This is a genomic window from Variovorax sp. YR566 (assembly GCF_051992195.1).
Lineage (GTDB): Bacteria > Pseudomonadota > Gammaproteobacteria > Burkholderiales > Burkholderiaceae_C > Variovorax.
Genome location: NZ_CP197092.1, coordinates 4,680,607 through 4,738,277, shown reverse-complemented (window position 1 = coordinate 4,738,277; position 57,671 = coordinate 4,680,607). Strand labels below are relative to the sequence as shown.

At 68.2% G+C, this 57,671-nt stretch carries 35 protein-coding genes (2 of these 35 only partly in view); 23 read left to right on the top strand and 12 right to left on the bottom strand.

Going from position 1 to position 57,671, the window contains the following annotated elements:
- Positions 1 to 205, bottom strand: partial view of an AraC family transcriptional regulator gene (locus tag ACTG4X_RS22195; RefSeq protein ID WP_440531944.1) — the beginning only. 821 nt of this gene lie to the left of the window's left edge; the window shows 205 of its 1,026 coding nt (coding positions 1–205); it begins with the start codon at positions 203 to 205; the stop codon falls past the left edge of the window.
- Between the two features lie 111 nt (positions 206 to 316).
- Here ACTG4X_RS22195 and ACTG4X_RS22190 point away from each other — a divergent pair, with 111 nt between their 5' ends.
- The 7 genes from ACTG4X_RS22190 to ACTG4X_RS22160 all read left to right on the top strand — a co-directional run bounded on the left by ACTG4X_RS22190 (position 317) and on the right by ACTG4X_RS22160 (position 6,682).
- Positions 317 to 1,876: a long-chain-fatty-acid--CoA ligase gene (locus tag ACTG4X_RS22190; protein ID WP_440531943.1), complete on the top strand. Its 1,560-nt coding sequence runs from the start codon at positions 317 to 319 to the stop codon at positions 1,874 to 1,876.
- Between the two features lie 40 nt (positions 1,877 to 1,916).
- The gene (locus ACTG4X_RS22185) at positions 1,917 to 3,101 is read left to right on the top strand and encodes a lipid-transfer protein (RefSeq protein ID WP_097198820.1); all 1,185 of its coding nucleotides are present in this window, start codon (positions 1,917 to 1,919) and stop codon (positions 3,099 to 3,101) included.
- A 13-nt stretch (positions 3,102 to 3,114) separates the two neighbouring features.
- Positions 3,115 to 3,555: a MaoC family dehydratase N-terminal domain-containing protein gene (locus ACTG4X_RS22180; RefSeq protein WP_093050690.1), complete on the top strand. Its 441-nt coding sequence runs from the start codon at positions 3,115 to 3,117 to the stop codon at positions 3,553 to 3,555.
- Positions 3,556 to 3,573: 18 nt separating this feature from the next.
- Entirely contained in the window at positions 3,574 to 3,993 is a 420-nt protein-coding gene (locus ACTG4X_RS22175; protein WP_440531942.1) for a MaoC family dehydratase, read from the top strand.
- A gap of 25 nt (positions 3,994 to 4,018) precedes the next feature.
- Positions 4,019 to 4,849, top strand: a complete 831-nt coding sequence (locus tag ACTG4X_RS22170) for an SDR family NAD(P)-dependent oxidoreductase (protein WP_440531941.1) — start codon at positions 4,019 to 4,021, stop codon at positions 4,847 to 4,849.
- A gap of 2 nt (positions 4,850 to 4,851) precedes the next feature.
- The gene (locus ACTG4X_RS22165) at positions 4,852 to 5,640 is read left to right on the top strand and encodes an enoyl-CoA hydratase-related protein (protein ID WP_440531940.1); all 789 of its coding nucleotides are present in this window, start codon (positions 4,852 to 4,854) and stop codon (positions 5,638 to 5,640) included.
- Positions 5,641 to 5,740: 100 nt separating this feature from the next.
- The gene (locus ACTG4X_RS22160) at positions 5,741 to 6,682 is read left to right on the top strand and encodes a LysR family transcriptional regulator (protein WP_176928711.1); all 942 of its coding nucleotides are present in this window, start codon (positions 5,741 to 5,743) and stop codon (positions 6,680 to 6,682) included.
- A gap of 12 nt (positions 6,683 to 6,694) precedes the next feature.
- Here ACTG4X_RS22160 and ACTG4X_RS22155 read toward each other — a convergent pair whose 3' ends face one another.
- The 6 genes from ACTG4X_RS22155 to ACTG4X_RS22130 all read right to left on the bottom strand — a co-directional run bounded on the left by ACTG4X_RS22155 (position 6,695) and on the right by ACTG4X_RS22130 (position 12,663).
- Positions 6,695 to 7,699, bottom strand: a complete 1,005-nt coding sequence (locus ACTG4X_RS22155) for an isopenicillin N synthase family dioxygenase (RefSeq protein ID WP_440531939.1) — start codon at positions 7,697 to 7,699, stop codon at positions 6,695 to 6,697.
- A 34-nt stretch (positions 7,700 to 7,733) separates the two neighbouring features.
- Positions 7,734 to 8,564, bottom strand: coding sequence for an ABC transporter permease (locus tag ACTG4X_RS22150; RefSeq protein ID WP_093080219.1), 831 nt, complete (start codon positions 8,562 to 8,564; stop codon positions 7,734 to 7,736).
- Complete coding sequence (locus ACTG4X_RS22145; protein ID WP_093051796.1) at positions 8,561 to 9,394, bottom strand: ABC transporter ATP-binding protein; 834 nt, start codon at positions 9,392 to 9,394, stop codon at positions 8,561 to 8,563. Before ACTG4X_RS22145 ends, ACTG4X_RS22150 begins: the two co-directional genes overlap by 4 nt.
- On the bottom strand, positions 9,391 to 10,419 hold the full coding sequence (locus tag ACTG4X_RS22140; RefSeq protein WP_440531938.1) for an adenosine deaminase: 1,029 nt from the start codon (positions 10,417 to 10,419) through the stop codon (positions 9,391 to 9,393). The genes ACTG4X_RS22145 and ACTG4X_RS22140 overlap by 4 nt, the downstream gene beginning before the upstream one ends.
- Before the next feature lies 1 nt (position 10,420).
- Complete coding sequence (locus ACTG4X_RS22135; RefSeq protein WP_440531937.1) at positions 10,421 to 11,551, bottom strand: ABC transporter substrate-binding protein; 1,131 nt, start codon at positions 11,549 to 11,551, stop codon at positions 10,421 to 10,423.
- Positions 11,552 to 11,730: 179 nt separating this feature from the next.
- The gene (locus tag ACTG4X_RS22130) at positions 11,731 to 12,663 is read right to left on the bottom strand and encodes a DUF2167 domain-containing protein (protein WP_093050667.1); all 933 of its coding nucleotides are present in this window, start codon (positions 12,661 to 12,663) and stop codon (positions 11,731 to 11,733) included.
- A 216-nt stretch (positions 12,664 to 12,879) separates the two neighbouring features.
- Between ACTG4X_RS22130 and ACTG4X_RS22125 the strand changes: the two genes are divergently transcribed.
- Together ACTG4X_RS22125 and map are read left to right on the top strand one after the other, a co-directional pair.
- A complete protein-coding gene (locus ACTG4X_RS22125; RefSeq protein WP_093080223.1) occupies positions 12,880 to 13,134 on the top strand; it encodes a ParD-like family protein in 255 nt (84 codons plus the stop codon).
- Complete coding sequence (map, locus tag ACTG4X_RS22120) at positions 13,134 to 13,925, top strand: type I methionyl aminopeptidase (RefSeq protein ID WP_097198825.1); 792 nt, start codon at positions 13,134 to 13,136, stop codon at positions 13,923 to 13,925. Before ACTG4X_RS22125 ends, map begins: the two co-directional genes overlap by 1 nt.
- Positions 13,926 to 14,074: 149 nt before the next feature.
- On the opposite strand, the gene ACTG4X_RS22115 is transcribed toward map, so the two are convergent.
- Positions 14,075 to 14,464 (bottom strand): hypothetical protein, encoded by a 390-nt coding sequence (locus tag ACTG4X_RS22115; RefSeq protein ID WP_440531936.1) that lies wholly within the window; start codon positions 14,462 to 14,464, stop codon positions 14,075 to 14,077.
- A 96-nt stretch (positions 14,465 to 14,560) separates the two neighbouring features.
- Between ACTG4X_RS22115 and ACTG4X_RS22110 the strand changes: the two genes are divergently transcribed.
- The 8 genes from ACTG4X_RS22110 to ACTG4X_RS22075 are packed head-to-tail and all read left to right on the top strand — an operon-like array spanning position 14,561 to position 48,386.
- Positions 14,561 to 15,964, top strand: a complete 1,404-nt coding sequence (locus ACTG4X_RS22110; RefSeq protein ID WP_440531935.1) for an MFS transporter — start codon at positions 14,561 to 14,563, stop codon at positions 15,962 to 15,964.
- Positions 15,961 to 32,028, top strand: a complete 16,068-nt coding sequence (locus ACTG4X_RS22105) for an amino acid adenylation domain-containing protein (protein ID WP_440531934.1) — start codon at positions 15,961 to 15,963, stop codon at positions 32,026 to 32,028. The genes ACTG4X_RS22110 and ACTG4X_RS22105 overlap by 4 nt, the downstream gene beginning before the upstream one ends.
- Positions 32,025 to 35,537, top strand: coding sequence for an amino acid adenylation domain-containing protein (locus ACTG4X_RS22100; RefSeq protein ID WP_440531933.1), 3,513 nt, complete (start codon positions 32,025 to 32,027; stop codon positions 35,535 to 35,537). The genes ACTG4X_RS22105 and ACTG4X_RS22100 overlap by 4 nt, the downstream gene beginning before the upstream one ends.
- Positions 35,538 to 35,554: 17 nt before the next feature.
- Positions 35,555 to 43,831: an amino acid adenylation domain-containing protein gene (locus ACTG4X_RS22095; RefSeq protein WP_440531932.1), complete on the top strand. Its 8,277-nt coding sequence runs from the start codon at positions 35,555 to 35,557 to the stop codon at positions 43,829 to 43,831.
- Positions 43,832 to 43,833: 2 nt separating this feature from the next.
- Positions 43,834 to 44,784, top strand: coding sequence for a TauD/TfdA family dioxygenase (locus ACTG4X_RS22090; RefSeq protein ID WP_440531931.1), 951 nt, complete (start codon positions 43,834 to 43,836; stop codon positions 44,782 to 44,784).
- Between the two features lie 41 nt (positions 44,785 to 44,825).
- Positions 44,826 to 45,770, top strand: coding sequence for a TauD/TfdA family dioxygenase (locus tag ACTG4X_RS22085; protein ID WP_440531930.1), 945 nt, complete (start codon positions 44,826 to 44,828; stop codon positions 45,768 to 45,770).
- Positions 45,767 to 46,939 (top strand): hypothetical protein, encoded by a 1,173-nt coding sequence (locus ACTG4X_RS22080; RefSeq protein WP_440531929.1) that lies wholly within the window; start codon positions 45,767 to 45,769, stop codon positions 46,937 to 46,939. The genes ACTG4X_RS22085 and ACTG4X_RS22080 overlap by 4 nt, the downstream gene beginning before the upstream one ends.
- Positions 46,940 to 46,946: 7 nt before the next feature.
- Positions 46,947 to 48,386 carry an alpha/beta hydrolase family protein gene (locus tag ACTG4X_RS22075; RefSeq protein ID WP_440531928.1) on the top strand — a complete coding sequence of 480 codons (1,440 nt, stop codon included), beginning with the start codon at positions 46,947 to 46,949 and terminating at the stop codon, positions 48,384 to 48,386.
- On the opposite strand, the gene ACTG4X_RS22070 is transcribed toward ACTG4X_RS22075, so the two are convergent.
- From ACTG4X_RS22070 to pip, 4 genes are all read right to left on the bottom strand, one after another.
- Positions 48,353 to 49,039, bottom strand: a complete 687-nt coding sequence (locus ACTG4X_RS22070; protein WP_093050628.1) for a Fe2+-dependent dioxygenase — start codon at positions 49,037 to 49,039, stop codon at positions 48,353 to 48,355. The two genes, ACTG4X_RS22075 and ACTG4X_RS22070, sit on opposite strands and share 34 nt — an antisense overlap.
- Before the next feature lie 26 nt (positions 49,040 to 49,065).
- On the bottom strand, positions 49,066 to 51,366 hold the full coding sequence (locus ACTG4X_RS22065) for a TonB-dependent receptor (protein ID WP_440531927.1): 2,301 nt from the start codon (positions 51,364 to 51,366) through the stop codon (positions 49,066 to 49,068).
- Between the two features lie 178 nt (positions 51,367 to 51,544).
- Positions 51,545 to 51,967 carry a cupin domain-containing protein gene (locus ACTG4X_RS22060; protein ID WP_093081559.1) on the bottom strand — a complete coding sequence of 141 codons (423 nt, stop codon included), beginning with the start codon at positions 51,965 to 51,967 and terminating at the stop codon, positions 51,545 to 51,547.
- A gap of 80 nt (positions 51,968 to 52,047) precedes the next feature.
- The gene (gene pip, locus ACTG4X_RS22055) at positions 52,048 to 53,001 is read right to left on the bottom strand and encodes a prolyl aminopeptidase (protein WP_093179516.1); all 954 of its coding nucleotides are present in this window, start codon (positions 52,999 to 53,001) and stop codon (positions 52,048 to 52,050) included.
- A 105-nt stretch (positions 53,002 to 53,106) separates the two neighbouring features.
- On the opposite strand from pip, the gene ACTG4X_RS22050 reads away from it, so the two are divergent.
- The 6 genes in view from ACTG4X_RS22050 to ACTG4X_RS22025 are tightly spaced (at most 47 nt apart) and all read left to right on the top strand, a layout consistent with a single transcriptional unit that may run on beyond the window.
- Positions 53,107 to 53,565 (top strand): ArsR/SmtB family transcription factor, encoded by a 459-nt coding sequence (locus tag ACTG4X_RS22050; protein ID WP_093179562.1) that lies wholly within the window; start codon positions 53,107 to 53,109, stop codon positions 53,563 to 53,565.
- Positions 53,454 to 53,915, top strand: a complete 462-nt coding sequence (locus ACTG4X_RS22045) for an SRPBCC family protein (protein WP_440531926.1) — start codon at positions 53,454 to 53,456, stop codon at positions 53,913 to 53,915. The genes ACTG4X_RS22050 and ACTG4X_RS22045 overlap by 112 nt, the downstream gene beginning before the upstream one ends.
- Positions 53,908 to 55,485, top strand: a complete 1,578-nt coding sequence (locus ACTG4X_RS22040) for an MFS transporter (RefSeq protein ID WP_440534415.1) — start codon at positions 53,908 to 53,910, stop codon at positions 55,483 to 55,485. Before ACTG4X_RS22045 ends, ACTG4X_RS22040 begins: the two co-directional genes overlap by 8 nt.
- A gap of 47 nt (positions 55,486 to 55,532) precedes the next feature.
- The gene (locus ACTG4X_RS22035; protein ID WP_093050601.1) at positions 55,533 to 55,718 is read left to right on the top strand and encodes a hypothetical protein; all 186 of its coding nucleotides are present in this window, start codon (positions 55,533 to 55,535) and stop codon (positions 55,716 to 55,718) included.
- 32 nt (positions 55,719 to 55,750) lie between these two features.
- Positions 55,751 to 56,863 carry a chorismate synthase gene (aroC, locus tag ACTG4X_RS22030; RefSeq protein ID WP_307616726.1) on the top strand — a complete coding sequence of 371 codons (1,113 nt, stop codon included), beginning with the start codon at positions 55,751 to 55,753 and terminating at the stop codon, positions 56,861 to 56,863.
- Positions 56,863 to 57,671, top strand: partial view of an MFS transporter gene (locus ACTG4X_RS22025; RefSeq protein ID WP_440531925.1) — the 5' portion only. The gene runs 388 nt beyond the window's last position; only the first 809 of its 1,197 coding nucleotides appear in the window; it begins with the start codon at positions 56,863 to 56,865; its stop codon lies off the right edge, out of view. Before aroC ends, ACTG4X_RS22025 begins: the two co-directional genes overlap by 1 nt.

Below are 57,671 nucleotides of genomic sequence, written 5' to 3'. Positions count from 1 at the left end.
CCATCCGGTCCATCAGCAGTGCGAACAACGCCACGTACTGCTCGGCCGTGATGCGCGCGCCGGTCTCGTCGAGCAGGGCGGGGGCGATGCCCGCGTCTTCCAGTGCCATGTCGATATCGATCGGCGCTTCGCCGCCGCGCGCACGAATGCCCGACAGCATGCCGTGGACGAAGGCGATCGGAATGGTGACGGGCGGTTGCAGCATGAGTCCTGTCGATTGACGTTTTCTGCCATGCGATCGAAGCGAAGTGCAATCGCCGGGCAGCCGCCGGATTTCTACCATGCGGCTACACAAGAACGAGACGGAGACAAACCCATGTACCTCACCCAGGGCCTTCACCGGGCCGTGCAGCAGCGCCCCGATGCCATTGCCGTGCGCTTTGCCGGCCGTGCACGGAGCTTCCGCGACTTTGCCGAACGGGTCGCACGCCTGGCCGGTGCGCTGCAGCGGCTGGGCATGCAGGCGGGCGACCGCGTTGCCATGCTGTCGCTCAACTCCGACCGCTATCTCGAGTACCAGATGGCCGTGCCCTGGGGCGGCGGGGTGCTCAACCCCTGCAACATCCGCTGGTCGGCTGCCGAGATTCTTTACTCGCTGGAAGACTCGGGCTCCAGCATCCTGCTGGTCGACGAGACCTTCCGGCCGGTGGTCGAGCAGATGCGTGGCCAGTCGAAGAGCCTGCGCGAAGTCGTCTACTGCGGCGACGGCCCGGTGCCGCCCGGCATGCACAGCTACGAAGGCCTGATCGACGCCGCCCAGCCGATGCCCGACGCCGTGCGCCGCGGCGAAGACCTGGCCGGCATCTTCTACACCGGCGGTACCACCGGTTTCCCCAAGGGCGTGATGCTGAGCCACACCAACATCTGCAGCTCGGCGCTCGCGGCGCAGGCAGAGGGGCTGGCCCCGGCCGGCGGCTGCTACCTGCATGCCGCGCCGATGTTCCACCTGGCCGACATGGGCCTGGCCACGCCGCACTGGTTTGCGGGCAACACGCACGCGATCATTCCGATGTTCACGCCCGAGGGCGTGCTCAACGCCATCGAGCGCAACCACGTCACCAGCCTGCTGCTGGTACCCACCATGATCCAGATGCTGGTGGACCACCCCGCCATGCGGGAGTCGCGCGACCTGAGCAGCCTGAAGAACATCACCTACGGTGCCTCGCCAATCTCCGAAGCCGTGCTGAACCGCGCGATGGAGGCCTTTCCGGGTGTCGGGTTCGTGCAGGCCTATGGCATGACCGAGCTGTCGCCCATCGCCACGCTCAACCCCGCGTACTTCCACACGGCCGAAGGCCGCAAGCACGGCAAGCTGCGCTCGGCGGGCCGCGCCGCCGTGTGCATGGAAGTGCGCGTGGTTGATGCCGACGACAAGGAGGTGCCGCGCGGCACCGTCGGCGAAGTGGCCGTGCGCGGCCCCAACGTGATGCAGGGCTACTGGAACAAGCCCGAGCAGACGGCCGCCGCGCTGCGCGACGGCTGGATGCACACCGGCGACGGCGCCTACATGGACGACGACGGCTTCATCTTCGTGGTCGACCGGCTGAAGGACATGATCATCAGCGGCGGCGAGAACGTCTATTCGGCCGAGGTAGAGAACGCCATCAACCAGCATCCCGCGGTGGCCGCCTGCGCCGTCATCGGCATTCCGAGCGAGGAGTGGGGCGAGGCGGTGCATGCCGCGCTGGTGCTCAAGCCGGGGCAGGCAATCAAGACCGAGGAGCTGATCGCGCACTGCAAGACGCTGATTGCCAACTACAAGTGCCCGCGCAGCGTGGCCATCCTCGACGCGCTGCCGCTGTCGGGCGCCGGCAAGGTGCTGAAGACAAAGCTGCGCGAACCCTTTTGGCAAGACCGCCAGCGAGGCGTAGCCTGAGCCTGTCTGTTTTCTTATTCGAACCTCCAAGGAGCCTCTCATGAGTCAAGACGTCTATGTCGTCGGGGTCGGCATGATCCCGTTCACCAAGCCGGGCGCGAACCAGCCCTATCCGCAGATGGCCGCCCATGCCACGAATGCGGCGCTGAAAGACGCCGGCATCGGCTACGAGCTGGTGCAGCAGGCCTACGTGGGCTACGTGTACGGCGACTCCACCGCCGGCCAGCGCGCGCTGTATGAAGTGGGCATGACGGGCATTCCGGTCGTCAACGTCAACAACAACTGCTCCACCGGCTCGACCGCGCTGTTCCTCGCGCGCCAGGCCGTGGCCAGCGGCGCCGCCGACTGCGTGCTGGCGCTGGGCTTCGAGCACATGAGCCCCGGCGCGCTCGGCGCGGTGTTCAACGACCGGCCCAGCCCCTTCGACCATTTCGAAAGCATCACCGACGAGCTGGTCGGCAATGAGCAGGTGCCGCTCGCGCTGCGCTACTTCGGCGGTGCAGGGCTCGCGCACATGCAGCAGTACGGCACGCAGATGTCGACCTTCGCGAAGATCCGCGCCAAGGCCAGCCGCCATGCGTCGAACAACCCGGTGGCGCTGTTCCGCACCGTCGTCACCGAAGACGAGGTGATGGCCGCGCCCGTCATGTGGCCCGGCGTGATGACGCGGCTGATGGCCTGCCCGCCCACCTGCGGCGCAGCCGCGGCCATCGTGTGCTCGGCCCGCTTTGCCGAACGCCACGGGCTGGACCGCAGCGTGCGCATCAAGGCGCAGGCCATGACCACCGACCGGCCCATCACCTTCGAGAGCCGCGACATGCGCGAGGTGGTCGGCTTCAGCATGGCGCAGGAGGCCGCGCAGAAGGTGTACGACGCGGCCGGCGTCGGCCCGCAAGACGTGGACGTGGTCGAGCTGCACGACTGCTTCGCGCACAACGAACTCATCAGCTACGAGGCGCTGGGCCTGTGCCCGGTGGGCGGCGCCGAGAAGTTCGTGGTCGATGGCGACAACACCTATGGCGGCAAGGTGGTGACCAATCCGTCGGGCGGGCTGCTGTCGAAGGGGCATCCGCTCGGGGCCACGGGGCTGGCGCAATGCACGGAGCTGGTCCAGCAGCTTCGGGGCACAGCCGACAAACGGCAGGTCGAGGGTGCGCGGATGGCACTGCAGCACAACCTCGGGCTGGGCGGCGCCTGCGTGGTGACGCTCTACGAGCGCGTCTGAGAAAGGCCACCCGATGATCGACAAGAAATGGATCGGCCACGAGCTGCCGCCTTCGGTACTGCCCATCGAGCGCAGCCGCCTGCAATTCTTCGCCAAGGCCATCGGCGAGACCGACCCCGTCTACACCGATGCCGCCGCCGCGCGTGACGCCGGCTACCCCGACCTGCCCGCACCGCCGACCTTCCTGTTCGCGGCCGAGCTCGACTCGGGTGCGTCCGACCGGTTGCTGGCCGACCTGCAGATTCCGCTGTCGAAGCTGCTGCACGGCGAGCAGGGCTTCAGCTACCACCGGCCGGCCTGCGTGGGCGATACGGTGACGGTGCGCTCCACCATCACCGACATCTACGACAAGAAGAACGGTGCGCTCGAATTCGTCATCAAGACATCGCGCGCCACCAACCAGCGCGACGAACTGGTGGCCGAGCTGCGCACGGTGATCGTCTGCCGCCACTGAAGGAAGGAACCCGCACCGATGAATGCCTTGAACTACGACGCCGTGAACATCGGCGACGAGCTGCCCTCGCTGCAGCTGCCGCCTGTGAACCGCACCACGCTCGCGCTGTTCGCCGGCGCCTCGGGGGACCACAACCCCATTCACATCGACACCGATTTCGCGCGCAAGGCCGGCATGCCCGACGTGTTCGCGCAGGGCATGCTGGGAATGGCCTGGCTCGGCCGGCTGATCACGCAGTGGGCGCCGCAATCGCAACTGCGCCGTTTCGACGTGCGCTTCCAGGGCATCACGCACCTGGGGCATGCGGTGCGGTGCAGCGGGCGCGTGGTCGAGAAGCTCGAGCACAACGGCGAGCGCTGCGTGCGCGTCGAGGTGCTCAGCGCCAACCAGTATGGGCAGACGCGCATTGCGGGCGAGGCGCTCGTCGCGCTGCGCTGAGATCAACCGAAGAAAGAATAGAGACATGACACTCAAGCTCGGCGGCAAGGTCGCCCTCATCACAGGTTCGGGTCGCGGCATCGGCCGGGCCATCGCGCTCAAGCTCGTATCCGAAGGTGCGCGCATCGTCGTCAACGACCTCGATGCCGGGCCGGCTGAAGAGACCGTACAGGCCATCCGTGCTGCCGGCGGAGAAGCGGTGGCCTGCGTCGGCAGCGTGGCCGCACCGGACTTTGCCGAGCGCTTCGTCGGCACGGCGGTGAACGAATTCAAGGGTCTCGACATCATCGTCAACAACGCCGGCTACACCTGGGACAGCGTGGTGCAGAAGATGACCGACGAGCAGTGGTACGCCATGATCGACGTGCACCTCACGGCACCGTTCCGCATCCTGCGCGCGGCGCAGCCGGTGATCCGCGCGCTGTCGAAGTCCGAGACCGAGGCGGGCCAGCGCGTTGTGCGCAAGGTGGTCAACATCTCGTCGGTGGCGGGGCTGTTCGGCAACGCGGGGCAGGCCAACTACTCGGCGGCCAAGGCCGGCATCGTCGGCATGACGCAGACACTGGCCAAGGAGTGGGGCCGCATGAACGTCACCGTAAACTGCGTGGCCTTCGGCTTCATCCAGACGCGGCTGACCGCGAGCACCGCCGAAGCCACCACTGCGAACATCGAGGGCCGCGAGATCAAGGTGGGCATCAACCCGGGGCTGCTGGCGATGATGGAGCAGTCCATTCCGTTGGGACGCGGCGGCACGCCCGAAGAAGCCGCAGGCGCGGTGTACCTGCTGTGCGCGCCCGAATCCGACTACGTGAGCGGGCAGACGCTGATGTGCACCGGCGGGCTCACGGGGGTCTGAGCATGAACATCAGCGAAGGTATTGCCTGGGGCGTGGAGGAGGGCATCGGCCGCATCGTGCTGAAGCGGCCCGAGCGCGCGAATGCCCTTGGCTTGGTGAACGGGCGCGCGCTGGTGCGGGCCATCGACGAAGTGCTGGCGCAGAAGCCGCGCGTCATCCTGCTGACCGGCGAGGGCAGGGTGTTCTGCGCCGGCGGCGCCATCGATGAATTCGTGGCGGCCGGCGAGGCGTTGCCCGAGCTGGTGAGCGAGATGCTGGACAGCCTGCACCCGGCATTGCTGCGCCTGTCGAACAACCCGGCGCCGCTGGTCGTGGCGGTGAACGGAGCGGTGGGCGGCGCCGGCGTGGGGCTCGCGCTGTGCGGCGACTTCGTGCTTGCCGCCGAATCGATGAAGCTGCGCACGGGCTACGCTGCCATCGGGCTGTCGCCGGATGCGGGCGCCTCGTACTTCCTCGCGCGCCGCGTGGGGCCGGTGCGTGCGCAGCAATTGCTGATGCTGAGCGATGCCGTCGACAGCCAGCGCTGCCTGGCGTGGGGCGCCGTCGATGCGCTCCACGCGGATGCCGAACTCGCAGCCGCCGCCGAAGCACTCGTCACGCGGCTCGCCCATGGCGCGAGCGGATCGTTCGCGGCCATCAAGACCCTGTGCGCCGGTGTGCCGGGCCGGCCTTTCGATGAGCATCTGGCGCTGGAGCAGAAGCTGCTGCGCGAACGTGCCGGCAGCGCCGATGCGCGCGAGGGCGTGGCGGCGTTCGTAGCCAAGCGCGCGCCGCGCTTCACCGTTCGCTGAGGCACGGCGCCTGCATCGCATTCGCCGCGCCAGGCGGGCGGGATGCGTGCAAGAATCTCCGCGGCGCTCTTGCTTTGCGCCCAGCCCACGGAGTTTCTTCTTGAGTCTTGTCTCCACGACCTCGCTTCGGTACTTCGCCGAAGTCGTTCGCACCGGTTCGATCAGGGCGGCTTCCGAGAACCTGTACGTCGCGGCATCCGCCATCAGCAGGCAACTCGCCATGCTCGAGGACTCGCTGGGCGCACCTTTGCTGGAGCGGCGCCAGGGGCGCGGCAAGGTCAAGCTCACGGCGGCCGGCGAGATCTTGATGCGGTATCACAAGAACGTCGTCAAGGAGTCCGGGCGGCTGCATTCCGAGATCGAGGCGCTGCAGGGCCTCAAGCGGGGCCACGTCAATTTCGGCATGCCCGAATCGTTGACGCGCGACTTCATGCCGCAGTTCTTCTCCGGCTTTGCCAAGCGTTACCCGGGCATCTCGTTCAGCGTGAAGGTCAGCGGCAGTCCCACGCTGGCGGAGATGCTGCTCGAAGACGACCTCGACGCCTGCTTCACCTTCGGGGACATCGCGTTCCAGGATCTTTCGATGGTCTATACGCGGCTGCTGCCGCTCTATGTGCTGGTGCCCACCGGGCATCCGCTCGAGGGCTACAAGTCGCTGCGGCTTTCGGATTGCGCCGAGTACAGCCTGTCGTCGCTCGACTCGTCGCTGTGGGCCAAGCAGCAGTACGACGAGATGCTCGCGAAGGCGAAGATCCGACCGCGCATCGCGCTGGAGACCAACTCTTACGAGCTCATGCGCAACGTGGCGGCAGAGGGCATGTGCCTCACGTTCACGACCACGCCGCTGGAAGACCCGTTCGGGCGTCCCAGGGCTGGCTCCTATGTGCCGCTGAAAGACCCGCGCGCCAGGCCGCAGCGCCTGGCGCTGTGCGTGCACAAGGGCCGCAGCCTGCCGATACCGGTGGCTGCATTTCTCTCGGAACTCACGGTTGCGCTGGAAGAGGCGGAGCAGCGTGCCGAACAGGGCCGCCCCGCCGCTTGAGGCCCTGAAGCCTTACCCCGCGGCCAACTCCGCAGGCGTCTTGTACTTCTGCACGGCCGCGAACCGTCGCACCAGGTAGTCGCCCGACTTGATGGGCGCATGGCTGGGCTCGCCTTCGCCGGGCGCGAACTCGGGCAGGCAGGCCACGGGCGTGTCGTAGTCGAGGTTGAAGAATGTGGGGATCGAGTAGCGCTCCTTGCCCGTGCGGTTCGCGACGCGGTGCCTGTTGGACACGTAGACGTCGTTGGTCCACACCTTCACCAGGTCGCCCAGGTTGATGACCAGCGTTCCTTCAACGTAGGGCGCAGCCACCCATTCCCCACCGCGTGTGCACAGTTCGAGGCCGCCGATAGGGTCTTGCGCCAGCACGGTCAGCATGCCGTAGTCGGTGTGCGCGGCGGCGCCGAGTTCCAGGTTGGTGAACGACTCCTGCGGCGGGTAGTGAAAGAGCCGCGACTGCACCATCGGCTTGGTGGCGTACTGCAGGAAGAAGCCTTCGTCCTTGCCTACGGCCGAGGCGAAGATCTTCAGCAGGTTGCGGCCGAGCTCGATGGTGGCGTTGAAGTACGCCATGGCCGCGGGCTCGAGCCAGGGCTTGTCCGCAGGCCAGCGGTTGGGGCCGTGCAGCGGCCGCCCGTTTGCCACGTCGGGGTCCGTCAGCGGCAGGTCCATGCCGAGTTCGTAGCTCTCCTTCAGGTCCGGCTTGTGGCCTGGATGCTGCGTGACGCCCATGGGCATGAAGCCGCGCCGGAAGCGCTCGTCGATGCGGTCTTTCAGTCGCTCCTCCAGCGGCAGCGACATGTAGCGGCGGGTGGCGTCGAACACGGTGTCGATCACGGCCTGCGGCACCCCGTGGTTCCTGACGTAGAAGAAACCGGTGTTGGTGCATGCGGCCTTGAACTGCTCGACCACCGGCCCGATCGGGCCGCCGGCCAGCCACGGGCCCAGGTCGAGGATCGGCATTTCCTGCGCGGAGGCCCTGCGGGGTGCCTCGAGCTTCTGTTCGTCTTGGATCATTGCGTTGCTCCTTTGTAGGGGTTGTGTTGTTGCTTCATGTGCCGCGAGACAGGTCGGTGAACGCGTCCGCCCAGAACACCACGCGCCGCGCAATCGCCTTCATCAGGCCGTGCAGCACGATGCCGATGGCCGAGAGAACGATGAGGATCGCGAACATGCCCGCCGCGTCCATCGAGAAGTTGCGCTGCAGGATGAGATAGCCCAGCCCGGCCTGGGCGCCAACGAACTCGCCCACGATCGCGCCGATCACGGCCAGCACGATGCCGATGTCCAGCCCCGCGAACACATACGGCAGCGCGTGCGGCAGCCGGACCATGCGGAACACATGCCAGGAAGACGCCGTGAATGCGCGCATCAGGTCGATCTGATCCCTGGGCGCCGAGCGAAGCCCCACGATCGTGTTGGCGAGCACCGGAAAGAACACGATGGTCGCGGTGATCACGACCTTCGACGTTGTGTCGAAGCCGAACCACAGCACGAACAGCGGCGCCACGGCCACCTTGGGCACGGTCTGGAACGCGACGACGTACGGGTAGAGCACCAGTTCGAGCAGCGCGCTCTGGCCGATCAGCGCGCCGAGCAGGAAACCAGCGAACGCGCCGAGCGCGAAGCCCGCAAGAATCTCGTAGAGCGTCACCCACAGGTGCGGCCACACCTCGCCCGACTGGAAGACGTCATAGATGGAGCGGGCCACGCCCGCTGGCCCCGGGAAGATCAGGTGCGAGATGCCCAGCGCGCTCACCACGAGCTGCCATGCGGCAATCACGGCCACGAAGACGGCCACGATCAGCGCCTTGCGCCGCGAGGGGGTGAGCCACGGCGCGGGCGGCTCGAAGTCGATGTTCTCGGTGTTCGCGGTGCTCATCCGTCGAGCCCTCCACTGGCGTTCAGGTTGGTCCGGATGTCGCGGACATGGCTGCCGAATCTCTCGGTGTTGATGAGCTCCAGCGTGCGGGCGGCGGGCAGGTCGACGTCGATGACCTTCGTGACGCGCCCGGGCCGCGGCGACATGACGATCACGCGGTCGCCGAGGAACACGGCTTCCGGAATGCTGTGCGTCACGAGCATGATCGTGGCGCCGGTGCGTTCGCGCAGCTTCAGCAGCTCGACGTTCATGGTCTCGCGCGTCATGGCATCGAGCGCGCCGAAGGGCTCGTCCATCAGCAGCAGCATCGGGTCGTTGACCAGCGCCCGCGCAATGCCCACGCGCTGCTGCATGCCGCCGGAGAGTTCGCCGGGGTACTTGGTCTCGAAGCCAGCCAGCCCCACCAGATGCAGGTAGTGGAGGGCACGTTCGCGCGCGACCTTGGGGTCGCGCCCCTGGATCTGTGCGGGCACCAGCACGTTGTCGAGGATGTTGCGCCACGGCAGAAGCACGGGCGCCTGGAACACCACGCCCACATCGCGGCTCGGCCCGGTGTGGCGTCGCCCGCCGAGCTCGACCGTGCCGCGGCTCGCGCGCTCGAGGCCGGCCAGGATGCGCAGCAAGGTGCTCTTGCCGCAGCCGCTCGGGCCGACCACAGTGACGAACTCGCCGCGTTCGACGCTGAAGCTCACGTCGTGCAGCGCGACCACATCCGCGCCGTCCTTCGATCGGAAGGTCTTGTGCAGGCCTTCGAAGCGGAACGCCGGTACGGCGCCCGATGCTTCCTGCAGCGTCGTCCGTCTCGGCGGAAATTGAACGATTGCGTTCATGCCGGTGCCTGCCCCGCGCCGTGGGCCACCCATGCATCGATGGCGCGAAGCGCGGCGGAGCGTTGCAGCGGCGTGATGAAGGCAGCCTCGAAGCTGTTGCGCGCCAAGCTCACCATGTCGTCGCGCCCGAGGCCGAGCGCCTGTTGGCACGCAAGGTAGTTGTCGTTGACGTAGCCGCCGAAGTAGGAGGGGTCGTCCGAGTTGACGGTCACGCACAGGCCTGCGTCCATGAGCCTGCGCAGCGGGTGCGCAGCCATCGAAGGCACCAGCTGCAGCTTGAGATTGGACAGCGGACACACCGTGAGCGGAATGCGCTGCTGCGCGAGTTGCGCGACGAGCGCAGGGTCGTCGAGACAGGCGTTGCCATGGTCCAGGCGCTGCACCTGCAGCAGTTCGACCGCTTCGCGCACATAGGCGGCCGGACCTTCCTCGCCCGCGTGCGCCACCACCTTGAAGCCGCGTTCGCGGCAGCGGCGGAAGAACTCGGCGAACTTCGAGGGCGGGTTGCCCAGCTCCGCACCGCCAAGGCCGAAGCCCAGCAGCCGGTCGTACCAGGGGCGCAGGTCGTCGAGAAGGGCGAGCGCCTCGTCTTCGCTGCGGTGGCGCTGCACGACGACGATCAGGCCCGAGCTGATGCCGTGTTCGGCCTGCGCGGCTTCCATGGCGCCGAGCACGCCTTCCATCATCACGGCCAGCGGCACTGCGCGGCTGGTGTGGCCTTGCACGCCCAGGAACATTTCCGCATGCAGCACGCGATCGGCATGCGCGCGGCGCAGGTAGTCGCGCGTCACGTCGTGGAAGTCCTGCGGCTGGACGAGCACACGGCAGCCGTCGTAGTACAGGTTCAGAAAGTCCTGCAGGTCGGTGAAGCGGTAGGCGGCGCGCAGCTCTTCTTCCGTCTGCCAGCGGATGTCCACGCCGTTGCGCCGGGCCAGCCGCAGGAAAAGCCCGGGCTCGATCGAGCCTTCGATGTGCATGTGCAGTTCGGCCTTGGGCAGGCCCGCGACGAATTGTTCGGGCGTCACGTCACAGCCCCTTGCAGGCCTTGGCGGCCTCGATGACGGCGTTGCGATCGAAGCGGTTGATGGCCTCGACGAAGCCGGGCTTCAGGTAGAGCATCGACTCGGGCGGCAGCGTGCGCTTGATCAGGCCGTCCTTGAGCATCGCGTCCTGCATTCGGCCGTAGGCGGCCGGGCTCATCGAGCCGATCAGCTTGCCGCCGTTCATGGTCTGTGCGTCGGCCATCGTCTGGAGTTGCGTCTGCAGGAGCGCAAGGTCCCACTTGGCGAGCGTGGCCTCGTCAGCACCCGTGGGCTTGGCGCCGGGAAAGTGCTTCCAGTGGATCTGGCGGGCGCACTCGGGATCGGTCTGTGCGAACAGCGTCGCCTTGGCCGCGCCGCGCGCGATGGCCTCGACCATGGCCGGGTCGGCGTCGATGGTCTTCTGCATCGTGGCGAAGGTGAAGTCGGGCAGCGAGCGCCACGTCGGATCGAACAATATGCGCATGTTCGCGCCCGCGTTCTGGAAGCCGGTGAGCGCGGAGCCCCAGAACATCAACGCCTGCACGCGGCCAGCGCGCATCGCCTCCAGCGCCGGCGCGCCGGCACCGGTGGCAATGATCTGCACGTCGGTGTCGGGGTTGACGCCGTTGGCGCGCAGGTAGCCCTTGAGCAGCGGCATGCCGCCAGTGCCCAGGCTGAAGATGCCGATCTTCTTGCCCTTGAGGTCCGCCACCGTCTTCACGGGACTGTCCTGCGGCACGCCCACGCCCCAGTCGATCACGCCCGTGCCCATGAGCCCGCGCACGGCGACGTTGTTCTCGGTGTTGGCCTGGATCAGCCCGGTGGAGTTGATCTGCGCGAAATCGACGCCGCCGGCCACCATCTGCTGGATGCCCTGCAGCGAGCCTCCGGTGGTGACGATCTTCACGTCGTAGCCCTCGTCCTTCCAGTAGCCCAGCGCGATGGGCAGCGTCAGCCAGGGGTAGGTGACGTTGACGACCTGCGTGCCCAGCGCGATGGTCACGGGCTTCAGCGGCTTGTTCTGGGCCTGCGCCACGGTGGCAGACAGCAGGAGGACCAGGGCGGCGAGCGCGGCCGCGGCCCGTGCGGCAAAGCGAGCAGGGCGGGCGAAGGTGAGTTTCAGGTGGGGGGGCATGAACGATCCTGTGTTGGTCGGATCGTTGCGAGATTAGCCCTGGGAACCAATCGCTGTGGATCAATATTCCGTCAGCATTGTTCTGATTTTTCGCACATTGAATCGCCCGGTTCGCGTGCTGTTCCGGTGCGGCGTGCAGCGCCTCGTGCGGAGGCTCGTCCGCACGGGGCTGCTGCTTGCTAGTTGCTGTTGCGCTTGAACAGCTTCGCGATGCCCCAGAGCGCCGCGCCGCCCGCCACCACGGCCAGCTTGGCGAATTTGGCCAGGAAGGCCAGGGCGATGGCGAAGAGGCCCAGCTTCTTCACTGCCACGCCTGCCACCAGCGCGGCCAGGCCATAGGCGGCGACCTTGTCGGTCGAGGAGTTGAAGTCTGCGTACTTCTTGCCGTCGTCGTACTGGATCGCGCCGAGCAGCTTGCTCGCGTCGGGCTTGTACTTGTCGAGGTCCTTCGCGTTGGTGATGAGGTTCAGGCTCAGGTAGCCCTCGCGGCCCAGCGCGTAGGTGTTGTAGTTGACGCCCTGGTTGCCGTCGGTGCTGCCCTTGCGCTGGGACAGGGCCGACCACACGAGGCGGTGCGACGCAGCCTCGTACTGCGGCTTCTGCGCCCAGCCCGTGACCTCGATGGCGGGAATGCCGCGCTTGGCGCGCTCCTCGTTGGCGGCCTCGGTGCCCTCCTTCAGGCTCTTGAGCAGGTCGTCGGCGTTCCAGTCCTTCGCGTCGTCGTCCTTGATGTAGCCCTCCTTGACGAACTTCACGACGGCCATCCAGTCGGCGTCGTCGGCGGGGAAGACTACGCCGACAAAGGTGTCGTCGGTGCGGTTGCCCATGCTGCGCATCAACTGCGCGGCCGCGGGCGTCGGCACCCACACGTAGCCGGCGGGCAGCTGCAGGTGGGCCTGGTCGCGCAGCACGATGTCGGCGGGGCCGGCTTTCTGCACGGCCTTGGCGGCCTTGAATGCGGCGTCCTGTTCGGCTTCCAGTGAACTGGCGGTCGAAGCGGGGGCAGTGGTGGACGGGGTGGTTGGCGATGCGGCGTGAGCGGTGTTGTGCGCCACGAAAGCGGCGCACGCGAGCAGCACGCCGGCCGTCAGGCGGGCGGTTTGAATACGCAAGTTCTCTCTCCTCGGTTGTTGTCTGTTTGGCGAGCGGAGAGAGTTTAAGAGTTCAGGTATCGCTCCATTCATACGTCTGCTCGAGATGCCGGCGCTGGGTGGTGCTGTGCTCGATCAAGTGCATGGCCATACAAGCATGGCCATACAAGCAGGGCCATACAAGCAGGGCCATACGAGACGTATATAATTCATATACGTTTCATATAGGGGTCGCCGATGGGCATCGTAAAAATTTCGGACTTGATGCACGAGAACCTGCGAGTGGCGGGGAACGCTCTCAGCAGGTCCATCAATGCACAGGCAGAGCACTGGATGCGGGTCGGCATGCTGACCGAGATGCACCCGGAGCTGGACTACCGGGAAGTCTGCCAACTGTTGATACAGGCTGAACTCGCGGGGGGGCTGGACATCGCCGCGGCTGTCACGACTCAACCCGGCAAGCCCCGCGCGTCCTCGAGCGGAAAACACTGATGGCTCACGGCGTTCCCATCAAGTCCGCCGAGGAGCTCGAAATGTCACGGCGTGCCGGCAGGCTTGCCGCAGAGGTTCTAGCCATGATCGAGCCCTACGTCGTGCCGGGGGTGAGCACGGAGACGCTCGACCGGATCTGCCACGACCACATCGTGAATGTCCAGGGCGCCATTCCAGCGAACGTGGGGTATCAGGGGTATCCGAAGACCGTTCTCACTTCCGTCAACCAGGTGGTTTGCCACGGCATCCCCTCGGCCGACAAGATTCTGAAGAAGGGCGACATCGTCAACATCGATGTCGCCGTCATCAAGGACGGCTGGTTTGGCGACACAAGTCGCATGTACTACGTCGGAGCTCCCAGTGTGTTGGCTCGACGCCTTGTGGAGACGACGTACGAAGCAATGCTGGCCGGAATCCGGCAGGTCAAGCCCGGAGCGACTCTGGGCGATGTTGGCCATGCCATCCAGTCGGTTGCCCACCGGGAGCAATTCAGCGTGGTGCGCGAATACTGCGGGCACGGCATCGGCCAGATCTACCACGATGAGCCGCAGGTGCTGCACTATGGGCAGCGCGGGGGAGGCCTCAGGCTGGAGCCGGGGATGGTTTTCACCATCGAACCGATGCTCAACGCAGGCAAGCGCGAAACCAGACAGTTGCCTGACGGATGGACAGTCGTGACAAAGGACCGGTCTCTGTCCGCCCAGTGGGAACACATGGTGGCTGTAACGTCCGAAGGCTATGAGGTGCTTACGCCCTGGCCTGGAGGCACAGGCGCCTACGCACCGGTTTGATGCTGAGCCTGGGCGAAAAAACGCTTCACTTTTCGTGTCGCCCGACAGTTGTTGAAATCCACATCGAGCGGTTGAAAAACTGCTAACGAATTCATTAAAAAGAAAAAGGCGCCCGGCATTGCTGGGCGCCTTTTTCTTTTTCTTTTTTCTTACTCCGAGGCTTGCCGTTCTGAATTTTCCATATCCCGGAATTCGCAGGACAGGGTTTTGCGAAAACTCGCATTAGGCGGAATTACTACGTCGATCAGGTCGTATTTCAGCGGAAATCCGCGACCCTGTCTTGCACCTGAACGCCGTAGGGGAGACAGGATGTTGCACTTCAGATTTGACTCCGCCGTCTCTTTGAGTTTGCACAATACGTTTTTGCGGGAAAAGTGACGCAGCTGCGTCAGCAAAAAGGGCAAAAACAGAACAGATTTTCGTAATTGAATCAGCCGATCAATTCCGAAGTTCTCATCTGTCCGCATCAACAAATTTAAATAGTGCGTCATTTGTTGGCTGCCGCAATTACCGTGCTGCAGCGCGGAATAATCGTGCATCACCTCGCGGTCAGGCCGCGAAAAATCCCTCGCTCGCCACCCGCAGCACCACCCGCGTTCATTCATCGAGCGCGGGAATTTCAGAGAGCGCACGTTATGCAGGAAGTGACCGTGGAAGCCGCCGCGACTTCAACCCGTGACGACCCGGTCATGCCGCCGTTGCAACACACGCCGTCGCGCGCGCGATCGACGTTCGCCTTGCTGTGGCTGAGCGAGACGGCCTTCGATCTCGGCACCACGCTGGTCAGCTTCGCGGTGGGCGTGTGGATTTTTTCCCGGACCGGCTCCGCGCAGGACTACTCGTTCTCGGTGCTCGCCGCCGCGCTGGCGGGCATGCTGGCCACGCCGTTCGCCGGCGCGTTGGCCGACCGGCACGACCGACGCTGGGTGGTGCTGTCGTGCGATGCCGCCGCCATCGCCGGCACCTTCGCGATCGTGCTGGCCTTGCCGTCCGGCCGGCTCGGCATCGGCGCGCTGTATGCCTACGCCGCGGTCGCGGCGGCGGTCGGCGCGCTGCGGCGCCCATCGATCCGGGTGGCGGTCAGCCGCTTCGTGCCCAAGGACCGCTTCGCCCAAGTCGGCGGGCTGACCGGCATTTCGCGCGCGCTGGTGCAGGTAGGCGCGCCCGCCGCGGCCGGCTTCCTGATGGCGCGGATGGGCCTGCGGGGGGTGATGGCGACGCAGTTGTGTCTCCTGCTGGCTGGAGCCACACTGGTGTTCGCAGCATTGACCCGGGCCGGCGCGGACGTGCGCGGCGGGCCGCGCGTTGGTGAGTCGTCCACGCGCAGCACATCGCTATTGAGTGGAGCGGGGGCCAGCTTTTCCGGTGCGTTGGCCTATCTGCGCGAGCAGCCGTTGATGGGCGCATTGCTGGGCTACGGCGCTCTGGTGCAGTGCCTGCTGGTGCTGGCGACGACGTTGCTCGCGCCGATGGTGCTCTCCACGCATTCCAGCGACGTGCTGGGCCTGGTGATGTCGGTCGGCATCGTCGGTGGCCTGCTCGGTTCGGTCCTGGTCGCCACCGCCTGGATCCGGCGCGGGCTGATGCAATGGATCCTGGCCTGCGACGCGCTGCAGTGCGCGGCGGTGCTGTTCGCCGGTTGCGTGACCACGCCGGCCTTGTGGTGCGCGGCGGCGTTTGTCTGCCTGTTCTGCGGCAGCACCTCGGTCGCCTGCTCGCATGCGCTGTGGATGCGCAAGGCGCCGATGGGTAGGCAGGGCAGCGTGTTCGCCCTGATCGCCGCGTCCAACATGCTTGTGATGTGCGTGGTGCTGCTGGCCGGCGGCTGGCTCGCCGACGCGGTGCTGGAGCCGGCACTGCGCCCGGGCGGCGCGCTCGGCGCTACGGTCGGCGTCTGGTTCGGCACGGGGCCGGGGCGCGGCATCGGCTTTCTGTTCTTCGTAAGCGGCGCGGTCGGCCTGGCACTGACCGTTCTCGCGCTGGCCCACCGGCGCCTGCGCCGCCTGGAAACGCTGGTGCCGGACGGCGGCGAATCGTGAGCAGCAAGGAAGTCTTCCATCCCCTGAGCTCGCCCCAGCAAGCGGTCTGGCTGGACCAGTCGCTGGCGCCGGATCTGCCTTGCTACAACATCGGCGTCGCGACCCGTCTCGATGGGCCGACCGACCCCGATCTCCTGGAGGCGGCGATCCGCTCGGTCGCCGGGCGCCATCAGGCGCTGCGCACCGTGCTCGAGCGCAGTGCCGGCGCCGGTATTGGCGGGGCTGTGCAACAACGTTTCGCCGATGCCGTGGATGCGCCGTTGCAGCGCTTCGATTTCACGCGCGAAACCGATCCGGAGGCGAGCGCCTGGGCCCATCTTCGCGCCGCGTTCCTGACGCCGTTCGCGCTGCACGGCCAGCGGCTGTGGCGCATGCAATGGCTGCAGGTTGCGCCCGAACGCGGCTATTGGCTGGCGTGCTTTCATCACCTGGTCGCGGACGGCTGGTCGGTGTCGCTGATCGGCAATGCCGTGGTCGACGCCTACAACCGGCTCGGGCGCAACGAGCCCGTGGCCCGTGGCGACAGTCATGACGACGCCGACTACGCGGACTTCATCCGCAAGGATGCCGAGTACCTGGCCTCTTCGCGCTATGCCAGCGATCGCGCATTCTGGCTCCAGCGCCATGCGCGCCTGGCTGCACCGTTGTTCGAAGATGCGCACGCCCGGCGCGGCCGCTTCGATCGCAAGTTCGAGCAGGCCGTATGGAAGCTGGACCGAGCCGACCACGACCGCCTGGGCGAAGTGGCCGCGGCGCAGGGCGCGTCGAGCACGCATTTCCTGGCGGCGTTGCTGGCGATGTACTTCGCGCGCCTGAGCGGGCGCGAAGACGAAGTGGTGATCGGCATGCCGGTGCACAACCGCACCAGCACGGCGCAACGGCGCATGCCCGGCATGTTTTCGGGCGCGATCCCGGTCGGCATCGCGGTCGATCCGCACGAGACTTTCGCGAACACCCTGCGCAGGGTCGCCGCCGAACTGAAGCAGTGCTACCGCCACCAGCGCTACCCCCTGGCCGATCTGCACCGCGAACTGCTGGCCGGGGTGGGCGACCGCCGCGGCCTGTTCGATCTGTCGCTGTCGATGGAAAGCTTCCGCGGCGACCTGGAGTTCGACGAAGGCATCCGCAGCTCGGTGTTCCCGCTGCACAACGGCTATGAGCGCCAGCCGATGGCGGTCTATGTGCGTGACTACGAGCACGGGCGCCCGGTGCACATCGAGTTCAATTACGACCCGGTGCTGTTCTCCACGCAGGAGATGGCTGCGCATCTGCGGCGGCTGCAAGCCCTGGCCCTGACGGCGACGGATGAAGCGAACACGCTCGTGCGCGACCTGCCGCTGATGGATGAGGCCGAGCGCGAACTCGTCGTACACGGCTTCAACCGGCCGCAGCTCGACACCGGCGCACCGTCGTTGATTCACGTGCTGTTCGAACGCCAGGCCGAGCGCTACCCCGATGCCGTCGCGGTGCAGTTCGAACATCGGCAGCTGAGCTACGGCGAACTCAACCGGCGCGCCAACCAGCTGGCTCATCATCTGCGAGGGATCGGCGTCGGGCCGGACGACCTTGTCGCAATCGGCTTGGAGCGCGGGCTCGACATGGTGGTGGCGATCCTGGCCACGCTCAAGGCTGGCGGCGCCTACGTGCCACTCGATCCGGTGTATCCGGACGAGCGCCTTGCACACATGCTGCGCGACAGCGCGCCGGTGGTGTTGCTCGGCGACGGCGCCTTGCTCGATCGCCTGCCGCCGCCGCCGTCGTGCAGGCAACTGCGCCTGGATCTGCCATGGGAGCAGGCGCCGTGGGCCGGAGCCCCTGCCGACAACCCGCAAGTCGAGGGCCTCGCGCCATCGCACCTCGCCTACGTGATCTACACATCCGGCTCGACCGGATTGCCCAAGGGCGTGATGGTCGAGCACGCCCAGGTCAGCCGTCTGTTCGACGCGACCCGGGCCTGGTTCGCGTTCAGCCGCGACGACGTGTGGACCCTGTTCCATTCCTTCGCTTTCGATTTCTCGGTGTGGGAGCTGTGGGGCGCGCTGACGCACGGCGGGCGCCTGGTCGTGGTGCCGCATGCGGTCAGCCGCGCACCGACGGAGTTCCATCGCCTGGTGTGCGAGCAGGGTGTGACCGTGCTCAACCAGACCCCGAGCGCGTTCCGCCAGTTCGCCGCCGCCTGCCAAGCCAGTCCGGCAGAGCTGCCGCCGCATGCCCTGCGCCGCATCGTCCTCGGCGGCGAAGCGCTGGACATGGCGGCGCTCAAGCCCTGGTACGCGCAAGAGCGCAATGCGGGTACGCGCCTCGTCAACATGTACGGCATCACCGAGACCACCGTGCACGTCACCTACCGCGTGCTGGAGCCTGCCGACGCCGAACGCAGTGCCGGAGCGAGCCCCATCGGCACGCGCATTCCCGACCTGGGCGTGTACGTGCTCGACGCGCAGGGCCGGCCGTTGCCGGTCGGGTGCACAGGCGAGATGTACGTCGGCGGCGCCGGTGTCGCGCGTGGCTATCTGCGCCGGCCCGAACTGGACGCACAACGCTTCGTGCCCGATCCGTTCAGCGACGTGCCGGGAGCGCGCATGTACAAGACCGGCGACCTGGGCCGCTATCTTGCCGACGGCAGCCTGGAGTACCTCGGCCGCAACGACCACCAGGTCAAGATCCGCGGCTTCCGCATCGAGCTGGGCGAGATCGAGGCGCAGCTGATTCGGTTCGATGGCGTCGACGACGCGGTCGCGATCGCACGCGAGCACACGCCGGGCGATACGCGCCTGGTGGCCTATCTCGTTGCCGGGGCTGCGTTCGATCCATCCGTCGCGCGTGCCGCCTTGCGCGAGCGCTTGCCGGACTACATGGTGCCGGCGGCCTATGTCGTGCTGGACGCGCTGCCGCTGACGCCGAACGGCAAGCTCGATCGCAAGGCACTGCCGGCGCCCGACCATCGAGCCTGGCACCAGTGCGACCGTGAACCGCCGCAAGGTGCGACCGAGCAAACGCTGGCACGGCTGTGGGCGGAAGTGCTCGGGGTCGAGCAGGTCGGCCGCCATGACAACTTCTTCGAACTCGGCGGCCATTCCATCCTTGCCGTGCAACTGGTCGAGCGCATGCAGCGCGAAGGCCTGGAAGTCGACATCCGCCATCTGTTTGCCGAACCGACCTTGAGCGCGCTCGCCGCCCGCGTGGCGCAAACAGGGCAGGGCGCGACACCAGTGCCGGCCAACGCGATCCCCGCGCAGTGCGAGCACATCACCCCGCAGATGCTGCCGCTGGTGCAGCTGAGCCAAGCGCAGATCGAGCTGATCGCCAGCAACGTTCCGGGCGGCATGCGCAACGTGCAAGACATCTACCCGCTGGCGCCGCTGCAGGAGGGCATCCTGTTCCACCATCTGCTGCAAGGCGAGGGAGACGCCTACGTGCTTCCCGCCCTGCTGCGCTTCGACGATCGCATGCGCCTCGACCGCTTCATGGCTGCCTTGCAGCAGGTGATTGGGCGCCACGACATCCTGCGCACCGCCGTGCAGTGGGAGGGGCTGGATGCGCCGGTGCAAGTGGTCTGGCGCAGCGCCGCACTGACGCTGCACGAACTGTCCTTCGATCCGGCCGGCGGCGACGTGCAGGCGCAGCTGCAGGCACGCGTCGATGCGCGGCGGGTGCGCCTGGACCTGCGTCGTGCACCGATGCTGCAGGTCCATGCTGCGTTCGATCCGGTCTCGGGGCGCTGGCTGCTGCAGTTGCTGCATCACCATCTGACGCTGGACCACACCACCACCGAGCAGGTTCTGCATGAAGTAGTGGCGCTGCTGCAGGGGCGTGCCGAGGCCCTTCCGGCGCTGGTGCCGTTCCGCGACTTCGTCGCCCGGTCGCGCCAGGGCGTGAGCAACACGGAACACGAAGCGTTCTTCGGCACGATGCTCGGCGACGTAGGTGAACCGACCGCGCCGTTCGGCCTGCTCGACGTGCAGGGCGATGGTTCGCAGGTCGAGCAGGCCCGCCTCACGCTGCCGCAGGCGCTGTCGTCGCAATTGCGCGCGCTCGCCATGCGCCACGGCGTGGGCGCGGCGAGTTTGTTCCATCTGGCCTGGGCCCGGGTGCTGGCCCTGTGCAGCGGGCGCGACGATGTCGTGTTCGGCACGGTGCTGTTCGGGCGCATGCAGGGCGGTGCGGGAATCGACCGCGCCATGGGAATGTTCATCAACACCCTGCCGGTGCGCATCGTGCTGGGCGGGCGAGGGGTGGCGCAGGGCCTGCGCGAGACCCATGCGGCGCTGAGCGGACTGCTGCGTCACGAGCACGCCTCGCTGACGTTGGCGCAGCGCTGCAGCGGCCTGCCGCCGAACACGCCCATGTTCTCGGCGCTGCTCAACTACCGGCACAGCCGCAGCGAGAGCTTCGGCGACAGCGAGATCGCCGAGGGCATGCACTACCTCGGCGGGCGCGACCTCACCAATTACCCGTTCAGCCTGTACGTCGATGACTTGGGCGGCGACTTCGTGCTTACCTCCGAGATCCATGCGTCGGTTTCCGCCGACCGCATCGCCGGCTTCATGCAGCAGGCGCTGCAGGCATTGGCGCAGGCGCTGGAACAGGCGCCCGATACGTCGCTGCTGGCACTCGATGCGCTGCCTCCCAGGGAGCGCGAGCGCGTGCTCTACAGCTACAACGACACCCAGCGCGAGTACACCGCGCCGGCGCTGGTGCACGAGGCCTTCGAGCAGCAGGTCGCCGCACACCCGGAGCGCATCGCGCTGGAACTGGACGGCGCGCAGCTGAGCTACCGGGCCCTCAACGAGCAGGCCAACCGGTTGGCGCGGCACCTGTGCCGGCTCGGTGTCGGCCCGGATGAGCGCGTGACGATCTGCGTCGAACGCAGCCTGTCGATGGTGGTTGCGGTCCTGGCCACGCTCAAGGCCGGTGGTGCCTGCGTGCCGCTGGATCCAACGTATCCCGACGAGCGACTGGCGCAGATGCTGCGCGACAGCGAGCCGGTGGTCGTGCTGAGCCAGCGCGAAATGGCCGAGCGGCTTGATGCAGTCCCGGTCCTGCTGGACGAAGCGGAACCGGCATGGGCCAATTTGTCCATGGCCAATCTGCACGCAGTCGAACTGGGCCTGCGTCCCGAGCACCTGGCCTACGTGATCTACACCTCCGGCTCGACGGGCGTGCCCAAGGGCGTGTCGATGCCGCATCGCGGCCTGGTCAACCTGCTGGCCTGGCAGCGGGAACAGTTGCCCGAGCCTGCGCGCACCCTGCAGTTCGCAGCGCTCGGCTTCGACGTTGCCTTCCAGGAGATCTTCAGCACGCTTGCCAGCGGCGGCACCCTGGTGCTGCTGCACGAAGCGTTGCGACAGGACCTGCCGGCCCTGGCCGAGTGGCTGGCCCAGGAGTCGGTCGAGCGGCTGTTCCTGCCTTACATCGCGCTGCACAACCTCAGCGAGCTGTGGTCGCAGCGCAGCGAGCCGCTGGCGATGCTGCGGGACCTGATCACCGCCGGAGAGCAACTCAAGATCACACCGGCGATCCGGCGCATGTTCGACAGGCATCCGCAGGCGCGGCTGCACAACCACTACGGGCCGACCGAGACGCATGTGGTCAGCGCGCACACATTGAGCGGCCCAGCAGAACAGTGGGAGGACCTGCCGCCGATCGGGCGGCCGATAGGCAACAGCCGCATCTATGTGTTGGACGCACAACGCCAGCCCGTGCCGGTGGGCGTTGCTGGCGAGTTGTACCTGGGCGGGGTGCAAGTGGCGCGGGGCTACCTGCAGCAACCCGAACTCACTGAAGCGCGTTTCTTGCCTGATCTGTTCGACGGGCGCGACGGTGCGCGCATGTACAGGAGCGGTGACCTGGGGCGCCATCTTGCCGACGGCAGCATCGAATACCTGGGGCGCAACGACCATCAGGTCAAGGTGCGCGGCTACCGCATCGAGTTGGGCGAGATCGAAGCGCGCCTGAACGAACTACCTGGCGTGCGCGAGGCAGCAGTGACCGCACGCGAGGACCGGCCCGGAGACAAGCGCTTGGTCGCGTATCTGGTCGGTCACGCCGACGCATCGCAGCTGCGTGCACAGTTGAGCCAGCGCCTGCCGTCGTACATGGTCCCGGCAGCCTACGTTGTGCTCGATGCGTTGCCGCTGACGCCGAACGGCAAACTCGACCGCAAGGCGCTGCCCGCGCCGGAGGGCCAGGCCTACGGCCAGCGCGCCTACGCACCACCGCAAGGCGAAGTCGAGCAGGTCTTGGCCGGCATCTGGTCGCAATTGCTGGGCGTGCAGCAGGTCGGCCGCCACGACGACTTCTTCGAGCTCGGTGGCCATTCGCTGCTCGCCATCCGGCTGCTCGAACAACTGCGCCGGCGCGGTTGGTCGGCTGACATCCGCTCGCTGTTCGAGCATCCGAGGCTGGCCGCCCTGGCCGCGACGATCCGGCGCGACGATGCCACTACAGCGTTGGCTGTACCTCCCAACCTGATTCCGCCCGGCTGCGAGGCGATCGAGTCGGCGATGCTGACGCTGGTCGAACTCGACGCGGCCGCGATCGGCCGGATCGTCCACGCCACGCCCGGCGGCGCGGCCAACATCCAGGACATCTATCCGCTGGCGCCCTTGCAGCAGGGCATCCTGTTCCATCACCTGCTGGAGCGCGACACCGACACCTACGTGCTGCCGACGCTGCTCGAGTTCGACAGCAAGCCGCGCCTGGACCGCTTCATTGCGGCCCTGTCGCGGGTGATCGAACGCCACGACATCCTGCGCACCGCGATCCACTGGGAAAGCCAGGCCGAGCCGGTGCAGGTGGTGTGGCGGCGCGCCGGGTTCGCGGTGGACGCACTGGCGTTGGCGCCGGGCACGGGCGCAGCGGCACAGCGCCTGCGCGAGCATCCGCAGGTGCGCGGCCTGCGCATCGACGTGCGCCGCGCGCCCATGCTGCATGGCTTCGCGGCTTGCGACGATGCCGGCGGGCGATGGCTGCTGCTGCTGTCCTATCATCACCTGGTGATGGACCACACCACGCTGGAGCGGCTGGTGGAAGAGATCGCCGCGATCGAGCGCGGCGACGCCGCAGGCTTGCCAGCACCGGTGCCCTTCCGTAATTTCGTCGCCCAGTCGCGCCTGGGCGTGAGCGAGGCCGAACACGAGGCGTTCTTCGGCACGATGCTCGGCGACGTAGACGAACCGACCGCGCCGTTCGGCCTGCTCGACGTGCAGGGCGATGGTTCGCAGGTCGAGCAGGCCCGCCTGATGCTGTCGCAGGCGCTGTCGTCGCAGTTGCGCGCCCACGCCATGCGCCACGGCGTGGGCGCGGCGAGTTTGTTCCATCTGGCCTGGGCCCGGGTGCTGGCCCTGTGCAGCGGGCGCGACGATGTCGTGTTCGGCACGGTGCTGTTCGGGCGCATGCACGGCGGCGCCGGTTCCGATCGTGCGGTCGGCATGTTCATCAACACCTTGCCGGTGCGCATCGTGCTGGGCGGGCGAGGGGTGGTGCAGGGCGTGCGCGAGACCCATGCCGCCTTGAGCGGACTGCTGCGCCACGAACATGCCTCGCTGGTGCTCGCGCAACGTTGCAGCGCAATGCCGGCGCACGTGCCGTTGTTCTCGGCCTTGCTCAACTATCGGCACCGCCGGGTCGCCCATGCCCAGGTGCTCGATGGCGTGCGTTTGCTCGACGTGCGCGACCGCACCAACTACCCGTTCGGCCTGTACGTTGATGACGACGGGAGCGATTTCGAGTTGACCGTGCAGGTCGACGCTTCGGTCTCGGCTGACCGCATCGCCGGCTTCATGCAGCAGGCGCTGCAGGCATTGGCGCAGGCGCTGGAACAGGCGCCCGATACGTCGCTGCTGGCACTCGATGCGCTGCCTCCCAGGGAGCGCGAGCGCGTGCTCTACAGCTACAACGACACCCAGCGCGAGTACACCGCGCCGGCGCTGGTGCACGAGGCCTTCGAGCAGCAGGTCGCCGCACACCCGGAGCGCATCGCGCTGGAACTGGACGGCGCGCAGCTGAGCTACCGGGCCCTCAACGAGCAGGCCAACCGGTTGGCGCGGCACCTGTGCCGGCTCGGTGTCGGCCCGGATGAGCGCGTGACGATCTGCGTCGAACGCAGCCTGTCGATGGTGGTTGCGGTCCTGGCCACGCTCAAGGCCGGTGGTGCCTGCGTGCCGCTGGATCCAACGTATCCCGACGAGCGACTGGCGCAGATGCTGCGCGACAGCGAGCCGGTGGTCGTGCTGAGCCAGCGCGAAATGGCCGAGCGGCTTGATGCAGTCCCGGTCCTGCTGGACGAAGCGGAACCGGCATGGGCCAATTTGTCCATGGCCAATCTGCACGCAGTCGAACTGGGCCTGCGTCCCGAGCACCTGGCCTACGTGATCTACACCTCCGGCTCGACGGGCGTGCCCAAGGGCGTGTCGATGCCGCATCGCGGCCTGGTCAACCTGCTGGCCTGGCAGCGGGAACAGTTGCCCGAGCCTGCGCGCACCCTGCAGTTCGCAGCGCTCGGCTTCGACGTTGCCTTCCAGGAGATCTTCAGCACGCTTGCCAGCGGCGGCACCCTGGTGCTGCTGCACGAAGCGTTGCGACAGGACCTGCCGGCCCTGGCCGAGTGGCTGGCCCAGGAGTCGGTCGAGCGGCTGTTCCTGCCTTACATCGCGCTGCACAACCTCAGCGAGCTGTGGTCGCAGCGCAGCGAGCCGCTGGCGATGCTGCGGGACCTGATCACCGCCGGAGAGCAACTCAAGATCACACCGGCGATCCGGCGCATGTTCGACAGGCATCCGCAGGCGCGGCTGCACAACCACTACGGGCCGACCGAGACGCATGTGGTCAGCGCGCACACATTGAGCGGCCCAGCAGAACAGTGGGAGGACCTGCCGCCGATCGGGCGGCCGATAGGCAACAGCCGCATCTATGTGTTGGACGCACAACGCCAGCCCGTGCCGGTGGGCGTTGCTGGCGAGTTGTACCTGGGCGGGGTGCAAGTGGCGCGGGGCTACCTGCAGCAACCCGAACTCACTGAAGCGCGTTTCTTGCCTGATCTGTTCGACGGGCGCGACGGTGCGCGCATGTACAGGAGCGGTGACCTGGGGCGCCATCTTGCCGACGGCAGCATCGAATACCTGGGGCGCAACGACCATCAGGTCAAGGTGCGCGGCTACCGCATCGAGTTGGGCGAGATCGAAGCGCGCCTGAACGAACTACCTGGCGTGCGCGAGGCAGCAGTGACCGCACGCGAGGACCGGCCCGGAGACAAGCGCTTGGTCGCGTATCTGGTCGGTCACGCCGACGCATCGCAGCTGCGTGCACAGTTGAGCCAGCGCCTGCCGTCGTACATGGTCCCGGCAGCCTACGTTGTGCTCGATGCGTTGCCGCTGACGCCGAACGGCAAACTCGACCGCAAGGCGCTGCCCGCGCCGGAGGGCCAGGCCTACGGCCAGCGCGCCTACGCACCACCGCAAGGCGAAGTCGAGCAGGTCTTGGCCGGCATCTGGTCGCAATTGCTGGGCGTGCAGCAGGTCGGCCGCCACGACGACTTCTTCGAGCTCGGTGGCCATTCGCTGCTCGCCATCCGGCTCATCTCCCAGATCCGCGAGCGCTTCGACGCCGAACTCGCTCTGGCCACCCTGTTCGCACAGCCGCGCCTCGCCGCACTGGCCCACGCCGTGACAGAGGCCAGTCCCGGCGCGTTGGATGCGATCGTGCCCGCCGACCGCAGCCGTCCGCTGCTGCTATCGCCGGCGCAGCAGCGCCTGTGGTTCATCGCCGGTGTCGATACCCAGGCCAGCGTCGCGTATCACATCCGCGGCGCGTTGCGCCTGCGCGGCGAACTCGACCGCGTTTCCCTGCGCGCCGCGCTGGACCAGGTCGTGGCCCGGCACGAAGCCTTGCGCACGCGTTTCATCGTGATCGATGGCCAGCCCTGGCAGCGCATCGACCCGCCGCACGGCTTCGAGTTGCGAGAGCAGGATGCGGGCGATTCGAGCCCGGCGCAGATCGAGGCGCTGTGCCGCGAGGCCGCGGCCGAGCCCTTCGATCTCGCGGCCGGTCCGCCGATTCGCGGCCGCCTGCTGCGCATTGCCGACCGCGATCACGTGCTGGTGGTGGTGATGCACCACATCGTCTCCGACGGTTGGTCGCTGAGCGTGCTGATGCGCGAGTTCGCCGCTGCCTACAGCGCGTTGCGCAATGGGCTGAGGCCGATGCTGCCGCCGCTGCCGATCCAGTACGCCGACCATGCGGTGTGGCTGCACAAGCACCTGGAGGGCACGACCACGCAAGTCCAGCTGCAGGAGTGGATCCAGCAGCTGCAAGGCGCGCCGGCACGCACCGAGCTGCCATGCGACCGGCCACGACCGGCATTGCAGGACTACCGTGGCGCAAGCTTCGATGTCGGCCTCGATGCCGAAACCACGCGAGCCCTGCGCATGCTCGGCCAGCGCCACGGCGCGACCTTGTACATGGTGGTGCTGGCCGCCTGGGCCGCCGTGGTGGCGCGCTACAGCGGCCAGCAGCAGGTGGTTATCGGCAGTTCGCACGCCGGCCGCGGGCGGGTCGAGATCGAGCCGTTGATCGGCTGTTTCATCAACACCCAGGCGCTGAAGATCGCGCTGGACGGCAGCCTGGGTGTGGCCGACCTGCTGGCCCAGGTGCGCCAGATTGCGCTGCAGGCACAGGCGCGCCAGGACGTGCCCTTCGAGCGCCTGGTCGAGGCGCTGAATCCGCCGCGCTCCATGGCGCACCATCCGGTGTTCCAGCTGATGCTGGCCTGGCACAACACGCCCGCGGTCGCATTGGAACTCGCCGGGCTGGATGTGGAACGGGTCGAGAGCCTGCCGGCCAGCGCGCAGTTCGATATCGCCCTGGATCTGCAGGAAGACGGCGAGTGCATCGCGGGCAAGCTCAACTACGCCACCGCCCTGTTCGACGAGGCCACGGTGCGCCGCCACTGGCACAGCGTGGTGGCGATGCTGCGCGGCATGGCCGCCGACGAAGGCCGGCCGGTCGATCGCATCGCATTGCTCGACGCCGGTGAGCGCGAGCTGCTGCTGCACGAGTTCGCCGAAAGCGCGCCAGCGCGGCCTGCACACGCGTTCGCGCATGCCGCATTCGAACGGCAGGCTGCGTTGCGGCCGCAGGCGATCGCGCTGGAGCACGACGGCGAGCAGCTCAGCTACATCGAACTCGACCGACGCGCCAACCGGCTCGCCCACCATCTGCGCAGCCTCGGCGTTGGAGCGGAGGACCGCGTCGCGCTGTGCCTGCAGCGCGGGCCCGACCTGATCGTCGCGCTGCTGGCCACGCTCAAGGCCGGTGCTGCGTATGTGCCGCTGGACCCTTCGCATCCAGACCAGCGGCTGGCCTGGCTGCTGGAAGACTGCGCGCCGGCGGTGCTGCTGACGCACTCCAGCTTGCGCCCGCGCCTGCAACCACTGTCGTGCTGCACGACCGTTGCGCTCGACGAACACTTGCCATGGGCGGCAGCGCCCACGCATGCGTCCGATCCGTGCGACGTGCCCAGTGACGGCTCGCACCTGGCTTACGTGATCTACACCTCAGGCTCCACTGGCACGCCCAAGGGGGTGATGGTCGAGCACCGGCAACTGACGCACCAGATCGCGGCGCTGCAGGCGCTCTACGGCTTCACCACCGAAGACCGCGTATTGCAGTTCTCCGGCCTGAGCTTCGACGTTGCCGGCGAGGAGATCTTCGGCGCGCTCAGCCATGGCGCGACGCTGGTGCTGCGCACCGATGAGTGGCTGGCGGAACCCCGCCGCTGGTGCGAACTGTGCGCCGTACACCGACTCACCGTGGTCAATCTGCCGACGCTGTTCTGGCAGCGCCTGGCCCAGGCGCCCGATGCGATCTTTCCGCCATCGCTGCGGCAGATCGTGATCGGCGGCGATGCGGTCGGCGCCGCCGCACTCGATGCCTGGTGGCAGCGCGACGGCCATCGACCGGCGCTAGCCAACGCCTACGGCCCGACCGAAACCACGATCAACGCCACCGTTGCTCGTTGCAGCACCGGAGATTCGCCGCTGGGAATCGGCCGTCCGGTCGCCAATGTGCGCGTCTATCTGCTCGATGCCCACGGCGAGCCGGTGCCAGTTGGCGCCGTCGGAGAAATCTGGATCGGCGGCGCCGGCGTGGCGCGCGGCTACCTGAATCGCGCCGAACTCACCGCGCAGCGTTTCGCGGACGATCAATTCATGGCCGCATCTGCGGACACGCCATCGCGCATGTACCGCAGCGGCGACCTCGGCCGCTGGCGCGGCGACGGTTCGATCGAGTTCCTCGGCCGCGACGACCAGCAGGTCAAGATCCGCGGCTTTCGCATCGAGCCGGGCGAGGTCGAGGCCGAACTGACGCGGCTGGACGGCGTTCGTGAAGCCGCGGTGATCGCCGCGGCGGGGCAGGGCGAGGACAAGCGCCTGCTGGCCTATGTGGTTGCGGACCCGGATCGCCCGCCACCAGACCCTGCGCAGCTGCGCGGGCGCTTGGCCGAACGCCTTCCCGACTACATGCTGCCGGCGGCCTTCGTGCTGCTGCATACGCTGCCGCTCAACGCCAACGGCAAGCTAGACCGCGCCGCGCTACCAGCGCCAGACGGCGAGGCCTACGCACAGCGCAGCTACCGGGCGCCGCAGGGTGAGTTCGAGCAGGCGCTGGCGCTGGCATGGACGTCGTTGCTCGGCATCAAACGCATCGGACGCGACGACGGCTTCTTCGAGCTGGGCGGGCATTCGCTGCTGGCGGTGCGGATGCTCTCGCAACTGCGCCAGCGGTTCGGCGTGGAGCTCGCATTGACGACGGTGTTCGCGCGGCCGCGGCTGGCGGACCTAGCTGGCGAGATGGCGCGCGCCGCACCCAGCGCGATCGACCCGATCGTGCCGGCGGATCGCAGCGCACCGTTGCCGTTGTCGCACTCGCAGCAGCGCCTGTGGTACGTGACCCGAATCGACGCACAGGCCAGCGCGGCCTATCACCTGCCTGCCGCATTGCGCCTGCGCGGCGCGCTGGACCGCATCGCGCTGCAGCACGCGCTGGACCGGATCGTCGCGCGCCACGAGTCGCTGCGTGCGCGCTTCGTCGTCATGGGCGGCGAGCCGCGCCAGCGCATCGAACCGGCGAACGGCGTGGCCCTCGACTACCGCGAACTCGACGGGCTTGGCGATGCCGCCTTGCGCGCCCTGTGCCAAGCCGAAGCCGCCAGGCCGTTCGACCTGGAGCGCGGCCCGCCGCTGCGGGTGCAGTTGCTGCGCCTGGCCGAAGACGAGCACGTGCTGCTGGCCACGATGCACCACATCGTCTCCGACGGTTGGTCGCTGAGCGTGCTGGCGCACGAGTTCTCTGCGCTGTACGGGGCGTTCCGCCGCGGCGAACCCGATCCGTTGCCGGCATTGCCCGTCCAGTACGGCGACTACGCCGCATGGCAGCGACGCCGCCTTCAGGGCGACGCCGTGCAGGCGCAGTTGCAGTACTGTGTCGAGCGCCTGCGCGATGCGCCGCCGCTGATCGGCCTGGCCACCGACCGGCCACGGCCGCCGCAGCAGGACTACCGCGGCGCCAGCATCGAAGTCGGCCTCGACGAAGAGTTGACCCGCGAACTGGGCGCGCTGGCCCAGCGCCACGGCGTCACCGTGTACATGACCGTGCTCGCGGCGTGGGCGGCTGTACTGGCGCGGTTGAGTGGCCAGTCGTGCATCGTGCTCGGCAGCGCCGTCGCCGGGCGCGACCGAGCCGAGCTCGAACCGCTGATCGGGTTCTTCGTCAACGCCCAGGCCTTGCGCTTCGACATCGACGACGGTCTCGACGTGGGCAGCCTTCTGGTGCAGGCCCGGCAGGTCGCACTGCAGGCGCAACAACATTGCGACGTGCCGTTCGAGCAGGTGGTCGAGGCGCTCAATCCGCCGCGCTCAAGCGCCTTCAACCCGATCTATCAGGTCCGCCTGGCGTGGCAGAACACGCCGCCTGCGCAGCTGCAACTGGAAGGGCTGGAGTTCGACAACCTTGCCAGCCTTGCCGGCAGTGCCCAGTTCGATCTTTCGCTCGACCTGGAACCGGTCGGCGAACGCATCGTCGGCCAGTTCAACTACGCCACTGCCCTCTACGACGAGGCCACGGTGCAGCGCCACTGGCATGCGCTGGTGGCGATGCTGCGCGGCATGGTTGCCGACGCCGCCGCACCGGTGGCCCGTATCGACCTGCTGGCCCGGGACGAACGCGAGCAGGTGCTGCACGCGTTCAATGCCAGTGGAAGCGTTGACTGCGATGGCCTGCTGCATCGCCTGTTCGAGGCGCAGGCCGCAGCGCAGCCACAAACCCTGGCGCTGGTCTGCGAAGACCAGGCGCTGGACTACGGCGAACTCAACCGTCGGGCCAACCGCATCGCCCACCACCTGCGCGGTCTGGGCCTGCGGCCCGACGACCGCGTTGCGCTGTGCCTGGAACGCAGCGTGGACATGGGCGTCGCACTGCTGGCCACGCTCAAGGCCGGCGGCGCATGCGTGCCGCTGGACCCGGTGCATCCCGACGACCGCCTTGCCCACATGCTGTCCGACAGTGCGCCAGTGGCGGTGTTGACCCAAGCCCGCCTGCTTGGGCGGCTGCGGGTGCCCGAGGGATGCGCAGTGCTGGTGCTGGACGATGACGCATCGCCCCGGCCCTGGGCCGATGCGCCCACGCACGACCCCGGCCCCGAAGCAGTCGGCCTGGCTCCGGCCCACCTGGCCTACGTGATCTACACCTCGGGCTCGACCGGCATGCCCAAGGGCGTGATGGTCGAACACCGCAACGTGCTGAACTTCCTGCATGGGCTGGAACAGCGCATCCACGGCCCGGCGCCAGACTGCAGGCGGGTGGCGTGGAACTCATCGTTCGGCTTCGACATGGCGGTCAAGGCCTGGGGGCAGCTGGCGTTCGGCCGCAGCGTGTTCCTGCTGCCCGAGCGCACCCGCCTGGACGCGGAGGCCATGCTCGACTTTCTGGAGCTCCACGCAATCGAGGCGATGGAGTGCACGCCCTCGCATCTGCGCATGCTGCAGTCGGCCGGTTTTGTGCAGCGGCGCGCCGGTTCGCTGCGCAAGCTGCTGCTCGGCGGCGAAGCGCTCGATGCGTCGATTTGGCGCAGCCTGGCCGAAACCGGGGCAGTGCAGTTCCACAACATGTACGGCCCGACCGAATGCAGCGTCGACGCCACCTGCGGCCCGGTCGTCGGCGCGGTGCCGCATATCGGCCGCCCGATGCCGGGCGCGCGCGTCTATCTGCTCGACCCGCATGGCGAGCCGGTGCCGATCGGCGTGGCCGGCGAGATCCACATCGGCGGTGCCGGGGTCGCGCGCGGCTACCTGGGGCGCCCGCAACTCACCGTCGAGCGCTTCCTGCCCGATCCGTTCGTGAACGGGCGGGGCACGGCGCGCATGTACCGGACCGGCGACCTGGGCCGCTGGCGTGCCGACGGCAGCATCGAGTACCTGGGGCGCAACGACTTCCAGGTCAAAGTTCGCGGCTACCGCATCGAGCTCGGTGAGATCGAGGCGCAGCTGGCGCGGCTCGAGGGGGTGCGCGAGGCCGTGGTGCTCGCCGATGCCGAGTTGCCGAGCCTTTCCGGCGAACCCCGCCTGATCGCCTACCTGCTGCCGCAGCCGGGTGCCGCCCTGGAGCCCTCGGCGCTGCGCGCGCAACTCGGCGCCCAGTTGCCGGACTACATGCTGCCCGGCGCCTACGTCACGCTCGCGGCCTGGCCGCTGAACGCGAGCGGCAAGCTCGACCGCAAGGCACTGCCGCTGCCGGACGACGACGGCCTCGCACGGCAGGCCTATGCCGCGCCGGAAACCGACATGGAAATCCGCCTGGCGGCGCTGTGGGGCGGGCTGCTCGGAGTCGGGCAGGTTGGCCGCCACGACAACTTCTTCGAGCTCGGCGGGCATTCGGCGCTGGCCATCCAGCTGATCCACGCCATGAGCGAACAACAACTCCAGGTCGACGTGCAGATGGTGTTCAACGCGCCGACCCTGGCAGACCTTGCCGCAGCCACGGTGCAACTGGAGGAGATCGTTCTATGAACCATGCATCGCAACTGCTCGATACGCTGGCCTCGCGCGGCCTCACGCTGCGCCTGGACGGCGAGCGGCTGGCGTTGCAGGGAGACTCACGCCTGCTGGCGGATGCAACACTGGTGCAGGCATTGCGCGATCGCAAGCAGGAGCTGATAGCCCTGCTGCGCGAACGCCAGGGCAGCGACCCGTTGGCCTACCGCATCGACGAAGGGGCCGATGCGATCACGCCGGCGATGCTGCCGCTGCTCACGCTCGACCAGCGCGCAATCGACCGTCTCGTGGCGCAGGTGCCGGGCGGCGTGCGCAACGTGCAGGACATCTATCCGCTGGCGCCGCTGCAGGAGGGCATTCTGTTCCATCACCGGCTGCACGGCGAAGGTGAGGGTGGCGATGCCTACGTCATGCCGACCCTGCTGCGCTTCGACGGCCGCGAACGGCTGGATCGGTTCGTGCAGGCCCTGCGCGAGGTGATCGCGCGGCACGACATCCTGCGCACCAGCGTGCACTGGGAAGGGCTGGAGCAGCCGGTGCAACTGGTGCAGCGCCAGGCCGGCCTGGACATGGAAATGCTTGCCGCCGCACCCGCGGAAGATGCGTTGAAACGCCTGCAGGCCCTGGCCGATCCGCGCCGCAGCCGGCTCGACGTGCGCCGCGCGCCGATGCTGCGCGGCCATGCCATCCAGGAGAGCGACAGCGGGCGTTGGTTGCTTCAGTTGCTGCACCACCACCTGATCCTCGACCACACCGCTTCGGAATTGCTGGTGCAGGAAGTCATGCTGATCCTGCAGGGCCGGCGCGAGCACTTGCCTGCGCCGGTGGCGTTCCGTCGCTTCGTCGCACAGGCCCTGCAGGGTGCGGCGGAATCCGGGCACGAAGCCTGTTTCCGCGCCGCGCTGGGCGATCTCGAAGAGACCACCGCACCGTTCGGCCTGAGCGACGTGCGCGGCGACGGCAGCGGCGTGGTGCAGGCGCGCAGCGAACTCGATCCCGCGCTGGCGCGGCGCCTGCGCGAACAGGCGCGGCTGCGTGGGGTGGGCGCGGCCAGCGTGTTCCACCTGGCCTGGGCGCTGGTGCTGGCGCGTTGCAGCGGCCGCGACGACGTGGTGTTCGGCACGGTGCTGTTCGGCCGCCTGCAGGCCGGCGCCGAGGCGGCGCGGGCGATGGGCATGTTCCTCAATACCCTGCCGCTTCGCGTGCGCCTTGGCACCGCCGCGGCCGAGGCGGCGCTTCGCCGCGTGCACGCCGATCTGGCCGAACTGCTGCGCAACGAGTATGCCTCGCTGAGCCTGGCCCGGCGCTGCAGCGGGTTGCCGGCCGATGCGCCGCTGTTCACCAGCCTGCTCAACTACCGCTACAGCCGCCGCGACACCGAAGCCACGAGCCTGCCGGGCATCGAATCGCTCGGCGGGCACGATCGCACCAACTACCCATTCGTGTTGCATGTGGATGACTATGGCGACGGCTTCGGCATTACCACCGAGATCGATCGCAGCCTCGATGCGCGGCGCGTCGGCAGCTTCGTGCGGCAGGCCCTGCACGCGCTGGTCGATGCGTTGGAAAGCGAGCCGCAGCGGCCGCTGCGCCGCATCGATGTCTTGCCGGAAGACGAACGCCGACAGGTGGTGGCTGATTTCAACGCCACCGCCACCGAGTACCCGCGCGGTGCGCTCCTGCACCAGCTGTTCGAGCATCAGGTCGCGCAGCGCCCCGACGCGACCGCACTGATGTTCGAGGGCCGCCGGCTCAGCTACGCCGAACTCAATTCACGCGCCAATCGACTCGCGCGGCAGTTGCGTGTGCTGGGCGTCGGCCCGGACGCCCGCGTGGGCGTGCTTATGCAGCGTAGCGAAACGCTGGTGGTGGCCTTGCTGGCGATCCTCAAGGCCGGCGGCGCCTACCTGCCGCTCGACCCCTCGCATCCACCGGAGCGCTTGCGGCACATGCTCGACGAGGCTGCTGCTGTGGTGGTGCTGGCCGACCCGGAGCTGGCGCTGAGCGTGCCGAAACTGCGTACCCTGGTGCCCGCTCGCGACACGCACACGGCCGCGTTCGCCGACGTCAATCTCGATGCTTCAGAAACCGGGCTCCACGAAAGCCACCTGGCCTATGTGATCTACACCTCCGGTTCAACCGGCATGCCCAAGGGGGTGATGAACGAACACCGCGGCATCGTCAACCGCCTGCAGTGGATGCAGCAGGCCTACGCGCTGGCGCCGCATGACGTCGTGCTGCAGAAGACACCCTTCGGCTTCGATGTGTCGGTGTGGGAGTTCTTCTGGCCATTGATGGCCGGTGCACGGCTGGTGCTCGCGCGGCCGGACGGACACAAGGACCCGGCCTATCTGGGCGAGCTGATCCGCGCGAGCGGCGTGACAACGCTGCATTTCGTGCCGTCGATGCTGCAGGTCTTTCTTGCCCGGCCTGACGCCGTGGCCGGCTGCGTCAGCCTGCGGCGGGTGGTGTGCAGTGGCGAAGCGCTCTCGGCCGGGCTTGCGCGCCAATGTCGCGAACGCCTGCCGAATGCGCGCCTGTACAACCTGTACGGCCCGACCGAAGCGGCGGTGGACGTGAGCGCCTGGACCTGCGGGAGCGACGATGGCGATTCGATACCTGATTCGGTGCCCATAGGCCGGCCGATCGCCAACACCCGGCTCTACCTGCTCGACGATGCACTGCGCCCGGTGCCGGTCGGCGTCGCCGGCGAGCTGTACATCGGCGGCGTGCAGGTGGTGCGCGGCTATCTGAACCGGCCGGAGCTGAGCGCACAGCGCTTCATTGCCGATCCTTTCGCCGAGGGTGGCCGCCTGTACCGCACCGGCGACCTTGGCCGCTGGCGCGCCGATGGCGCGATCGAGTACCTGGGCCGCAACGATTTCCAGATCAAGCTGCGCGGACAGCGCATCGAGCCGGGCGAGATCGAAGCACAGCTGCGCTCGCTCGACGGCATCGCCGAGGCTGCGGTCCTGGCGCGCGAAGACCGCTCCGGCGCGCTGGCACTGGTCGCGTACGTCGTGCCGGCCTCGCCCGGTGAAATGCCGGAGCCTGTGGAACTGCGCAGCCAGCTCGGCAAGCATCTGCCCGAGCACATGCTGCCCGCGGCCTACGTGCGCATGGCGGCGCTGCCCTTGAGCAGCAACGGCAAGCTCGACCGCAGGGCGCTGCCGGCGCCGCAGGACGAGGCCTTCAGCCGCCAGGCCTTCGCGCCGCCGCAGGGCGAGACGGAGCAGGCCCTGGCCGCGATCTGGTCGCAACTGCTCGGCGTCGAGCGCATCGGCCGCCACGACAGTTTCTTCGCGCTCGGCGGGCACTCGCTGCTGGCGATGCAGTTGCTCGAACACCTGCGCCGGCGCGACTGGACGATCGACGTGCGCGCGGTCTTCGACCGGCCTGAACTGGCCGCGATGGCCGCCGCCGTGCGCACCGCACCGGCCGCCCAGGTCCCGCACAACGCTATCCCGGCGCGCTTCGCCGCACCGGACGACGAATCAGCAGAAACCGAGGAGTTCAGACTGTGAATGTGGAAGTCGCGAGCATGAAATCGCTGGATGCGCCGGCCCTGATCGGCCTGCTCGAGCAGCGCCGGTTCGAAGCGCGGATCGAGCAGGGCGAACTGGTGGTGAAGGCGCCGCGCGGCGTGCTGACCCCGAGCGTGATGGCATCGCTGAAGCTGCACAAGCAGGCGCTGCTGAGCTGGGTTGCGGCCAACGGCGAACGCGCCGCGCCGGCACCGGTGGTGCAACAGGCGCGGATCACCCCGCAAATGTTGCCGCTGGTGCGGCTGGAGCAGGCCCAGATCGACCGCATCGTCGCCGCCACTCCGGGCGGGGCCGGCAACGTGCAGGACATCTATCCGCTGGCGCCGCTGCAGGAGGGCATCCTGTTCCACCACCTGCTGCAACAGCAGGGCGATGCCTACCTGACCCGTCTGCTGATGGGCTTCGACAGCCGCGAGTTGCTGGACCGTTTCGTTGCCGCGATGAACGAGGTGATCGCACGCCAGGACGTGCTGCGCACCGCAGTGCAGTGGGACGGCCTGGCTGAGCCGGTGCAGGTGGTGTGGCGGCGCGCGCAGCTTGAGCTGGAGACGCTGGAGTTCGCCGACGAAGTGCATGCGCGTTTGCAGGCCCACGCCGATCCGGGGCGCTATCGCCTCGACGTGCGCCGGGCGCCGATGATGCGCGGCTTCGCTGCCTTCGATGCGGCCAGCGGGCTCTGGCTGTTGCAGATGCTCTACCACCACCTGGTGATGGACCACGTCACCATGGAGCTGCTGGTGCACGAAGTCGGCTTGGTGATGCAAGGCCGCCGGGCCGAGCTGCCCGAGCCGGTGCCGTTCCGCAACTTCGTCGCGCAGGCACGGCTGTCCGCGCGCGAGGCCGTGCACGAGCAGTTCTTCCGCGCGATGCTCGGCGACGTCGAGCAGCCGACCGCGCCCTTCGACCTGCTCGACGTGCGAGGCAACGGCAGCGACGCGGTGCAGGCGAAGCTCAGGCTCGAACCGACGTTGTGCGCCGGACTGCGCCGCGTGGCGCGGGCGCGCGGGGTCAGCCCTGCCTGCGTGTTCCACCTGGCGTGGGCGCAGGTGCTGGGACGTTGCAGCGCACGCGAGGACGTGGTGTTCGGCACAGTGCTGTTCGGGCGCCTGCAGGGCGGCGCCGGCGCCGATCGCGCCATGGGCATGTTCATCAACACCCTGCCGCTGCGGGTGCGGCTGGACGGGCGCAGCGCCGGCACGGCGCTCGAAGAGACCGCGACCAGGCTCGCCGAATTGCTGCGCCACGAGCACGCGCCGCTGACGCTGGCCCAGCGTTGCAGCGGGCTGGCCGCGAACATGCCGCTGTTCTCGGCGCTGCTGAACTATCGCCACAGCCGCGAGGAGACGACGTCGCAAGACGAGGAAGGCATCCCCGGCATCCGTTATCTCGACAGCCGCGACCGCACCAACTATCCGTTCGTGCTGCACGTCGACGACCATGGCGAGAGCTTCTCCGTCACCGCTGAGATCGTCGAGCGCGTGGACGCCGCACGCATTGCCGGCTGGGTGCGCGAAACCTTGGAGCATCTGGTGCACGCGCTGGACCAGGCGCCAGACACGCCGATGCACGCGATCGAGACCCTGCCGGCGGCCGAGCGCGCACAGGTCGTGCAAGGCTTCAATGCCACTCACCGGGACCACAGCGCCGACGGCGAACTGGTGCATGCGCTGTTCGAGCACCAGGCCGGGCGCGACCCGTCCGCATTGGCGCTGGAGTTCGGAGCGCAGCGGCTGAGCTACGGCGAGCTGGAGGCCCAGGCGAACCAACTGGCCCGGCATCTGGGCAGTCTTGGCGTCGGCCCCGACGAGCGCGTCGCGATCTGCCTTGAGAACGGTCCGGCGCTGGTGGTCGCGATCCTGGCCACGCTCAAGGCCGGCGGCGCGTATGTGCCGCTGGACCCCGCCCATCCTGACGAACGGCTGGCGCACATGCTCGGCGACAGCGCGCCGCGCGTGCTGCTGACGCAGGAGCGGCTCGCCTGGCGACTGCACGCGCCAGCGGCCTGCAAATGCGTGCTGCTCGACGACATCGGCCAGGCGCCGTGGGCTCAGACCGCGGCGCAACGCCCCGACCCGCATGCGATGGGCCTGCGCGGCGAGCACCTGGCTTACGTGATCTACACATCAGGATCGACCGGCCGGCCCAAGAGCGTGGCGATGCCGCATCGCGGCCTGGTCAACCTGCTGGCCTGGCAGCGCGGGGTGCTGCCGGGCGCGGCGCGCACGCTGCAATTCGCCGCGCCCGGCTTCGATGTCGCGTTCCAGGAAATCTTCTCGACGCTGGCCGGCGGCGGCACCCTGGTGCTGCTGCACGAAGACCAGCGCCGGGACCTGCCCACGCTGGCCGACTGGCTCGGCGAGCAGCAGATCGAGCGGCTGTTCCTGCCCTGCATCGCGCTCAACGCCCTGAGCGAGCTGTGGTCGCAGCGCGAAGCGCCACTGCCGGCGCTGCGCGACCTGGTCGTCGCCGGCGAGCAGTTGCGCATCACGCCGGCGATCCGGCGTCTGTTCGAAGGCAGCGGCGGCGCTCGCCTGCACAACCACTACGGCCCTACCGAAAGCCACGTGGTCACCACATGCACGCTGGCTGGCGCACCGGCGGATTGGGACGATCTGCCGCCGATCGGCACGCCGGTCGACAACTGCCAGATGTACCTGCTCGATGTGCAGCGCCGGCCGGTGCCGCGCGGCGTGGCAGGCGAGATCCACATCGCCGGCGTGCAGGTCGCCCGCGGCTACCTCAACCAGCCTGAACTGAGCGCCGAACGGTTCCTGGCCGACCCGTTCGCGGGTGACGCACATTCGCGCATGTACCGCACCGGCGACCTCGGACGCTGGCGCGACGACGGCACCATCGAATTCCTCGGCCGCAACGATCTCCAGGTCAAGGTGCGCGGCCATCGCGTCGAGCTGGGCGAGATCGAGGCGCGCCTGAACGAACTGCCCGGCGTGCGCGAAGCCGCGGTGATCGCGCGCGAAGACATGCCCGGCGACAAGCGCCTGGTCGCCTACATCGTGGGCGATGCGCAGGCAGCAGGCCCCGTCGAACTGCGCCAGCGCCTGGCCGCACAGCTGCCCGACCACATGCTGCCGGGCGCGTTCATGCCGCTCGAGGCCCTGCCGCTCACCCCGAACGGCAAGCTCGACCGCAAGGCCCTGCCGGCGCCGGACAGCCTGGCCTTCGTCCACCGCGCCTACGAGGCGACGATCGGCGAGATCGAGGACTCGCTGGCGCAGATCTGGTGCGAACTGCTCGGCATCGAACGCGTCGGGCGGCACGACAACTTCTTCGAGCTCGGCGGCCATTCGCTGCTCGCGATGCGCCTGATCTCGCAGCTGCGCGAGCGGCTCGGCGTCGAACTGCCGCTGCCTGTGCTGTTCACCCACCCGCAGCTGGCCGACCTCGCCCAGGACGTGGCCGAGGCAAGCCAGAACACGCTCAGCGCGATCACCCGCGCCGACCGCTCGGCACCCTTGCCGATGTCGTTCGCGCAGCAGCGCCTGTGGTTCATCTCCCGGGTCGATCCCGAGGCGAGCAAGGCCTATCACGTGCCCGATGCGGTGCGGCTGCGCGGCCCGCTCGATGTTGCTGCGCTGCAGGCCGCGTTCGACCGCATCGTCGAACGCCACGAGGTGCTGCGCACCCGGTTCGTCGGCATCGGCGGCCAGGCGCTCCAGGTCATCGATGACGCCCGCGGCTTCGCACTGCAGCGCGAAGACCTGCGCGGCGCTACCGAAGCCGAGCTGGAACCGATCCTGCGCGAGGAGGCGCTGCGTCCGTTCGACCTCGCACTGGGGCCGCTGATCCGCGGCCGCCTGCTCGCGCTTGGCCCCGACGACCACGTGCTGCTGGTGACCATGCACCACATCGTTTCCGACGGCTGGTCGGGCGGGGTGCTGGCCAATGAGTTCTCGGCGCTGTACCGCGCCTTGCGCGAAGGCCGGCCCGATCCGCTGCCGCCGCTGGCCATCCAGTACGCCGACTTCGGCATGTGGCAGCGCCAATGGCTGCAGGGGCCGCTGCTGCAGCAGCAGTTGCAGCAATGGGTGCAGCAGCTGCGCGGTGCGCCCGGCCTGCTCGATTTGCCGACCGACCGGCCGCGTCCGCCGGTGCAGGACTATCGCGGTGCCAACATCGCGATCGCGCTCGACGCCGGGCTCAGCCAGGGCCTGCGCGAGCTCGGCCAGCGCCACGGCACCACCCTGTACATGACCATGCTCGCGGCCTGGGCGGTGGTGCTGGGCCGGCTCAGCGGGCAGGATCAGGTGGTGATCGGCAGCTCGCACGCCGGCCGCAGCCGCGTCGAGGTCGAGCCGCTGATCGGCTTCTTCGTTAACACCCAGGCCCTGAAGATGGACCTGTCCGGCAGTCCTAGCGTGCAGGCGCTGCTGGCCCGGGCGCGGCAGATCGCGGTGCAGGCGCAGAGCCTGCAGGACGTGCCGTTCGAACGGCTGGTCGAGGCGCTCAACCCGCCGCGCTCGCTGGCCCACCATCCGGTGTTCCAGGTCATGCTGTCGTGGCACAACACGCCCAAGGCCGAACTCGACCTGGCCGGCCTGCAGGCGCAGAGCCTGGGCGGCGGGCCCGACAGCGCGCAGTTCGAGTTGTCGCTCGAACTGCGCGAGAGCGAGGACGGCATCGGCGGCCAGCTCAACTACGCCACGGCCCTGTTCGACGAGGCCACGGTCCGCCGCCAGTGGCGCTGCCTGGAGGCGGTGCTGCGCGCGATGGTTGCCGACGACAGCAAGCCGGTCGATCGCATCGACCTGCTCGATGCGCAGGAGCGCGAGACCACCGTGGAAGGCTTCAACGAAAGCCACGTTGCTGCCGCCGAACCGGTGTTGGTGCACGCGCTCATCGAAGAGCAGGCCGCACGGCAGCCTGACGCACAGGCGATCGAGTACGCGGGTGAGGCTCTCGGCTACGCCGAGCTCAATGCTCGCGCCAACCGGCTCGCCCATCACCTGCGCGCGCTCGGTGTGAAGCCCGACGACCGCGTCGCGATCTGTGCCGAGCGCAGCCTGGAGCTGGTCGTGGCGATGCTGGCCACGCTCAAGGCCGGCGGCGCCTACGTGCCGCTCGACCCGGTCTATCCGGACGAACGCCTGGCGCACATGCTGAGCGACAGTGGTGCGGTCGTGCTGCTGGCTCAGCAGCGCCTGGATGCACGGCTGCAGGCGCCCGGGCGCTGCGTTCGCGTGATGCTCGATGCGGCACAGCCGGACTGGGCCGGGGCCTCGTCCAGCAACCCGAACCCGGCCGCCGTCGGCCTCACGTCGGCGCACCTGGCCTATGTGATCTACACCTCGGGCTCGACCGGCACGCCCAAGGGCGTGATGGTCGAGCACCGCAACGTGGCGTATTTCCTCCATGCGATGGAAGCCTGCATCCACGGCGTGGCGCCCGATTGCCGGCGCGTGGCCTGGAACTCCTCGTTCGGTTTCGACATGGCGGTCAAGGCCTGGGGGCAGTTGGCGTTCGGCCGCAGCGTGTTCCTGCTGTCCGAGGCGGCGCGGCTCGGTGCGGAGGATCTCCTCGGCTTTCTGGAAGCGCATCGCATCGAGGTGATGGAGTGCACGCCCTCGCACCTGCGGCTGATGCAGGGCGCGGGCCTGCTACAGGGGCGCGCGCCGAGCCTGCGCAAGCTGCTGCTCGGCGGCGAGGCGATCGACGCAGCCACCTGGGGCGCATTGGCTGCCGTCGACGAGCGCCTGTTCTTCAACATGTACGGCCCGACCGAGTGCAGCGTCGATGCCAGCTGCGGAGTCGTCGACGGGCGCCGTCCGCATATCGGCCAAGTCATGCCGGGCGCACGCATCTATCTGCTGGACGAGGCCGCGCAGCCGGTGCCGGTCGGCGTGGCCGGCGAGATCCACATCGGCGGCGCCGGCGTGGCACGCGGCTACCTGGACCGTCCGGAACTCACCGCCGAACGTTTCCTGCGCGACCCGTTCGCGGGCGGCGCGCAGGCGCGCATGTACCGCACCGGCGACCTTGGCCGCTGGCGCGAGGACGGCACGCTCGAATACCTCGGGCGCAACGATTCGCAGATCAAGCTGCGCGGTTACCGCATCGAGCTGGGCGAGATCGAAGCACGCCTGGCGCAACAGTCGGGCGTGCGCGAGGCGGCGGTGATCGCGCGCGAAGACAGCCCCGGCGACAAGCGCCTGGTCGCCTACGTGGTCGCCCATGCGGTCGATGCGGTGGACCCGGCACAACTGCGCACCGACCTCGCCGCGCACCTGCCCGAGTACATGCTGCCCTCGGCCTTCGTCGCCCTCGATGCGCTTCCACTGACGCCCAACGGCAAGCTCGACCGCAAGGCGTTGCCGGCGCCGGACGGGCAGGGCCTGGCCCTGAGCCGCTACGAGCCGCCGCAGGGCGAGGTGGAGTGCGCCATCGCCGCACTGTGGTCGGAGCTGCTCGGGGTCGAGCGCGTCGGCCGCCACGACAACTTCTTCGACCTGGGTGGCTACTCGCTGATGGTGTTCCAGGTCATCGAGGGGTTGAAGCAGAAGGGCTACGAAGTCGCGCTGCAGGACGTGCTGCTGGCGCAGCAGTTGAGTGCGCTGGCGGCGCGGATCGGGAAGCCGCGCGATGGAGATGGCGTCGTAGCGAACGCGCAATGGGTGACGATCCGCAAGGGCGGTTCGCGGCGTCCGCTGGTGTTCATCCACGAGCCCAGCGGTGAAGTGCTGTCCTACGAGCGGCTGGCACAACGTATCGATCCCGAGGTCGGCCTGTACGGCATCCGCGCCGACCGCCATGCGGTGCATGCCGAGAGCCGGTATGAAGATCTGGCTGCGGGCTATGTGCGCCGGATCCGCGAGGCGCTGCCGCAGGGGCCGTACCGCCTGGCTGGCTGGTCGGCCGGTGGCGTGCTCGCCTTCGAGGTCGCGCGGCAATTGCTCGCACTGGGCGAGCGGGTCGAGTTCCTCGGTCTGATCGACAGCTGGTACCGCGGCGAGGGCGAGCGCGGTGTGTCCGAGCTGGGCTTGCACGACAGGAAGCTGCTGCTGGTGGCCTTCGCCGAGTACTACGGGCGCAAGCTGGAGGCGGCCGAGATCGCGCGGATCCTCGCCACCGAAGACCTGCCCGGGGCGATCGCGCTGGCGCGTGGCGAGGGGTGGCTGAAGAAGGACATGAGCCCGGCCGAGTTCGAAGCACGCGCCGGGCTCTGGTTCAACCTGCGCGCCGCTGCGCATCGCTATTACGCGCAGCCGCTGGAGATCGATACGCATCTGTTCGCGGCGCAGCCGGGTGATGCGGGCGATCCTTCCAACGGCTGGAGCGGGGTGCTCGGCAATCGCCTGCAGGTGCACCCTGTAGGCGGCGACCACTGGAGCATCATGATGGATGCCGGGCGCGCCGGCCGCGTCGGCAGCGCGATCGCTTCGATGCTGGCCCGCCTCGACGGCATGGCGCTGGAGCCGGGCGGCAGTGCCCGCTCGCCCGCACCGGGCGCCGCAGTGACCATCCGCACCGGCAATGCGCAAACGCGCAAGGTGTTCTGCCTGCCGGGCGCAGGCGCCAACGCCACTTCGTTCCTCGACTTTGCTGCACGCAGCCCCGGCGACGCCGGCTTCATCGGCCTGGAGGCGCCTGCGCTGCTCGGCCGTGACGGCGAGACGCCGACGTTGCAGGAAGCGGCGCGGCGCTATGTCGACACGATCCGCGGCCTGCAGCCGGTTGGGCCTTACCACCTGATCGGCCATTCGTTCGGCGGCTGGGTGGCGCTGGAAGCGGCCAGGCAGTTGAGCAAGGCCGGCTCCACGGTCGCGCCGGTGGTGCTGGTCGACACCCAGGCACCGCGAGCGGAAGGGCACGGCGATCACGGTTATGCACTGCGCGAGTACCTGGCGTTGATCGGACTGCAAAGCGATCAGGCGCACGGGCTCGACGCCGACACGCTGGCCGCGCTGCCGCCCACCGAACAGGCGCGGCCGATCTTCGAGGCGATGCGCTGCGGCCGGCTGCTGCCGGCCAACGCGCGGCTGGAGGACTTCGTGCCGGTGCTGGAGATGTTCTGCCGCCAGTGCGCGATCGGCTATCGGCCTCAGGGTGCGTTCGGCGGCCTGGCATTGCTGCTGCGCGCCTTTCCCGAAGAGGGCGGCGCCGACGAAGAAGCCGTCGATCTCGACGCCTGGCGCCTGCACGAGCCGCAACTGCGCAGCTTCGATGTGCCCGGCAGCGACCACCTGTCGATCCTCAAGCCGCCGCACGTCGATCGCGTGATAGAGATCGTCGGCCGCCACTGGTACCTGGGGCGATGAGCATGAGCGAGACCGATGAAAGCATCGGCAGCGGCTTTCCGCACTGCATCCACGCCGACTCTGCTCTGGCCGGGCGCGGCGCGGAGGAAGCCGGGGCCTGGTTCGAACAGGCGATGCCGAGCCTGGAGCCGGCGCTGCTGCGTGTCGGCGCGCTACTGTTTCGCGGCTTTCCCCTGCGCGAGGCCGAAGACTTCCGCCGCGTGGTCTCGGCGATGGCGCCGCAATTGCACGGCTACGCAGGCGGCACTTCGCCGCGCAGTCAGGTGGCCGAAGGCATCTACACCTCGACGGAATATCCGAAGCAGCTGGAGATTCCGCTGCACAACGAGATGTCGTACAGCGTGCGCTGGCCGCAGCGCCTGTATTTTTTCTGCGCGACCGCGCCGCAGACCGGCGGCGAAACGCCGCTGGCCGACTCGCGGCGCATCCTGCAGTCAATGCCTGCGCCTATCGTCGAGGAGTTCGAGCGCCGCCAGCTGATGTACGTGCGCAACCTCGCGCCAGCGCAATCGCGCTACAACGCCTGGAGCAAGGCCTTCGAGACGCAGGACCGCGAGCAGGTCGAGGCCTATTGCCGCGACATGGACATCGGCTGCGAATGGCAGCCTGGCGGCGGCCTGCGCATTCACGAGCGGCGGCCACCCACGCGCCTGCATCCGCTGACCGGCGAACGGGTCTGGTTCAACCAGGTGCATCTGTTCCACGCCTCCAACACACCAATGGCCAGCGCGGTCGATGCGCGCATTGAGGCCGGCCTGCCGATGGCGGCGTACTACGGCGACGGGGGCCGGATCGACAACGCCACCCTGGCCAGCGTGCGCGAGGTTCTGCGCGTGCAGCGGCGTACTTTTCGTTGGCAGCAGGGCGATCTGCTGGCGGTCGACAACGTGCTCGCGGCGCACGGGCGGCTGCCGTTCGACGGCCCGCGGCGGATTCTCGTGGCCATGTCCTGAACAGGCCGCTCCTCTTTCCAAACTCATCGCAAACCGAGCCCATGCAAATCACCTCCGCCTCGCGCGAACCGCTCGCGCCCTGGATCCGCCAACACCGCGACCGCATCGACGAAGCGCTGTGGAGTGACGGCCACGTGCTGTTCCGCGACTTCGACGTCGGCGGCCTCGATGGCTTCGAGTCCTCCGCCGCCTCGGCTTGCGACACGCTGTACAGGCACTACGGCGACCTGCCATTGGCCAGCGCCAGCGAGAACGTCTACTTCGCCACGCCGTACCCCAAGCACCTGGAGATCCGCTTCCACAACGAGGCTTCGCACACCCAGACCTGGCCGTCGCGCCAGTTGTTCTTCTGCCTGGAGCCGGCGTCCGAAGGCGGCGAATGGACCTTGTCGGACGGACGCAAGGTCATCGAGCGCCTGCCGGCAGAAATGCTCGATCGGTTCCGCGAGCTGGGCCTGGTCTACCGGCGCCGCTTCATCCGCGGCCTGGATGCCTCATGGGAGCAGTTCTTCAAGGTCAGCAGCCTGCAGGAGCTGCGCGAGAAGATCGCGCCGACCGGGCACGAGATCGACGCGATTTCGGAGAACGACCTCACTGTGTCGTATCGCACCCACGCGCTGCTGCAGATTCCAGAGCGCGACACCGAGGCCTGGTTCAACCAGATCCTGCTGCACCACCCCGACGCGCTGCCAACCGAAGTCGATGCCCTGCTGAGCAAGCACTTCCGGCGCGACCAGTTCCCGCGCACGGTGTTCTTCGGCGATAGCAGCCCGATCCCGGCCGGATGGGTGCGCACCATCGACCGGGTGCTGACCGAGTGCTCGGTCCGCATCCAGACCCAGGTCCACGACGTGCTGCTGGTCAACAACCTGCTGATGGCCCACGGGCGCCTGCCGTACAGCGGCAATCGCCAGGTTCGCGTCGCCCTGGGCGACATGCGCGACCACGCCACTGCCGCCACCGCCGCCATGAAGGAGCCGGCATGATGAAACGCCAGCACGTCGTCAGCGACTTCTTTCCCGAGGCCGAAGCCATGCGCACGGCCTACGACGGCAAGGTCAAGAATGCCTACAGGCAGACCGTGCATTGGCAATACTTCTGCGAGCCGCAGATGTACACCTACCTGCGCACGGTGCCGCAGCAGGTGTTTCCCGAGGCGCTGTGGGCGCGCTTCGACCAGCACCTGAGGCAGTGGTGCATCGACCACGTCGGCCTGATCCCGACCGGCGCGCCGAACCTGCACCTGATGGTCAACGGCTGCACCCTCGGCTTGCACAGCGACTTCCACAACGGCACCTGCGGCTTCGTCTACTCGCTCACGCGCTGGCAGACCCGCAAGTTCTCCGGCGGCGAAACCCTGCTGATGCGCGATGGCGTACCGAGCTACAAGAAGCACCACGTGCAGGGCGAGGTGCTGTACGAGTTGGTGCCGGCGCAGTTCAACCAGCTGCTGCTGTTCGACGACCGCATCGTCCACGGCACCCCGACCATCGAAGGCAGCATGGACCCTCTGGAAGGGCGCATCGCACTGGTCGGTCACCTGCGCGCCACCTCGCCAGTGGTGAACGGGCCGCTCGACGCCGCCGCCGCGCGCAAGGTGGTGTTCGAGTTCCATCGCTCGCTCGCCGAACCGATCAGGCCCTTCAAGGAAGTGCAGGGCGTGATGAGCTTCCGCATGGCCGTGGCGGCAGACGGCGGCGTGGCGTCGGTCGATGTGCTGACCGACAACTTCGTCACCGCGCAAAGCGGCTACGAGGCCAACGACGAAGTCGCCGCAGCGCGAGCGCTGGTGCTCGATGTCGCTGCCAGGCTGCGCTTTCCGGATGCGGGCGGACCGTCGAAGGTCATCGCCGCGGTGTTGCTGCCGCTGCCGGACCTGTGGCCCATCGAGATATCCATACCGCATGCCGGGCGCCCGGCCAGACTGCAGGAGTCCCTGAAGGCGCAGTTGAAGGAAGGCGAGGCGTTGGGCTTCAGGGTCGACGTGCAGGGCGACAGCTTTGCGGTGCGCGAGCCGCTGGCCGGCACGATCCGCATCGAGAGCAAACGCATCGTCGCCTCGTTCGATCCGCCGATGTGGGTGCCCTCGCAGCGCGAACAATTCCAGGCCGGGCTGAACGAGAAGCTGGGCATGCTCGCCAGGTACGGCGGCTGAGCTGCCGATGTCGGCTCTGGATGGCGCAATCGTCCTGGTCGCAGTTGGCCTGGCTCTGGGTGCGGCGGCGACGAGACGGGTCGGCGCGCGCGTCATCGCCGTCGTGCTGGCGGCGTTGCTGGTCGCCTGCTTCGTTCAGATTTGGCGCGAGGGCTTCTATTGGCAGTACGTCGCCATCTACGCATTGCTGCTGGGGTTGGTGGTGCTGGCCCGGAGGCGTCGTCGGCCGCCGCCACGGCGGCGCGCACTCGCATGGCTGGGGCGCTGTGGTGTGGCAGGGCTTGCCGCGGTTGCGTTGCTCGCGTGGAGTTTTGTGCCGGTGCCGGAACTGCCCGCGCCAAGCGGACCTTATGCGGTCGGCAGCGAGGTGTTCCGCTGGATCGACAGTGATCGCGACGAAACCGCGACCGCCGATCCGCACGATCACCGCAACATCGTGGTCCAGGCCTGGTATCCGGCCGTTCCCGGCGAGGGCGCGGGGGCGCGCTACATCGACGGCCTCGGAAGCTTGCCGACGTATGTTTCGCTGATACCCGGCCTGGTGATGCAGCGCCACGGCCGCATCGACACCCATGCCCGCGCCAACGCGCCGGTGGCTACGCAACAGGCGCGCTGGCCAGTGGTGCTGTTCTCGCCGGGCTACGGCGCGTCGCGTGCGTTCTACTCCGGGCTGCTTGCCGACCTGGCCAGCCGCGGTTTCGTCGTGCTCGCGCTGGATCATCCCTACGAAGCCCCGGTGGTGGAGCTGGCCGATGGCCGCCTTGCGACGCCGATCCAGCGCTTCCTGCCGGACGACCCGGACCGCTTGCGCTACATGAGCGCACAGCAGGCGGTGCGGGCTGCGGACCTGCGCTACGTCGTCGATCAGATCGGCCGGCCGGGCGCGTTTGGCCCGCGGCTGTCGCAGCGGCTCGATCCGCAACGCATTGCCGCGATCGGCCATTCCTTCGGCGGTGCCAGCGCTGTCGAAGCGGCGATGAGCGACCCACGGATCCGAGCCGCCGCCAACCTCGACGGCACCCTGTACGGCCGCGCGGCCAGCGACCCGATGCCGGTGCCGTTCCTGCTGCTGGAAAGCGACCACCGCGAGACCCGGCATTCGCAGAACTATCTGCAGGGCCACGCCGCTCTTGAACAGCACTTGCGCGCCGGTGGCTACCGCTACCAGATCGCCGAGGCCAATCACTACAGTTTTACCGACGTCCCGCTGTACCTGTCGGGCCCGGCGCGTTTCGCGCTGGCCGCGTTGATCGGTGGATCCCGCGGCCCTGCCGGGAGCCAGGCTGCCAGCAACGATGTGTTGGCGGCGTTCCTGAGTGGCCCATTGCGGGACGCGCGCGGCGACGTTGCCGCGGCGGCGAGGCGGCATCCGGGGGTGAGTGGCGGAGTGTCGGGCCGGGAGAGTTCAAGAGCTCAGGTATCGCTCCATTTGCGAAGCAGGTTGTGATACGTGCCCACCAGCGTGCGGCGCGCCGATTCGTCGGCGCCGCTCTGGTTGAGGCGCTGGATCGCGTTGTCCATGTCGAACAGCAATGCGCGGTCGCCTGCGTCGCGCACGAGGCTCTGCACCCAGAAGAAGCACGCGAGCCGCACGCCGCGCGTGATGGGCGTCACCTGGTGCAGGCTGGTGGCGGGGTAGAGCACCATGTCGCCGGCCGCGAGCTTCACGGTCTGCATGCCGTGCGTGTCTTCCATCTGCAGCTCGCCGCCGTCGTAGCTGTCGGCGTCCGACAGGAAGAGCGTGGCCGACAGGTCGGTGCGCAGCTTGCGGCCGGTGCGCGGGTCGATGCGCACGCCGCCATCCACGTGCAGGCCGAAGCGCATGCCTTCGCTGTAGCGGTTGAACATCGGCGGGTACAGCAGGTTGGGCAGCGCCGCGCTGATGAAGGTCGGATGGCGTTCGAGTGCGCTCGCCACGATGGCCTGGCATTCGTGCGCCACCGCCGAGCCTTCGTCGATCTGCTGGTTGAACTTGACCGGCGCGCCCTGGTGGCCCGCGGTGACGCGGCCGTCGACCCAGGCGTCGCCGGCCGCATCGAGGCGCGCGCGAACTGCCGCGAGCGCTTCGCGGTCGAGGACGCCGGGAATGCAGACCAGCATGTTGTGTCGAATGCTCCTGGGGAAACTCAGAGCCGGTAGGTGAGCGACAGCGTGGCGGCGCGGCCCGAGCCCGGCACCGCACGGCCGCCGTCCGATGGGATCAGCGCGTCGTAGTAATGGCGGTTGGCCAGGTTGAACAGGTTCAGCCGGATGTCGTACTTCGGCTGATGGTAAGCCACCATCGCGTCCAGCCGCGCATAGCCGCCGACCTGCACGAGGTCGGTGTTGTTGGCGAAGCGCCTGGCGCTGTAGGTGGTGCCGCCGCCGATCTCCCACTCGGGCGTGATCGCGTAGGTGGCCCACAGGCTGGCCGCGTCCTTCGGCGTGTTGGCGGGCACCTTGCCGAGCGTGCCGGGCGCGATGCCGTCGATGATGGTCGCGTCCAGGTGCGTGTAGGCGCCGAACAGCTGCAGCTTGTCGGTCACGCGGCCCGCGACGCCGGCACGTGCGCCGTTCACGCGTATCGTGCCGGTCGCGCTGTAGGTGCCGTCGCTGTTCTGCGAACGCGCATTGGTCTGCGTGATCTGGAACGCGGCGGCGGTCAGCGAGAGGTTGCCGTCGTTCAGGTCCCACTTGCCGCCGACTTCATAGGCCTTGTTCTTCTGCGGCGGCAGCGGCTGCGTGCTGCCCGTGGTGGCCACCAGCTGTTCGAGCGAGGGGTTGAACGAGGTGCTGTACGACACGTAATACGACTGCTCGGGCGTCGGCTGCCAGATGGCGCCGGCGCGCACGCTGGTGAAGTCGACGGTCTGGCTTTCGGAGGCGAGCGTGGTCGCGGTCGGAATGCTGTTGTAGATGCTCGCGCGGTAGTGGTCTTGCCGCACGCCGGCCACCAGCTTCCACTGCGGGCTCAGCTCGATGGTGTCGTTCACGTAGCCCGCGACGGTCGTCGCGCTGGCGGTGGCCAGGTTGCCGGGCAGCGAGGGCGCGGTGCTCGGCGTGTTGCCCTGGTACGGCGCGAGCAGCGGCGAGCAGGTGGCATAGCCACTGGTGCCGCCAGCCGGGTTCAGCGCCACGCCCGCGCAGGTGCCGTTGCGGTAGTAGGCCTGGTTGTCGTAGGTGTCGTGGCCCAGCTCCAGGCCGGCGAGCAGCGTGTGCTTGATCGAGCCGGTGGTGAACTTGGTGTTGAGCTCGGTGAGGTTGAACAGCGACTTGTCGTGGATCGTGCGGTCATGGCTTTGCTGGCGCACCCACAGGCTGCTCAGCGGCAGCGACGAGAACGCGGCGGCCGGCACGGCCGTGGTGCCGGTGGAGAAGGGCGTGAACACGCCCTTGGCCGACAGCGTGCCGATGCTCTGCGGCGCGGTCTCGCGCGCATCGGTGGTCACGTCGTTGTACTGCGTCTGGTTGCGGATCGAGGTGTCGGGCGTGAGCTTGTGCTGCACCACCGCGCTGAAGGCCTGGATGTCGGAGATCGTGCGGTCGTCGCTGAAGCCGTAGGCCTTGTCGCGGTCGACCTTCACGGGGTGGCCGTTGAGCGGCGGCACGCCGTAGTCGGGCTGGTCGCGGTTGTGCTGCACCAGCGCAGAGAGCGTGACCTGCGTCGGCGTGTTGATGCCGAACTTCAGCGAGGCGTCGAGGCCGAAGTCTTTCAGCTTGGTCTGCTCGCGCGTGCTGGCGTCGCCCTGCTGGCCCATGGCCGCGATGCGGAAGGCCGAGGTGTCGGACAGCGGGTGGTTGATGTCGATGGTCGAGCGCACGAGCCCCGTGGTGCTCGCCGACACCGAGACCTCGCCCGCGGGCGTGAGCGACGGTTTCTTCGTGACCTGGTTGATCACGCCGCCGGTGGAGCCGCGGCCGAACAGCATCGACGACGGGCCCATCAGCACCTCGACCGATTCGAGCGCGAAGGTGTCGCGGTAGTACTGGGCGCGGTCGCGCGCGCCGTCCAGGTAGATGTCGGTGCGCGCCGAGAAACCGTTGAGGTTGATGTTGGTGCCGATCTGCCCGCCCTCGGCACCGCCGATGGTCAGGCCCGGCACGTTGCGCAGTGCGCTTGCGAGCGAGGTCGCGCCCTGGGACTGCATCACGGCCTGGTTGATGACGGTGACGGACTGCGGCGCATCGCGCAGGTCGGCTGGCAGGCGGTTGAGCGAAGACGGGTTGGCGCCGAAGCCGGTCTTGTCCTGTGCGCCCTGAACTTGTACTTCGCGCAGCGTGGCGGGGACGGAGGTGCCGGGGGCGGGCGCAGGCGCAGCGGAGGGCGAGGAAGCCGCGGGCTGCGCGGCTTGCTGGGCGAATGCGGTGGGGAGAGACGAAGCGCACAGGCCGATCAGGGCGAGTGCGATGGGCGTGCGGTGACGCATCGGGCGAGTGGAGCGGGTCATCGTGAGTGCCTTGGAGACGATGCAAACGAAAGCAGCATCGGCCGGCATTCTGGCTGCGAATGACTCTTGTTTGAAGCATTCCTCGCCGGGTGTTTGGCTGAGGAGACAGCCTCCTGTCTTTACGTGCGAGGTCAGGTGGAAGGCAGGTTTCTTCAGTACGCCTGCCGCTTGCGCTGACCTACTTCCAGGGCGTAGGCGCCGGAATCTCGCACACCGGCTCCACGTCGATGCTCTTGAAGTCCGCCGGCGAGACGATTTCCAAGTACTCCATGTCGGGCGAATAGTCGAACAGGAAGTGCCGGATGCCCGGCCGCTGGTGCACAACGTCGCCGGCCTCGACCAGCGTTTCCTTGTCTTCGTACATGAAGCGGGCCCAGCCCTTGACCATGATCACGATCTGGAAGTCCGCCTCGTGGCGGTGCCAGCCGGTGCCCGTTTCCGGTGCCATGTTGGCCTTGACCAGATGCGCGATCACCTTGCCGTTGGTGGCTTCGGCGATCCCAAGGTCGCGATAGAGAAAAAAGTCACGCAAACCACCCGATACGAACTCTGTGTCGCCGGGCTTCACATGGGAGAACTGGGTGGCGGTACGGTCCAGCATGGGGCGCTCCTTCGCAGGTGGTTGTGTGGTGCGGTGCAGCACGCATAAAGCGTTCCCGGGCCGTAGCGGCTGCGCGCGATTCAGCGGCTGGCAAAACCGTCGGTCGCGCGCAGCAGCCGGTCGAGGATGCCGGGCTCCGAGTAGGCATGCCCTGCGCCCTCGATCAGATGGAACTCGGCCTCGGGCCAGGCCTTGTGCAGCGCCCATGCGTAGCGCGCGGGGCAGGGCATGTCGTAGCGGCCGTGCACGATCACCCCGGGAATGCCGTGCAGCCGGTGCGCGTCGCGCAGCAACTGGCCTTCTTCGAGCCAGGCGTCGTGCACGAAGTAGTGGTTTTCCAGCCGTGCGAAGGCCAGCGCGAAATGATCTTCGCCATGCGCTTCGGCAATCGCCGGGCTCGGCAGCAGGGTGATGGTCTCGGCCTCCCACACGCTCCAGGCGCGCGCCGCCTCGATGCGTGCCACCGGGTCGTCGCCGGTGAGCCGCTTGCGGTAGGCCGCGATCATGTCGCCGCGCTCGGCCTCGGGAATGGGAGCCTGGAACTTCTCCCACTTGTCGGGGAACATCTCCGACACGCCGAACTGGTAGTACCACCGGAGCTCCGCCCGGGTCACGGTATAGATGCCGCGCAGCACCAGTTCGCTCACGCGTTCGGGATGCTTCTGCGCGTAGGCGAGGGCGAGCGTCGAACCCCACGAGCCGCCGAACACCAGCCACTTGTCGACACCGGCGCGCTCGCGCAGGCGCTCGATGTCGGCGACCAGATGCCATGTGGTGTTGGCCTCCAGGCCTGCGTGCGGGAGCGAGCGGCCGCAGCCGCGCTGGTCGAACAGCATCAGGTCGTAGCGTGCCGGGTCGAACAGCCGCCGGTGTTCGGGCGAGATGCCGCCGCCAGGGCCGCCATGCAGGAACACTGCGGGCTTGGCGCCGGGCGTGCCCGCGCGCTCGTAGTAGATCTGGTGGCCGTCGCCCACGTCGAGCATGCCGCTTTCGTACGGTTCGATCGGGGGATATGGTTGGCGCAGTTCGGTCATTGGAGGGGCCTTTGCCTGTCGATGATTCAGGATGAATGGTCGCACGAAGGGGCTTTTGGGAAGCGCCGCTTGACGGGCCTGCAGGCCTTCCAGATACTCAACCGCATGGTTCACTCAGCCGCTCATCCGGACACCGACGCCCTCGACGCAGTCTTCGCCGCGCTCTCCGATTCCACGCGGCGCGCCGTGCTCGAAGCCCTGGGCGAGCGCAGCCTCAGCGTGACCGAGCTGGCCGGGCCGCACGACATGTCCCTCACCGGCTTCATGAAGCACCTGCGCGTGCTTGAAGACGCGGGCCTGATCTCTCGCACGAAAGAGGGCCGCATCGTGCGTTGCGAGCTGTCGCCCCGGCCCATGCAGGAGGCCGCCGTGTGGTTGTCCCGCTACGAGAAGTTCTGGACCGGGCGCCTCGATGCACTGGCGCGCTTTCTCTATCACCAGGAGGAGACCGAATGGCGAACCCTTCCACCGGCGACGCAGAGCGCCCCTCGCTCACCCTCAGGCGGCACTACCGCGTCTCGCCCGACAAAGTCTGGCGCGCGTGGACCGACCCGCAAGCGCTGAGGCTCTGGTTCGGGCCCGAGGAGATCGTCTCGGTGCCGATCGCCGAGGTCGACCTGCGCGTGGGCGGCCGCTTCCGCGTGGCCATGCTGGCCAACGACGGCGAAACGCACGACGTGAGCGGCATGTATCTCGAAGTGGTTCCGAACCGCAAGCTGGTCTTCAGCTGGGCCTGGCGCAGCACGCCGGAGCGCGAGTCGCGCGTTACCCTGAGCATCGAGCCCGATGCCGAGGGCTGCGAGCTGGTGCTGCTGCACGAGCAGTTCTTCGACGAAGCCGCGCGCGATGCCCACAACCACGGCTGGAGCGGAGCGCTCGTCAAGCTGGAGGGCTGGCTAAGCCTTGCTGCCTGAAAGAATGAAGAACACACCAGCTCCGGCCCGTGCCACGGTGCGCGAATGGACTGGCCTGGCGGTCATCGCGCTGCCATGCATGCTCTATTCGATGGACCTCACGGTGCTGAACCTCGCGATCCCGTCGATCAGCGAAGACCTCAAGCCCACGGCTTCGCAGTTGCTGTGGATCGTCGACATCTACGGCTTCTTCGTGGCCGGCCTGCTGGTCACCATGGGCACGCTGGGCGACCGCATCGGCCGGCGGCGGCTGCTGCTGATCGGCGCGGGGGCGTTCGGCATCGCCTCTGTGCTGGCGGCGTTCTCGACCAGCGCCAACATGCTCATCGCCACCCGGGCGCTGCTCGGCGTAGCGGGCGCGACGCTGGCGCCATCCACGCTCTCGCTGATCCGCAACATGTTTCTCGACCCAGGGCAGCGCACCGTGGCCATCGGCGTGTGGATCTCGAGCTACTCGGCGGGCGCCGTCATTGGCCCGGTGCTGGGCGGCGTGCTGCTGCAGTTCTTTCCGTGGGGCTCGGTGTTCCTGATCGGCGTGCCGGTGATGGTGCTGCTGCTGGTGCTCGGACCCTTGCTGCTGCCCGAGTACCGCGACCCCGACGCGGCCCGGCTTGACCTGGCCAGCGTGGCGCTGTCGCTGGGCGCGGTGCTGCCGGTGATCTACGGTGTCAAGCAGATCGCGGAGCACGGCATGCATGCGATGCCGGTGCTGTCGATCGTGCTCGGGCTGGTGCTCGGAGCGCTGTTCGTGCGCCGGCAGAAGCGGCTGGCCGATCCGATGATCGACCTGCGCCTGTTCAGTCTGCCGGCCTTCAGCGTTTCGCTCGGCTCCTACATGCTGGCCTGCTTCGTGATGTTCGGCATCTTTCTGTACAACGCCCAGTACCTGCAGCTGGTGCTCGGCATGTCGCCGTTGCATGCGGGCCTGTGGAGCATGCCGGGCGCGGGGGCCTTCATCGTCGGCTCGATGGTTGTGCCGGCACTGGCGCGGCGCATGCGCCCGGCCTTCGTGATGGGCGGCGGGCTGGCGGTGGCGGCGCTGGGTTTCGGCATGCTGGCCGTGTTGCCCGCGCAGGACGGGCTTGCCTGGATGGTGAGCAGCGCGGTCATCTCCTCGCTCGGGTTGGCGCCGGTGTTCACGCTGGCGACCGACCTGGTGGTGGGCAGCGCACCGCCGGAGCGCGCGGGCGTGGCCTCGGCGATCTCCGAAACCAGCTCGGAATTCGGCGGCGCGCTGGGCATCGCGATCCTCGGCAGCATCGGCGCGGCCATCTACCGCAACACCATGGCCGATGCCGTGCCGATGGGCCTTGCGGGCCCGGCCGAGGTGGAAGCCGCCCGCAGCACGCTGGGCGGCGCGGTCGTGCTGGCCGGGCAGCTTGGCGGGAGCGCGGGCGCCGAACTGCTCGAGGCGGGCCGCGAGGCCTTGCTGCATGGCCTGCGCCTCACGGCCGGCATCTGCGCGGCGGTGTTGCTGTTCGTAGGCGGGTTGGTGGCCGTGCGGCTGCGTGGGGCGGGAGGGGCGGTAGCACCCGAAACCCCGGGTGCCGCCGCATTGCCGGAGCGTTGACGAAACCCCATACTGCGGCTTCCACGACGCGATCACCGGAGCCTTCCATGAGCAACGAACTGCGCAAGAAGCTGCATGACCTGGCCGAACTCTGCGAAAACGCCCCCGACCCGCAGACCAAGGCCATCATCGAGGCGATCCGGCTCCAGACTGCGGTGCTGAACGAACGGCTGTTCTCCATCGAGCTGCAGGTGGGCGCGCTGACCAAGCGCCTGGAAAACACGACCGACTGAGGGGCGGCCGCTTTGTAGGGATAATCCCCGCCATGAGCGGCAACACCTTCGGAACACTCTTCGCGGTCACCAATTTCGGCGAGTCGCATGGCCCGGCCATCGGCTGCGTCATCGACGGCTGCCCCCCGGGCATGGAACTCAGCGAGGCCGACATCCAGGGCGACCTCGACCGCCGGCGCCCAGGCACCAGCCGCCACGTCACCCAGCGCAACGAGCCCGACGCGGTGCAGATCCTGTCGGGCGTGTACGAGGGCAAGACCACCGGCACCCCCATCGCGCTGCTGATCCAGAACACCGACCAGCGCAGCAAGGACTACGGGCAGATCGCCCAGCAGTTCCGCCCCGGCCACGCCGACTTCACCTACTGGAAGAAATACGGCATTCGCGACCCGCGCGGCGGCGGGCGCTCCTCGGCACGGCTGACCGCACCCATGGTCGCGGCCGGCGCGGTCGCCAAGAAGTGGCTGGCCGAGAAGCACGGCATGGTGTTTCGCGGCTGCATGACGCAGATCGGCGAAATCGCCATTCCGTTCGAGAGCTGGGAGCACGTGCCCAACAACCCCTTCTTCGCCCCCATCGCCGACGTGAGCGCGCTGGAAAACTACATGGACCGCCTGCGCAAGGCCGGCGATTCGTGCGGCGCGCGCATCCGCGTGACTGCCACCAACGTGCCGATCGGCCTCGGCGAGCCGCTGTTCGACAAGCTCGACGCCGAGATCGCCTACGCGATGATGGGCATCAACGCGGTGAAGGCGGTCGAGATCGGCGCCGGCTGGGACAGCGTCACCCAGCGCGGCACTACGCACGGCGACTCGATCACGCCCACTGGCTTCGTCACGAACAACGCCGGCGGCATCCTCGGCGGCATCAGCTCGGGGCAAGACCTCGAGGTGAGCATCGCGATCAAACCCACCAGCTCGATCATCAGCCCGCGCCAGTCCATCGACATCAACAACAACCCCGTCGAAGTCGTCACCAAGGGCCGCCACGACCCGTGCGTCGGCATTCGCGCGACGCCCATCGCCGAAGCCATGCTGGCGCTGGTGGTCATGGAGCACGTGCTGCGCAATCGCGCGCAGTGCGGCGACGTGCAGGCGCAAGCCGGCAAGACCGAGGCCGCGTCGCCGCAGGCGTCCTTCCTGTAGTGTCCGCCCCGCCACCAGTGGCCGCCGCGCGCGGCCACATGCTGGCATTCGCTGGTCTGTCGGCCAGCTATTTCGCGCACATCGGGTTCTTCAACCCGTACCTTCCCCTGTGGCTCAAGGATTTGGGGCTGCCGATCTTCACCATCAGCCTGCTGGCTTCGGTGCAGTCGATCACGCGGGTGTTCGCGCCCTATGCCTGGGGCGCGCTCAGCGACCACACGGGGCAGCGCGTCAAGCTGCTGCGCTTCAGCGCGGCGGTGGCGCTGCTCAGCTCCTTCGGGCTGTGGTGGCACGGCGGCGCGTGGTGGCTCGCGCCGGTGCTGCTCGTGATGTTCACCCACACCAGCTCGATGATGTCGCTCACCGAGGCCGCGATGGCGCAACTGGTGGCCGGCGACTGGGGGCGCTATGGGCGCATCCGGCTGTGCGGATCGGCCGGTTTTCTGCTCACGGTGTTCGTGGCGGGCGAGTGGTTCGAGCGCTTCGGCATGAAGCACTTTCCGGCCTGGGCCGCGGGCACGCTGGCCATCGTGCTGATCGCGACCATGAAGCTGCCCGACGTGCGCGAGCCGCCCGCGGCGCACGACGCAGTGAAGGAGCCCATCGGGCCGGTGTTGCGCAATCCGGCGGTGCGGTGGTTCTTCGCGGCGCTGTTCTTCCAGGTGATGTCGCACTTCTCGGTGTACGCCTTCTTCTCGCTGTACCTCGATTCGATCGGCTACGGCAAGAGCACCATCGGCCTGCTGTGGGCGCTGTCTGTGGTGGCGGAAATCGTGTGGTTCTTCTTGCAGGGCCGGCTCATCGGCCT

What these genes read in the sequence shown, in the direction of transcription:
- ACTG4X_RS22190 (WP_440531943.1), top strand. Translation starts at nt 317, where the DNA reads ATGTACCTCACCCAGGGCCTTCACCGGGCCGTGCAGCAGCGCCCCGAT.
- ACTG4X_RS22185 (WP_097198820.1), top strand. Translation starts at nt 1,917, where the DNA reads ATGAGTCAAGACGTCTATGTCGTCGGGGTCGGCATGATCCCGTTCACC.
- ACTG4X_RS22180 (WP_093050690.1), top strand. Translation starts at nt 3,115, where the DNA reads ATGATCGACAAGAAATGGATCGGCCACGAGCTGCCGCCTTCGGTACTG.
- ACTG4X_RS22175 (WP_440531942.1), top strand. Translation starts at nt 3,574, where the DNA reads ATGAATGCCTTGAACTACGACGCCGTGAACATCGGCGACGAGCTGCCC.
- ACTG4X_RS22170 (WP_440531941.1), top strand. Translation starts at nt 4,019, where the DNA reads ATGACACTCAAGCTCGGCGGCAAGGTCGCCCTCATCACAGGTTCGGGT.
- ACTG4X_RS22165 (WP_440531940.1), top strand. Translation starts at nt 4,852, where the DNA reads ATGAACATCAGCGAAGGTATTGCCTGGGGCGTGGAGGAGGGCATCGGC.
- ACTG4X_RS22155 (WP_440531939.1), bottom strand. Translation starts at nt 7,699, where the DNA reads ATGATCCAAGACGAACAGAAGCTCGAGGCACCCCGCAGGGCCTCCGCG.
- ACTG4X_RS22150 (WP_093080219.1), bottom strand. Translation starts at nt 8,564, where the DNA reads ATGAGCACCGCGAACACCGAGAACATCGACTTCGAGCCGCCCGCGCCG.
- ACTG4X_RS22145 (WP_093051796.1), bottom strand. Translation starts at nt 9,394, where the DNA reads ATGAACGCAATCGTTCAATTTCCGCCGAGACGGACGACGCTGCAGGAA.
- ACTG4X_RS22135 (WP_440531937.1), bottom strand. Translation starts at nt 11,551, where the DNA reads ATGCCCCCCCACCTGAAACTCACCTTCGCCCGCCCTGCTCGCTTTGCC.
- ACTG4X_RS22125 (WP_093080223.1), top strand. Translation starts at nt 12,880, where the DNA reads ATGGGCATCGTAAAAATTTCGGACTTGATGCACGAGAACCTGCGAGTG.
- map (WP_097198825.1), top strand. Translation starts at nt 13,134, where the DNA reads ATGGCTCACGGCGTTCCCATCAAGTCCGCCGAGGAGCTCGAAATGTCA.
- ACTG4X_RS22115 (WP_440531936.1), bottom strand. Translation starts at nt 14,464, where the DNA reads ATGCACGATTATTCCGCGCTGCAGCACGGTAATTGCGGCAGCCAACAA.
- ACTG4X_RS22110 (WP_440531935.1), top strand. Translation starts at nt 14,561, where the DNA reads ATGCAGGAAGTGACCGTGGAAGCCGCCGCGACTTCAACCCGTGACGAC.
- ACTG4X_RS22100 (WP_440531933.1), top strand. Translation starts at nt 32,025, where the DNA reads ATGAACCATGCATCGCAACTGCTCGATACGCTGGCCTCGCGCGGCCTC.
- ACTG4X_RS22095 (WP_440531932.1), top strand. Translation starts at nt 35,555, where the DNA reads ATGAAATCGCTGGATGCGCCGGCCCTGATCGGCCTGCTCGAGCAGCGC.
- ACTG4X_RS22090 (WP_440531931.1), top strand. Translation starts at nt 43,834, where the DNA reads ATGAGCGAGACCGATGAAAGCATCGGCAGCGGCTTTCCGCACTGCATC.
- ACTG4X_RS22085 (WP_440531930.1), top strand. Translation starts at nt 44,826, where the DNA reads ATGCAAATCACCTCCGCCTCGCGCGAACCGCTCGCGCCCTGGATCCGC.
- ACTG4X_RS22080 (WP_440531929.1), top strand. Translation starts at nt 45,767, where the DNA reads ATGATGAAACGCCAGCACGTCGTCAGCGACTTCTTTCCCGAGGCCGAA.
- ACTG4X_RS22075 (WP_440531928.1), top strand. Translation starts at nt 46,947, where the DNA reads ATGTCGGCTCTGGATGGCGCAATCGTCCTGGTCGCAGTTGGCCTGGCT.
- ACTG4X_RS22070 (WP_093050628.1), bottom strand. Translation starts at nt 49,039, where the DNA reads ATGCTGGTCTGCATTCCCGGCGTCCTCGACCGCGAAGCGCTCGCGGCA.
- ACTG4X_RS22065 (WP_440531927.1), bottom strand. Translation starts at nt 51,366, where the DNA reads ATGACCCGCTCCACTCGCCCGATGCGTCACCGCACGCCCATCGCACTC.
- ACTG4X_RS22060 (WP_093081559.1), bottom strand. Translation starts at nt 51,967, where the DNA reads ATGCTGGACCGTACCGCCACCCAGTTCTCCCATGTGAAGCCCGGCGAC.
- pip (WP_093179516.1), bottom strand. Translation starts at nt 53,001, where the DNA reads ATGACCGAACTGCGCCAACCATATCCCCCGATCGAACCGTACGAAAGC.
- ACTG4X_RS22050 (WP_093179562.1), top strand. Translation starts at nt 53,107, where the DNA reads ATGGTTCACTCAGCCGCTCATCCGGACACCGACGCCCTCGACGCAGTC.
- ACTG4X_RS22045 (WP_440531926.1), top strand. Translation starts at nt 53,454, where the DNA reads ATGGCGAACCCTTCCACCGGCGACGCAGAGCGCCCCTCGCTCACCCTC.
- ACTG4X_RS22035 (WP_093050601.1), top strand. Translation starts at nt 55,533, where the DNA reads ATGAGCAACGAACTGCGCAAGAAGCTGCATGACCTGGCCGAACTCTGC.
- aroC (WP_307616726.1), top strand. Translation starts at nt 55,751, where the DNA reads ATGAGCGGCAACACCTTCGGAACACTCTTCGCGGTCACCAATTTCGGC.